The organism is Occallatibacter savannae, assembly GCF_003131205.1.
In the GTDB taxonomy this organism is placed as follows: Bacteria; Acidobacteriota; Terriglobia; order Terriglobales; family Acidobacteriaceae; genus Telmatobacter; species Telmatobacter savannae.
In genome coordinates, this window is the sequence record NZ_QFFY01000003.1 from 56,806 (window position 1) to 114,476 (window position 57,671).

Sequence of the window (57,671 nt, forward strand, 5' to 3'; positions counted from 1 at the left end):
CTGCTGCCAGCTCGATCCAATCCACACCGGATCGGCCGCCTCGACGTTCTGCCCCATCGGTTCAGTCGATACCGAGTTCGGGTCTACCTCGAAAATGCTCAGCTGGGGGGAGTCGGTCTCTCCCGCCCCTTCCGCAAGCCGTGGGCGCATCCTGCGCGTCGCGATAATCTCCCGCGGAAAATGAATCAGGTTAGCCGGGATCGCCTGCGCCTCTACCTCTTCGTACACCGGCGCCGAATCGTACTGATCTTGCGCAGCCCAGTCATACTGCACGGCCGAATATGTCTCAGCCTGCGAGGAACGCTGCGGCATATCCTGCTCCCACCGAATTTCCACTCCACCATGGCTCACCGGCTCCGGCTCGGCTTTCACCTCTGCCTGCCAGTTCGGTTCGGCCACTTCAAAGGACGGCCGTTCCGGTTCGCGATCCTCGATCCGCTCTTCAATAGAAGTCTCGAAGTGATCGAGCACAGCCTGAGCCGCTACCTGCGCTTCAACGGCCGCCCGCGTCGCAGCCTCTGCCGCACGCAGAGCAGCCCGCGCCTCCGCAGCCTGCAGTTCGCTATAACTTGGAGCCTTGGCGTAACGCGCGGCAACACGTGCCGCCGCTGCGGCTGCCCGGCTGTTGGCTGAGCCTTGCAGATCCGCGGATTCGTCTTCATCGACAACGGAGATGCCTCTGCGAGTCTTATGCTCGGCAAGTCGGCGATTGACTTCCTGCTTCCACGTAGGCAGCGGTGTGGGCGAGCTAGGCAGTGTGCTCAAAACGCTGGTTCCCTTCAAATATGTTTCAACCGCGCACATTCCGGTCACATGCGCAGTTGTTTTTCTAATAACCTCCGGCTCGCTGGTAAGCCGCCGCAGGCCCGGACCGGGCACGCGCATTTGCTATGCTGGCCTTGGTCCTCGATGCATCCTCGTAATTTCGTGTTTATCACGCTGATGACCCTCTGTCACTTGCAACTTGCAAGCCAGATGTTGACCAATCCGTTACCTCCTCAGCAACAATCTTCCGGCACGCAGAATCCGTCGCAAGAAGCCTCTTCTTCCGCCCTTCCTGATGATCCCGGACTCGATGCGATCCCCGTCGCAACTCCCGAACCCAATCCGGCCACCGGTGTTCCCCTGCGCTGGGAAGCAGGCGTGCAAACGTGGCAAAACGAAACCGCCACGCTTTCCGGCGGGGTCGTCATCTACTACCGCGACTACGTCATCCACGCCGACCGTGTCAGCTACAACCGCGCCACAACCGAACTGCACGCCGAAGGCAACCTCAAAGTCAGCGGCGGACGAAGCGACGCGTACATCTCCGCCTCGCACGGTGACATGCGCCTCAACATGCACACGGCCCGCTTCTACGACGTCAACGGATCGATCGGCCTTCGTCGTTCCGGCCGCACCGTCGTCTACTCCACAACCAATCCCTTCCTCTTTTCCGCGCGCGTCCTGCTGCAAACCGGCGAGGACAGCTTCAAAATCATCGACGGCAGCATGACGAACTGCCGCATCCCTAAGCCCGACTGGCAGGTCATCTCCCGCTCCATCACAGTCGCCAATGGCAAAGCCACGACCCGCAACTCCTACTTCAAACTGCTGGGCGTGCCCATCCTCTACCTTCCCTACCTCAGCCATCCGGTCGAAATGACAGGCCGCCAGTCCGGCCTTCTCATTCCCATCATCAGCAACTCCACCGTCAAGGGCCTCACGATAGGCGAACAGGTCTACATCGTCCTGAACCGCAGCATGGACATGGTCCTCGGCACCGAGTACTACAGCAAGCGCGGCTTCGCCCCCAATGGCGACTTCCGCTACAAAGGCCCGGGCCTCGACCACTTCACCGCACGATGGAATGCGCTCTTCGATCGCGGAGTGAAGATTCCCCCCTCAACTCAATACATCAATCAAGGCGGCGCAGACATCCTCGCCAATGGCCGCATCGACCTCTCCCCATCCACCCGCGCCGCGGCTAACGTCGAGTACCTCTCCAGCTACGTCTACAAGCTTGTCTTCAACGACAACTACCAGCAGGCCGTCACCTCCCAGGTGCACAGCACCATCTCCCTCACCCATGTGCACAACGGCCTGGTGCCCTCCGCCTATCTGGAGCGCGTGCAGAACTTCGCGAGTTCTAACGAGGGCGACGAAGTCCGCATTCTTCACCTCCCCACCCTGCGCTTCGACGTCATCGACGAGCCCCTGCACACATCGCCCTTCTACTGGCGGCTCGGCTCCTCCCTCAGTTATCTCGGCAGGTCTGAATTCGGATTCCACATCCGCAACATGGGCCGCTTCGACTTCTATCCGCATCTGTCGCTGCCACTCGCCGCAGGTGGATGGAGCATCGTTCCTGAAATCGCCCTGCGCCACACCTTCTACACCACAAGCCAGGTCCCCGACCTCACCGGCGCCAATTCCGGCACACCCGCCGTCAGCCACGATCCCCTCACCCGCAGCGACGCGGAAGCCTCCATCGACCTCCGGCCGCCGGCGCTCGAGCGCGACTTCACCATCGGTCACCGTCTCCTCCGCCACGTCATCGAACCCGAGCTGACCTACCGCTTCGTCGGCGGGATCGGCGCGAACGCCCGCAATACCCCTCTCATCGACCCGGCCGACATCGCCACCGACACAAACGAAATCGGCTACTCCGTTACGCAGCGCTTCTACACGCGCGATCTCCAGCCGCAACCCTGCAGCAACGTCGACGAGACTGAAGGCAAATGCCGCAACTCTCCCCGCGAATGGGCCTCGTGGCAAATCGCCCAGAAATACTTCCTCAATCCCAGCTTCGGCGGCGCCATCATCCCCGGTCGCCGCAACCTGTCAGACTCCACCCTCGATCTCACCGGCATCGCCTTCCTCACCAATGCCCGCAACCTCTCGCCGCTCATCTCCCGCCTGCGTTTCGAAGCCGTCAGCAATCTCCGCATCGAGTGGGACATGGACTACGACCCCAAGGCCGGCCGCCTGGATGCCGACAACATCTTCGCCGGCTACAGCCGCGGCCGCGCCACCCTTGGTCTCGGCCACTCCCTCCTCAATGCCGTTGACGAGAAAGGCAGTGCCGCCTCCATCATCCAGAGCCAGCAGCTCCAGCCCTTCTTCGAGTACGGTCGTCCCAACGCTGCCGGCTTCAACCTCGCCGCAAACGGCGGCTACGACTTCGTCCACAAAGACCTCCAGTACGCCGGCGTGCAGGCCGTCTACAACTGGGACTGCTGCGGACTCAGCCTCGGCTACCGCCGCTTCGCGCTCGGCTCGGTCCGCGACGAAACCCAATACCTCTATAGCTTTACCATCGCCAACTTCGGCTCCGTCGGCGATATCCGCCGCTCCAACACCGTCTTCCACGACGCCAACCTACCCCCCGCTTACTAGAATCCGCTCGTCAAGTCTGACTTGTCTTGAAAGGGCACGACTTTCACAGCTTGCTGCAGAAGTCCGAATCGGCTGGGTTTTGAAAGGGCACAGATTTATCTGTGCCGATAAGGGGTGCAATGGAGCGCGGCTTTAGCCGCTGCGGGACGGTCTCGCTTGCCTTTCGCCCTCCCATCCGTCCACCACTCAGTAACCCGGCAGCGGCCCATTCCGCCCCCCGCGCGCCCCTTGCTGGGATATCCTTTTTGAAGAGGAAACACATTTTGTCTCGTATTCACCTTTTGACCGGCCTTCTAGCATTGAGCCTGGTCGCTGGCTGCAAGGCGCAGTCTGCTTCTTCCGCAACCTCCGATGCCGCTCTGAACCGCCGCATCGAAGTCATGGTTCGCTCGCAGTTCGGCGTTCCGCCCGAGGTCTCTGTCGCCCTGGGCCAGCGCAAGCCCAGCCAGATCTCCGGTTACGACTCTCTTCCTATCACCCTCTCGCACGGTGCTTCGAAGAAAGAGGTGGATTTCCTCATCTCCACGGACAACTCCAAGCTCGCCCGCCTCGAGACCTTCGACCTCGCCAAAGATCCCGTCTTCAACATCGACGTGGCCGGCCGCCCCATTCGCGGAAACCCCAACGCCAAGGTCACCGTAATCAACTTCGATGACCTGCAGTGCCCCTATTGCGCGCGCATGCACTCGTCGCTCTTTCCGGAAACACTCGATCGCTATAAGGACAAGGTCCGCTTCATCTACAAAGATGACCCGCTGACTGAAATCCACCCCTGGGCCATGCACGCCGCCGTCGATGCCAACTGCATCGCGTCGCAAAATCCGCAGACCTACTGGAACTTCGTCGACTACGTCCACGCCCACGGTCAGGACGTAAGCGGCCCCGATCGCAACGTGCAGAAGAGCTACGCGACGCTCGACCGCATTGCCCGCGAAGAAGCCACCGTCGCCAAGCTCGACAATGCGAAACTCGACGCCTGCATCGCCAAGCAGGATGACTCACAGGTAAAAGCCTCAGCGAAAGAAGCAGAATCGCTGGGCATTGAAGGAACTCCCGCAGTTTTTGTTGACGGCGAGCGCATCAATGGCGCTCTGCCCGCCGAGCAGGTTTGGGTTGTTATCGACCGCGCATTGCGCGCCGCTGGAATTGAACCTCCGCCGCCCGCACAGCCGGCACAGCCTGCCGCAAAAGGCCAATAACCTTCGGGCTGCTTCGCTCTGAATTGCTGTTTTGCTCTGGAGCCAGTGCGCGAAGCAGCAGCCCTAAATGAGGAGTCGCCGCGGCCACACCGGGATCGAGGATTTATCCTGTAATACCGGAGAGACGGCAGGCTCCCGAGGAGATTCAAGGTTGCAAGTCGAAGGGTTCTTTTTCAAGCGCCGCAAGCCGCTTGCGCTGGCACTTTCAAGTACGTTCCTCTTGATCGCTTTCTCAGGCTGCACTCACGCGCCTTCGCCCGACGTCATGGCGACCGTGAACAGCAAGGACATCTCCCGCTCCGATCTCGACAAGGCCTACAACAACTACAAAGCGACACAAGGCGAAACGCCCGACGAACCCAGCCCCGAACAGGCCAACATTGTCCGGCTGAATGTGCTCCGTCAGTTGATTGACGAGGAGATCCTCGATCAGCGCGCTTCGAAACTCAATCTTGCTGCATCCGACGAGGATGTCAATGCCAAGCTCACCGAATTAAAAGCTCCCTATACGCAAGAGGAATTCGACAAGAAGCTCAAGCAGCAGAGCATGACGCTCGACGATCTCAAATTGCAAATCCGGCGTCAGCTTACATCAACCAAGCTCATCAACAAAGAGATCGAATCCAAGATCAACATCACCGACGCGGACATAGCGGCGTACTACAACAGTCACAAAGCTCTGTATAACGTGATCGAACCCAACTACCACCTCGGGTGGATTGTGGTGACCACCGGCCAGCAGCAGCCCGGCGTGCCCAATGCGCACCCCACAAGCGACGCCGACGCCCGCAAGAAAATACAAACCGTCCGCAATAGCCTCACCACCGGCCAGGACTTCGGCGCGCTCGCGATGAACGCGTCAGAAGATCCAAACACAAACTCCAATGCCGGAGATATGGGCTTCATCGCAGAGTCACAACTGCAGCAGCGTGACCCCGCCGCGTTCGCAGCCATCACCAAACTGAAACCAGGACAGGTCACAGATGTGCTTCCCGTATACGGCGGAGCCGGTCCCGCTCAACATGCGGTGGGCTATGCGATCTACAAGCTCATCTCGCGCGAACCTGCTGGGCAGCGCGAGTTGAACAATCCCAGCGTGCAGCAAAGCATCCGTCAAGGCCTCCGCGAGAGCCATGCCCAACTCCTCCGCCAGGCATACCTCGAGATGCTGCGCGACGACGCCAAAGTCCGCAACTACTTCGCCGAACAAATCTTGAAACAAGGCGCCAAATAGCTTCACCTCGCACAACAAACTCTCATCCCTGGAGAGACGTTTGGGTGCCCCCGAGCCTGCACTGAGCGAAGTCGAAGCGTCCCTTGCACTTCGGGACCGGGGACGTGCGTCTCGACACACTCAGCCTCGAAGGAAGCAGGGACTTTCAGGTCCCCGGATGCACAAATCCGTAACCCACTCGCGGTGCCCCTGGTCCCCCGCACTTCGGGACCAGGGACCTCAATTCGCCTCTTTAAGATCCTTTGAAAATCCAAAACCTACCCCAACGCAAAACGGCCTCCGCTTTCGCGAAGGCCGTTCCTATCTGAAGGTAGAAGGTTATTCCGATCGGCTATTTGAAGTTGCCGCTCGAGTCCATCGTGATGCCGCCGGGGCCCTTGTCCTTCTTGGCCTCGTTCTCTTTACGCGTTCCCATTGCCTTTGAGCTCCAGTCCTTCGCGGCGGCCACATCGGCCTTCACCGCGTTCGGATCCTGGAAGTCCACATCCGCCTTGCGGCGATACGTCAGGTTAAGGTACGACATCGCATCGTCGTAGTTCGAACGGTTCGCCAGCGCCTGGTTCAGATACTGGAGCCCTTCGGTCACGAGCGGCTCGTTCTGATCCTTGATCTGCTGCAGAACCTTCTTCGGCGCCTTGGCATTGCCCTCACCGTCGTCGTTCATGTTGACGGTAGCGAGCGCCTTCAGCGTATTCTCGTGCGCCAGCGTCCAATCGATCACGCCGACCGTGTACGCCGCCTCCGGATCCTTCGGATCGACCGCGAGAACCTTCTTCTGGTATTCCTTCGCCTTGTCGAATTGCTTGATGCTGAAATAAATCGCCGCAATCTGCTTCAGGCTGTTTACGTCGTTCGGTTCTTTATTCAGAACCTCCTGGAAAATGCTGATCGCCTGCTGTGCGTTCTTCAGGTTGTCGGGAGTGGTCAGCCCTGGAACCACGTTCTGTGCCAGCGCCGTCGCCAGATAGCTCTTGGCCATCGGCAGGCTCGGATCCAGCTCAGTGGCTTTCTGGAAGTGCCCGATCGCCTCTTCGTAGCGGGCGGACTTATACGATTCCACTCCCTTGTTCAACTGATCACGGGCTTGCAGGCGGTTGCACCCGCCCATGGAAAGCACCATGCCGGCCAACGCAACCGTGAGCGCCGTAATTCGTGCGGGTCCATTCATGTCCTTATTCTTCTCCTTCAGATCGTGCGTCGCGATTGCGCACCTCAAAAATCATGCATCTGGATTCGGATGGGAGGAAGCCGAATCCAGGATGGCCAAATTGTACTCCTACAACTCTCAAGCCCACTGTGTTCTTTGCTCGATTCGATCTATCGTCCAGCTGCAGTCCCAGGCGTCATCAAGCCAATCCGATCGATGCCTGCTGCATGGCCTATATCAATGACTTCGGCCATCTGCGTGAAGCTGAGCGTATCATCGCCTTTCAGAAACAAGACCCGTTGGGCACGATTAGCGTAGATAGCAGAAAGTCGCGCTTGCAAATCCCCCTGCGCGACCGTCTGCTCATTGATGCGAAATTTCACCGCGTTTGCGCCGTCCTTCAAAACCTCCAGAACGACTGCGTCTCCACTCCCTCCATTACCCCTTGCCGGGTGTGGAACCGCTGCGGCTTCCCCTCGCGGAATTGCAGGAACGATGACCATGAAGATGATCAGGAGAACCAGCAGCACATCGATCATCGGAGTCACATTGATCTCCGAAGTCATGCCTTTGCTTCCAGTCACAGCAGTCATACGTTTTCCCCTTTCTTCCCGCGGGGGATGATTCTTGAGACTGCCCCGACTACTGGCCGGCCATGATCTTCGGAGTCATCAGTCCGATGTGATCCACGTTCGCTGCCTTGGCGATGTCGATCACCTCGGCGATGTAGGCGAAGTTCAGATCGTCGTCGCCTCGCACAAACATGACTCGCTCAGCGCGGTTGGCATAGATCTCCGTCAGCCGCGGCAGCAGATCGCCCTTGTTGAGCTCGGTCTCGTTGATCTTGTAGGTCGGTGCCGCTCCGGGACGATATCCCACCTGCACCACGATCGTACGATCGTTCTGTGGCGGCTGTTGCTGGGGATTCTTCGGCGGTTGGGGCACCAGTGCGTCCAGCCCCTTGGGCGTTACCGGCACGATAACCATGAAGATGATCAACAGAACTAGAAGAATGTCGATCATCGGAGTGACGTTGATGTCACCCATCGCGCCTGCACCGCCGCCACCAGATGTCATTGCCATGGCTTCAAACTCCTCGATTGATGCAATCGGTTATGAACGTTCCAAAAACTGCGCTTACTCCGCTGCTCCGCCGCCCGGACCTTCACGCTTCTGAGTCAGAAGACCCACTTCGTCGACACCTGCCGTCCGAACTGCATCGATGGCATCCTCGACTCCGCGGAACTGCGCCCGTGCATCGGCGCGAATGAAGATCTGTTTGCCTGGCGTGTCTGCCAGCTTGTCGCGAACCTTGGCGCCCAGCTCCGAAGTCGCAACCTTGTTCTGGCCGAGGAATACACCGCCGTCGCGCGTAATCGCCACAACAATTGCGTCTTCCTTGTCTGCGTCCGGCATTGGCGTCGGATTCTCTACCTTCGCCATGTCCACAGCGACCTTGTTCTGCAACATCGGCGTGATGACCATGAAGATGATCAGCAGCACCAGCATCACGTCCACCATCGGCGTGACGTTGATGTTTGAGTTGACCTTGCTTCCTTCGTTACGAACCGCAACACCCATATTCGGCTCCGTGCCTGTGAATTCGTTTACCGGAGACTTCCGGCCTGGTCCAGAACTTGGTCCCGAACTAACCTGGTCCGGCGGGAAATTCCGGGCAGGAGAGCTTTCCGCGCTCCTGCCCTTCAAGTTCTCGCTCGACAGGTGCCCTCGTTACCGTCTGCTCTGCTTGATGAAGTAGTCGATGAGTTCGCTCGACGAGTTATCCATCTCGACGTCGAAAGCCTCAACGCGGCCGGTGAAGTAGTTGAACGCCATAACGGCCGGGATGGCCACGAGCAGACCGAATGCCGTCGTCACCAGAGCTTCAGAGATACCGCCCGCGACCGCGCCGATACCGGAGGTCTTCTGCGTTGCGATCTGCTGGAAGGCGTTGAGAATTCCAACGACCGTTCCGAACAGTCCGACGAACGGCGCCGTCGATCCGATGGTCGCGAGAACCGAGAGGCCTCTCTTCAGCTTCGCGTGAACGATCGCTTCGGCGCGCTCCAGGGCGCGGCCCGAGCTCTCGATGGTCGCTTCGTTGGCCGAGCCACCCGACGCGCGGAACTCCTGCAGACCAGCCGTCACAACTTCGGCAAGGTGCGACTTCTTGTTGCGATCGGCGATCTTGATCGCCTCTTCCAGCTTGCTGTCCTTCAGCGCGCCGGCAACTTTCGGTGCAAACTCACGCGACTGCTTGCGGGCCGCTGAGAAGTACAGGTAACGGTCGATCATCACAGCCAGTGACCAGATCGACTCAATGAACAGGATGATGGCCACTGCGCGTGCCAGCCATCCCATGTGCTGCCACAACCCCAGCGGGCTGAAGCTGACTGTCTGCTCTCCTTCTTGAAAGAAGAGGGCCAGGCTGTTGACCGAATGCGATGCGAAATGTGCGAGCTGAGCGAGAATCACTTGAATCGTTCCTCCTAAGGAGTTTGTGATCTGATGTATCCGTTTCAACGGATTGAGGCCGCAGAATCGTGAAGAGTCAAACCCGATACAGCTTCTCTCCTCCCGTTCGCGCTCCGACACATACTGGAGCCGTCCAGCAGGAGAATTCGGTTCGGATTTGGTGGTCCCCTGATTCTGCGATTAGGAATGCGGCTCTTGCGGGATTCGCATTCAGGTCAAAAACAAGGCTCTCTTCCAACACGGAAAAGAGCCCAGGACTTTGTCATCCGCCCAGCGTGAAGATCACGTTTACAGTGGTCTCCACCTCAACGGGCTCGTTGTTAAGCAGGTAGGGCCGATACCGCCAGGACCTCACCGCATCCAGCGCCGCTTGCTGCAGCATAGCTGGACCGCTGATCACTTTGAGATTTTCAATGGTGCCAGACTTCGAGATGGTGGCCTGGATCACCACGGTGCCCGAAACGCGAGCGGCCTTGGCGATAGGTGGATAGGTCGGCGTCGTCTTCTGGATCAACATACCGGTGGCAACACCGGCAGAGATGTTTACCTTCTTCGGAGGAGCCGCCTGCACCTTCGGCGCGGAACCCGAACCGAACACGCTGCCCATCACACCGCTCGAGCTGCCGCCCAGGCCTTCTGCGCCTGCTACGCCAAACGAGCTTGGAGGCGCTTCCTTCTCCGCGACCATCTTGATGTCTTTCGGAATCTTGGTCGGAGCTGTCAGCTGGTTGTTCATCATCTCTGACTGAACGTGCACCACGTGCACAACTTCAGCCGGAGGCGGTGGCGGAGGTGGCGGCGGCGGAGGTGGGGGAGCGACGAGCAGTGTCTGCATCATCGCCTTCGGCAACGCCTCTGGGTAAATGAGCGGGTAAAGGATCATCGCCATGAGAATCGCGCCATTGATGATGAAAGTAAGCATCATCCAACGCCCACTCTTGCTCTTGATCTTTCCGCCGGATTCAAATGTGGAGTCTTCAAACATAGCCAGCCTCGAATCGGGGTATCGTTACCTCTATTTAGACACCGCGGGAAGTTCAAATGTTCCCGCGTCGTCCAACGCTCCTGAGAAAGCGTGCTCCACCTATATCAGAACTACCCTGCACCTGCAAAGGTTGCTGCAAAAACAATGCTTTGTCCAAAACTTCCGGCCCGAAACTGCGCTTAAACTTTGGCCCGCTTTGCCGCCGGAAGCGCCGCTGCTTTGCTGCTTCCCGCTCTCCACTCCTGATAAGCCACCAGCATCGGCGCCGCAATCGCAATCGACGAGTACGTTCCAATCAGAATGCCCACCACCAGCGCGAACGAGAATCCCCTCAACACCGGCCCGCCGTACACGAACAGCGACAACACCGTCAAAAACGTCAGACCCGAGGTCAGCACCGTCCGGCTTAGCGTCTGGTTGATGCTCCTGTTCACCACATCCGGCAGTGATTCCCGCCTGCTCAACCGAAGGTTCTCGCGGATACGATCGAAGACCACGATCGTGTCGTTCATCGAGTAGCCCACCAGCGTCAGCACCGCCGCGATCACCGTCAGGTTGATCTCCATGCCTTTGATGCCGAATGAGTCCAGCAGGGCAAAGGCTCCGATCGTAATCAGCGTGTCATGGAAGCAAGCGATCACGGCAGCCACACCGTAAATCAGCTGAAACCGGAACCACAAGTAGACAAGCATGCCAAGCAGCGACCAGAGCGTAGCCATCAGAGCCTGCTTCTCTAGCTGCTTACCCACCGTCGGCCCCACCACCTGCACATTCCTGATCTCAAAAGCCCCGGCGCCGAACTTGTTCGTCAGCGCGCTCTTGATCTGCTCGCGTCCCGTGTCCAGCGTCGACTCCTGATGTTGCTCAGGAAGGCTGATCAGCACCTCGTTGTGGCTCGGGATGTCATAGTTCACGATGCTCACATCCTGAATCCCGCTCGCCGATGTAGCCTGCCGGATCTGCTCAATATCGGGCCTCTGCTTGAACTGAACCTCGATCTGAGTTCCGCCACGGAAATCCACGCCCAGCGGTACCGGGCTCCTGCGCCCGCCCTCTGGATGAGCCCAATGCGCCGCCATCGAAATGATGCCTGCAACACTGAAAATCAGTGAAAATGCCAGGAAATACCACTTTTTCCCCAGCCAGTCGATATCTACCTGATGAAAGAATTCCACGTTGCTTCTCTGCCTTCCTTCAATTCCCTACGTCCTGGTCTTGACGTCCCGAATACCTGGTCGTAGTCCCTGATCCCCACGTCCCTAGTCCCTGGTCGTTGTCCCTAGTCCCTACGTCCCTAGTCCCTGCTTTTCGGTCCCTAGTCCCTGCTTCTCAAATCGAAACCGCTTCGCCCGCCTTCAGGTTGTTCACGTGCGTATCAAAGATCACGCGCGACACGTAAACCGCCGTAAACAGGTTCGCCGCAAGACCAAACGTCAGCGTCACCGCAAATCCCTTCACCGGGCCGCTGCCAAACAGGAACAGAATCGCTGCCGAAACGATCGTCGTCACGTGCGTATCCAGAATCGTTGTCCACGCATGCGCAAATCCCTGGTCCACAGCCGCCGACGGAGCCTTACCCGCCCGCATCTCCTCGCGAATGCGCTCGAAGATCAGCACGTTCGAGTCCACGCCCATACCGATCGTCAGGATCACTCCGGCAATGCCCGGCAGCGTCAACGTCGCCCCCGAGAACCCCATAAATCCGAGGAGGATCACCAGGTTCAGGAACAGCGCCAGATCCGCATTGATGCCTGACCCCTTGTAGTACACCAGCATGAACACCATCACCAGCAGCACGCCTACAACCGCCGCCGTAATGCCGTTCCTGATCGAATCCGCACCCAGCGACGGACCTACCGTACGGTCTTCGAGATAGTTGATCGAAGCCGGCAGCGCGCCCGTGCGCAGCATCTTCGACAGGATCGTCACTTCATCCTGCGAGAAGCTGCCTCGGATCTCGCCCGAGTCGCGAATCGCGCTCTCAATGTTCGCCACTTCCTTCACGCGCCCGCCCAGCACCACAGCCATGCTGTGCCCCACGTTCGCGCTCGTGTACTCCCAGAACTTGTCGCCGGCTTCGTTCGTCAGCGTGAAGTGCACAGTCCGCTGCCCCGTGTTCTGATCCGTTCCCGGATCGGCCGAACGGAAGTCGGTACCCGCGACAATCGCCACCCTCTTCAGGATGTACACGCTGTCCGCGTCCGACCCGTTGCCCATCGATGCCGACCCGTGCACCAGTTCCTGATCAGGGGGCAGGCTTCCGCTCACGCTTGCCAGCGCAGCCTGTTCGTCCGGATAAGGCCCGCCTTCAACCGCGTGAATCTCGAGCCGGGCCGTCGACGTGATGATCGTCCGCACGCGGTCGATGTCCGAAATGCCCGGCAGCTCCACCAGGATCTGGTTGTCGCCGAGGCCATACTGCTGAATCACCGGCTCCGCCACGCCCAGCGTATCCACGCGATCGCGAATCACTTCAATCGTGTTCTGCACCGTCCGGTCGTCGAGAGCCTTCTCGATGTTCGGCTTCATCGTCACCGTGAACGCGCCATCCGCGCCCCCGCCGGCAACGTCGTACTCGTTCGAGTACTTGCTGTCCAGCACTTCACGAGCTGCGCCCGACTGCGTCGGATTCACGCCTTCGATCCGAATCAGCTCCGGCTTGGTCGGATCAGGCTTCAACACCTGCGAGAACGACACCTTCGCCGCCTTCAGATCCTGCTCGATCCGGGCCAGCGTGTTATCCGTCTCCGTGTTCACCGCCTCTTTCACCTGCACCTGCAGAATCAGGTGCACGCCGCCCTGCAGATCGAGCCCCAGGTGGATGTGCCGCGTAAGCTTCTTCAGCAGCGGATCGCTGCCGCCCAGGTTCGGCGCGTCAAATCCAAAAAAGGCGCCGTACAGAAATACGATCAGCACCCCGAAGATGATGACAACTTTTTGCTTCAGATTCTTCTTCATTAGTCCAATTCCCTACTTCCAGAACTTCCGAACTCGCTTTTCACGTCTACCTTGGCTGGTTGGGAACTCTCGATGTGCTAAACCCACTTACATTTTGCAGGAAGCGTCAGGGCACGACTTCAGTCGTGCCGAAAACCCCTGCCAAGAATCCTCGGGCTTTAGCCCCTGCCTCACGCCCCCGGCGCATCCTGCGTCGTCACCGAAGCGATCGCGCTCTTCGCCACCTCGAGCTTCAGCCCGTCCGGCGCCACGCGAATAATGATCGCATCGTCCTTGATCGAAAGAATCACCCCGCGAATCCCCCCGGCGGTCGTCACCCTGTCGCCCGTCTTGATCCCGCCCAGCATCTCCTGCCACTGCTTCTGCCGCTTCTGCTGCGGCCGGATCATAACGAAATACATCACAGGAACCAGCAACAAGAGCGGAAGCATCCCAATCAAGCCTCCGCCCCCAGCGGGCGCTGCCGCCAATACTGCCAAACTCATCGTCACTCTCGTCCTTTACTCGCGGCTTGTCATTCACTCAGGCCGCAGGCAGCCCCGCCCATAAGGCGGCTGCCAGATATTGAATTTGTCTCCGGGAATCGCCCTGGCCTCCCATCGCTTCCGGCTCAGGCTATGGAGCCAAAATTCACCGCATCGACCGGCAGAACCAATCTAATCCTCTGCCCGGGCCGGCACCAGCAATTCAGCTCGCTTTTTTGCGTCCTGTTCGACAAGGTCCGCTCTCCGAAATCCGGCGGAATCTGCGCATTCCAATCCTGCGCACACCCCACCCCACCTCAAAGAGAAGGCCTACTTGAGATAAGAAATGCGCAGCCACGGCACTGTCAAGAATTGGGATCTCAGATCCGCCGGTCGCCCCATCCTAAGCCGCGTGGTTTGCGGCTCCGGGTTTGAGTCAAATGTTCCCGAACTGCTTCTCTTCTCCACGTATAATTCGACCTTCCCCGGAGAACACCGATGAACCCCGTCCGAACTGGAACAGCCTTCGCAGCCATTCTCGCTACCGCAATTGCCCTTCCCAGCCAGAACCTGCCGCCGGAGGTGACTGCCAAAGTTGACAAGGTCTTCGCCCGCTGGAACAAACCCGACTCTCCCGGCTGCGCGCTCGGTATCTACAAAGACGGCCGGCTCGCCTATGCCCACGGCTACGGCATGGCTAACCTCAACGACGATATCCCCATCACGCCGCAGACCGTCTTTCATGTCGCGTCGATGTCCAAGCAATTCACCGCCGCGTCGATCCTCCTGCTGGCCGATCAAGGCAAGCTCTCGCTCGACGACGACGTGCACAAATACATCCCAGAGCTGCCCGACTTCGGCCAGCACATCACCCTCCGCCATCTCATGCACCACACCAGCGGACTGCGCGACCAATGGTCCCTCCTCGGCCTCGCCGGCTGGCGTTACTCGCAGGACCTCATCACGGATGACGACGTCATGTCCGTCCTCGTCCATCAGAAGGCACTCAACTTTAAGCCCGGCGAGAAGTACATGTACAGCAACACCGGCTTCACACTCCTCGCAATCGTCGTCAAGCGGGTCAGCGGCATGTCCTTTCGCGAGTTCACTACCAAAAACATCTTCGAGCCGCTCGGCATGACCCACACCCACTTTCGCGACGACCACGAAGAAGTGATCAAGCACGACGCCCTCGGCTACGAGCAGGCAGGCGAAGGAAAGCCGTTCCGTATGAGCCTCACCAACTTCGACACCGCCGGCGCCACCAGCCTTCACACCACGGTCGAAGATCTCCAGCTCTGGGACGAGAACTTTTACCACCCCCGCATCGGCGGACCCAACTTCATTCAACACATGCTCGAAAAAGGCAAGCTCAACAGCGGCAAAGACCAGGACTACGCCTCAGGCCTTGCCATCGGAACCTACCGGGGCCTTCCCACCGTCGGCCACGGCGGAGCCGACGCAGGCTACCGCTCCGACATCGAGCGCTTCCCCGACCAGCATTTCGGCGCTTCCGTCCTGTGCAACGCGGCCGAGGCCGAACCCGGCTCCCTGCTGCATGAGGTCGCAGACATCATCCTCGCCGGTCAGTTCAAAGATCCTCCAGCCGCGCCTTCAACCCCGAAGCCCGTCAGCACAAGCGTTGTGGCCATGACGGCCGACCAGATGAAGGCCGTCGCAGGCACTTACTGGAAGCAGGAGGACGATGACTACCAGCGAATCGTGCTGAAAGACGGCGCTCTCCTCCTCGACTTCGGCTCCGACGAATACCACCCCCTCAAGCCTTTCGCCGAATCACACTTCCACGTCGGAGAAGTCCCCTGGGGCGAGCACATGGACCTGCACTTCGTCCCAGCTTCAGCCGGCAAACCCGCGCACATCGATCAGTCCTGGGATGGCGGCAAACCCGACACCTACGAGTGGGTCGCAACGGTCGAGCCTACTCCCGATCAGCTCGCCGAGTTCACCGGATCTTACACAAGCGAGGAAATCGACCCCGTCTACCGATTCAAAGTCGTGGGAGACAAACTCACGCTCATGCGCCTCAAAAACAAGCCCGACTCCCTCCGCCCAACATTGCCGGACGTCTTCATCGGCCAGATCGGCACCATTCACTTCACGCGCGACGCCAATCACCGCATCTCCGGCTTCGTTCTCAACGCTGGTAGATTCCAGGGCTTCCAATTCAGTCGCAACACCGAATCGCGATGAGCAAGCGTCCATCCTTTTTCATTTCAATAGGGGTGCCCCGGGGTGCCCCCGTCCCTGCCCTGAGCTTGTCGAAGGGTCCCTCGCACCTTGGGGACCGGGGAGTTTCCCAACCGAATGTCCTATCCGACAAGCAAAAGCTGTGACCGGTTCATCGGAGCTTCACGCGATGAGCGGGCGTTCCCCATCTCAAGCGGCGAAACATCAACTCCCGACGAGCTGTTCCTCTTCCATCACGATCCCTGAGCAGACCTCAAACTTCGCGGGCATCAGTTCACCCCTCGCGCGACGTCGTCGCCTCAGACAACCTTCCAGTTCGCCCGGCGAACAGTCAGATCGACGGCAATCGAACTCGCAAAGCCCCACGTCCTCCGGAACGTCTTGGACAATCTGGCCCAGCACCCAGTCACCCAATCCTCGTAGACTCATCGGCAGGCCCGCCTCAATAGGGATGAATGCATCCTCCCATTGCTGCTTTCCGCAAGATGTGAGCCTCATCACCTCGATTGATCGAGAGAACGACCTTCCGAATGGCCGGTCACAGCCCAACGGACGCGCCTAAAACAAATGTCATCCTGAACGAACGGAGCCCAAGCGCAGTTCAATGGGGTTCCCTAAGCGATCTCTGCTTTTGGGGCGGAGCTTGGGGGTGGTGAGTCGAAGGATCTGCACTTATCTTTCTGGCTTCCAAGTCAGAAGCAAGCAAGTTATTGACCTCACTGTCCGTGTGGCCGGTTAGTCGCTAACTAGCTATTCTTAGGTCCACCGCGCTGGAACACACTTCTTCGAATCAGGCTGTCATTCTGAGCGCACGGGGCCCCACGCGCTTTCTTCAGCGTGGGGGTGGTAAGCGAAGAATCTGCTTTTGCTTCACCCCAAAATGGCTCAAAGTCAGAGTCGCCGGTGACTCGACCTATCAACCAAGAGGGGTCCATTTGTATTCAATTTCCGCAGCTTTGATCTGAAGATTTCCATTCACAAGTGCAATCGAGTGCAGGATCAATCCGTCGCAATCCTCGATGTGGTCTCGAAGCCAATCGCCATGCCCGTTGGTCGTCCCTGACGTTTGCAGGGAATACTCGTTGACCCCTTTGTACGCGTATTCGATCTTCCCGTCGTGATAAGCACCTAACAGTCGAATCTGGATCTCGATCGGACGTTGCTTTTGAAGCTCTCCGGAAGCTCGCTCGGATATGGTGACGGCTTCCACCCAAGCATCGTGGGGACAGCGGTGGTCTGAAGGTGAGGTGTACCAATCGGAAGTTGCACAGTCGCGTAATGGCAAGCGGACGGCCTCTTGGCTCATGTGATCATTCTGGCCGATTGGATTTTGCCGGGTCTACCCATCCTAGCGAAAATCTATCAAAGGGAAGAGTCGCCGGTCACTGGACAGTGGACGGCCTTCCAAACGCTTCTTGGCGTTGATATTTCATAGACCTAGACGAGGAATCTGATGGGAACAGCCGGTGATTGGTTGAGAGTGCTTATATCGGGTGCTCTTGGGGGGGGCTTTGATGGCATGGTGGGAGACACGCTTCGAGATTGCAGATCTTCCGCGCAGAGAGCGCATTCTGCGTCAGGCGACCTGGGCACCGATGAGCCTGTGGTTTGGTGTTGTGACTACGTTCGGATGGGGGCGGTCATTTCAGTATCCACTTGTGTTCGTTACGGTCGGATCGCTCATATGCACCCTGATTGTGGCGCGACTTTCGCGGAAGCGACGCTCTATCAACTCGGACGGCAGCTGACGAATTCTGCTCGGAGTCCGGGACTTGACCCAATGTGGTCAAAAAAGCCCCGAGGTAAGAGTAGCCGGTAATAGACTCACAAGATGGAAATCTCATGTCCGTTTCTGCTGGTGCCTGACAACGGCGAGTTGTCGCTGGATGGTTTCCAAGCACGCTTCGGTCCACAGATGACCGTGTCCGATTTCGAAGTTTCCGACCTCAATTCTCTGGCGGTCAAAGCTGGTTCCGAGTACCCCTACTACGATCCAGTCTTTCAAATCAAGAACGTCACTTTGCATGATGGCAGATGGGCTTACCTTCACGCGAGTTTCAAAGACAACCTGCTTGTGCGGCTCGGTTTCGGATGGGGAATGGTTCGTGAGTATGGCTTTCATGAGACGACCTCTCATGAATTTCGAGAGCAGTTGCAGAGCTACTGCGCTTGGCTGGAGTCCATGCTCGGATCGTCCTTGCCCTGCATCGGCGATCTGAAATACCGGAGGGCGCTGCCGTGGGGCAAGGTCGAGGCATCGATTGATGCTCGAACCGGACTAGCTGGATCGGCATTCTCTTCACATCTTTCCCTTCCGCGGACTTAATTGAAATTGATCGTGTCGCCTATGAACTCGGAATGCGGCACGGCAAGAATGCTTTTCAGTACGCGCAGCAACTAGCAGAAGAGGCGCTCAGCAGCGGGCAGGCGAAGGAGGCTGGCTTCTGGCAGGCTGTATCGTCCCATCTGAAACCTCGCTCCGCGTCCAGATAAGCTCGTAGTAGCTCATCGCCAATCGGCTTTCGGCAAGTTCTTGGCTTCAAATTGACAGGCCGGTAATACGCCCGAAATCGAACAAATCGTGGGTGTCCTCGGCGGCGAGATTGCATGAACGACTGTTACGCTGAATCCCAACCGCATGGCTCATCCCGATCTCAATGAACTGCTGAATGCTCTTCTCGAAATGGCCGAGCTGCTAATTAGAAAGCAAGGCGCATTTCTTCCAATTGGCGCGATCATGTTGCCGGATGGTGAGATTCGCCACGTTGGTGCTCAAATCGAAGGCGAAGAATACCCCGGAGCGCAGCCGTTAATCGAGCTGCTGACCGAGAACTTCCGAAAGGAAGCAACAGAGGGCAGATTGAGGGCTGCTGCAATTGCGTATGACGTTCTGACAACTCCACCAGGCAAGCAACAGAAGCAGGACGCTATCTGTTGCGGGCTTGAACACTGGCTCGGAGAAGCCGTCACGATTTTCAGGCCCTATGCCAGAAGCGAAGAGGGAGCTTTCCAATTTGAGGAAATCTTCGCGACCGCACGCACCCAGCAGTTCTTCTGCCAGCTTCCCCGTGGCTGAATCTCCGGTCGAGTGGTCGCCAATGTGGACACTGAGGACAAGAACTTGCCAGCTTGGATATCTGTGACACTACCCAGAGGACCCTCACCCTCACAGGTCAACCGCCCTTCACCTCGACATCGCCCTAAACCGCTGATTCTAAACCTGAAAAACCTCAACGTTGTTTTGCAGTCTAATTCGCCGATTTCGTCATAATTGAAGCATGAGTCCGAAGCTAACCAAATCCCGGAAAGTTCAACCTCTCCATTCGCCAATTCCTTGTCCCTCGCGCCCTCCTGTTTCCATTCACTTTTCGGTCACGAGCCTAAACCCTTTGTTATCAGACACCTTGTCGCTAAGTTCAATCGGGAGACACACTTAGGGCAGCACGCCTGCTGTAAGTCGTTGTAACGAGAGCTTTTCTTCTCAAGGTACAGGGGGAGGGGGGAGGGGTCCCCCAGGTGTGCCATGAACCGAGCATCTCCCTGACTTTTTGATCCGGAGCAATCACCGCAACTCTCTTTGTTGAGGACATCACACGCACACCTGCTCGCCGGCCTCCGACGTGGACAATGAAAGCTGGCATGAGCAACAAACCGGAAAAAGACCCTCTCGCCCAGTTTGCACAGGACCCGCGCGTCCTCGTCCGACGCGACGGCCCGCCCCGCCCCGACTCCAGGTGCGTCGTCTACTGGATGCAGCGCGCCATGCGCATCCACGAGAACCCTGCCCTCGACTTCGCAATCGACGTTGCCAATCACCTCGGCCTGCCGGTCGTAGTCTTCTTCTCCGTCATTCCCAACTACCCCAACGCCAACCTTCGCCACTACCACTTCATGCAGCAAGGACTGCGCGACGTCGAACTCGACGCAGCCGGGCGAGGTGTAGGTTTCGTCCTCCGTCGTCATCCCGACAACTCGCTCGAAAAGTTCCTTGAAGAAGTTCAGGCCGCCATCCTCATCGGCGACGAGAATCCCTGCCGCGAGCCCGAACGCTGGCGACAGACCCTCAGCCGCAAACTCAAGCTGCCCTACTGGACCGTCGACGCTGACGTCGTCGTTCCCTCCGTCGTCTTTGGACGCGACTGGTTTCTCCTCCAGCACATGCGTCCGCACCTCAAACAAGCTCTGCCCAAGTTCCTTGTCCCACCCCGAAGCCCGAAGCCTCAACATCCCTGGCAAAAGCCGAAGTCTCTCGAATCCTTCTCGCTCGATCAGGACATCACCTCCGGCTTCAAGTCCCTCGACCGTTCCATTGGCCCCGTCGATACATTCACCGGTGGAACGCACGCCGCACTCAAACATCTTCGCGACTTCGTTGCCCACGGTCTCAACAACTATGACGAGAAGCGCAACCACCCCGAGATCAACGGCACCAGCCGCCTCTCGCCGTACCTCCACTTCGGCAACATCGGTCCCCTGACGATCGCCCTCGCCGTCGAACGCGCCCACGCCGAAGGCAAAGCCCCGCGCCCTGCATGCGATCGCTTCCTCGACCAGGTGATCGCCTGGCGCGAACTCTCCGTTCTGTTCGTCAAATACAACCCGAACTACGATAACTGGGAATGCGCCGAGCCCTGGGCGCGTCAAACCCTCGTCGAGCACGCCGCCGACCCCAGATCCCACCGCTACACCTTCGAACAACTCGAGCGCGCCGAAACCCACGACGATCTCTGGAATGCCGCCCAGCGCCAGATGGTGCATCACGGCTGGATGCACAACTACCTGCGCATGTACTGGGCCAAGATGATTCTCGAGTGGGCTCCCGATCCCGCACGCGCCTACGAATGGGCAGTTATTCTCAACGACCGCTATGAGCTCGACGGCCGCGATCCCAATGGCTATCAAGGCATCGCCTGGGCCATCGTCGGCAAACACGATCGCCCCTGGTTCAACCGCCCAGTCTTCGGACTCATCCGCCCGATGTCCGGCGCCTCTACGGCGAAGAAATTCGACTCGAAGGCTTACATCGAGCAGTACGGCTCCAACGCATCCGCTCTCTTCTAACCCCGTCCGCGTTGCACAGCAGCCTGTGCGTTGCACAGCAGCCTGTGCGTTGCACAGCAATATGTAGTCGCCGTCACATCCTTAAAGTGCAAGCAGCAGCCTAGAATGGCTCCATACATTAACCCGTAGAACTGCATATCCGCGCGGGCCGATACACCCGTATCGGCCCGGATTCCCCCGGACGACCAGTGTGGGAGCCAGAAGCGCGTGACCATCTCGGCTGTTGTGCAGGGCGTCAGACAGATTCTGCGACTCTCGTTCGGACTCTGCTGTCTCTCTGGCATCTGCGCCACTGCAGCCCAACCCCCGGCTACCCCACCCCGGGTGGCCCATGCGCGCCGCTTCCTCCAAAGCCGCTCCTGGCCGAGTCGAGCGGCGCAGCGTTTTCTGCCCGTTCGAACCGAAGCAGAGATGAAAGTCCAGTCCGCACCAGCATCGACTGCCATCTGGCAGCCGCTCGGCCCGACGGCGATATCCACTCCGAGATTCGGTCTCGTTTCAGGACGCGTAACCTCGATTGCCATTGACCCTGCTGACCCAACCGGAAACCATGTATTCATCGGCACAACAGGTGGTGGAGTCTGGAGTTCTCAAAATGCCGCTTCGTCCGCCAATGTCGTCTTCAGCCCGCTGACCGACGCATCCTCTCCGTTCGATAGCCTGCGGTTCGGCTCCATCAGCATCGGAGCCGTCTCCGTTCAACCGGGCAGCACCGGAGTCATCCTCGCCGGCACCGGCGACCCGAACGACGCTCTCGATTCCTATTACGGTTCCGGGATCCTCCGCTCCACCGACAACGGATCCACCTGGAGTGCCATTCCCCTTACCGCCGATCAGAAATTCTCCTTCATGGGTGAAGGATTTGCCCGCTTTGCCTGGAGCACCACAGATCCTCAACTCGTCGTGGCTGCCGTCGCACAATCCTACGAAGGCCTGCTCGTCAACGCACCTTTCCAGACCAAGAGCTACGCCGGCCTTTACTACTCGACCGACGCCGGAGCAACGTGGTCCCTCTCTCGAATCACGGACGGCCCCGGTAAAGACGTTCAGGGTCCCATGAGTCTCTTCGCCGGCCCAAACGGTAACTCCGCCACAGCCGTCGTCTGGAACCCCATCCGCCAACTCTTCATCGCAGCCGTTCGCTTCCACGGCTACTATCAGTCTGCCGATGGAATCACGTGGACCCGCATGGCAGCGCAGCCCGGAACCTCTCTGACTGCCCAGCTCTGCCCGTCTAACCTCGGCAGCATCGGCTCGATCGCGTGCCCCATCTTCCGAGGCGCGCTTGCCGTCAATCCGGTCTCTGGCGACACGTTCGCTTGGAGCGTCGACCTGTACAACCAGGATCAGGGCCTCTGGCAAGACACCTGCGCCCTGTCGGGTGGAGCATGCAGCAACCAGAATGTCGCCTTTGCGCAACGGTGGAGCACCGCACCACTCCAGACTGGCACAGCTCTAGGACCCGTCACCATCTCGAACGGCGACTACGACCTGGCACTCGCCGCAGTCCCGTCCGCGCAGGACACCATCCTGCTCGCTGGAGCGAACGACTTGTGGCGCTGCAGTCTGGCGATGGGCTGCTCCTGGAGAAATACAACCAATGCCTACTCCTGCGCGAGCGCGCAGGTCGCGCCCTATCAGCATGCGCTCGCTTGGAATCCAAGCAATCCGCAGGAAATCCTCCTCGGCAATGACAGTGGGTTATGGCGCTCGCTTGACGGTATTGCCGAAGCGGGCTCCGTTTGCTCATCCGACGATCAAACTCATTTTCAGAACCTGAACGGAGGCTTAGGTTCGCTCGCAGAAGTCGATAGCATCTCCCAAGTCGTCACCTCTTCATACACGATGATGGCTGGCTTCGGTGCCAACGGCACGGCCGGCGTGAAGAACACGTCCGGTCCCACAGAGATCTGGCCGCAGGTTCTCAATGGCGAAGGAGGACCCATCGCGATCGATCCCGCTAATCCGACGAATTGGTACGTGAACAGCAGCGCAGGTGTAGCGATCCATCGCTGCTCGCAACCGGCAGACTGCACTGCGGACACATTCGTTCCCGTCGTCGACAACGCAGATGTCGCTGGTGATGGCTACACGATGACCACCCCGGCGCCCTTCATCATCGATCCCCTCGACTCCTCCCAGATACTTCTCGGCACTTGCAGAATTTGGAGAGGACCTGCGGACGGTACGGCCTGGACCTCGGCCAATGCCGTCAGCCCCTTCCTCGATGGCATCTCCGGCAGGACCTACTGCAGCGGTGACGCACTCGTTCGTTCGATCGCAGCATTACCAATCTCCGGCGGAGGTGAAGTGATCTACGTCGGAATGTTCGGGTCACTCAACGGCGGCGCCATCCTCGGAGGGCACATCCTCAAGGCAACACTCGTCCCCAATGCTTCCTCACAGCCGCAGTGGACTGATCTTACGCTTAACCCGGTGGCGAACAGCCCACTCTCGTTCAATCACTATTCGCGCGACGTCTCCAGCATCTATGTCGACCCGCATGATCCGTCCGGGAACACTGTTTACGCGACGGTTGCTGGTATGTCCGATATCTTTCACGTAACTTGCACCGTCTACCGAACGGTGGATGGTGGAGCGCACTGGTACGAGATCGTTTCCAATCTCCGTAGTTCCCCCGCAAACAGCGTGGTCGTCGATCCGCAAGACGCGAGTACTGTCTACGTCGCCACAGATGCAGGCGTCTACTCGACCCGTCAGGTCGGCGCGTGCATCGACGGTGCAAGCAACTGCTGGTCGCTGTTCGGAACGGGGCTTCCGTATGCGCCGGTGACTCAACTTAGTGCTGCACCGGGTGGCATATCTCCACACGTCCTCGTAGCCGGCACCTATGGTCGCGGAATTTGGCAGATCCCTCTCTGGACAGCAAACGTAGAGCAGACAAGCGCATCGCTGGATCCTACTTCGCTCACCTTTGCTCCTCAGTCCGCAGGCAGCGCCAGTCCGCCTCAAACGATCACACTGACGAACAATGGCGCAATCGCGCTGGCGGTTTCGTCCGTCGTGGCGGAGCCTCCATTCAACGCAATTGACAACTGCGTCGGCAAGTCGGTGAACGAGGGCCAAAGCTGCACCATCCAAGTCTCGTTCGCTCCAGTTCAGCTCGGACCTGCGGCAGGAAACCTGACCATCAGTGGCAATGTCTCGGGCGGCAATTTAAGCGTTGCACTGGCCGGTACAGGCACGGCAGCCGCACCAGTGACGCTCTCACCCGCAATGCTCGACTTTGGGCAGGTAGCCATTTCCAAAACCTCGAGCATCCTGACCGTCTCTGTTCAGAACGCGAGCACCAGCCCGGTCGCACTCGCCAATATCGCTGCCACGGCTCCCTTCAGCGTGGCGGCGAATCCGTGCGGCACTTTGCTTGCAGCCAACAGCTCCTGCGCGCTCTCAATCGCATTCACTCCGACTCAGGCGGGACAGGCAGCTGGCACGCTTACAGTCTCTGACGACGCGGGCACACAGTCTGTGTACCTCAAAGGCAGCGGGGCTGCTGCGCCAACGGACACCCTTACGCCTTCATCACTCGCCTTTTCGACAACCGCCGTCGGGCAGCAATCAACGCCTCAGGTCGTTGAGTTGTCCAACACCGGCGATATGCCTCTGAACACTATCGGCGTCTCTGCCACAGACGGGTACCACACCACAAATAGCTGTTCCGGTTCGCTTGGGGCTCATTCGAAATGCAGCATCAGCGTGAGCTTCGCGCCTTCCACGCCCGGCTCCATTCTCGGCACCTTAACTGTGTCCGACGCGATCCGGTCCCAGACCGTCCAATTGTCCGGCACCGCAGTCGCTGCGCCTTCATTCAAGGTCAGCTCAATTCAAGTTTCCTTCGGCACAATCGTTGTCGGACAGGCAAGCTCGCCAATGCCTCTTACGATCACCAATACAGGAAGCGTGCCGATCTCGAATGTGGGATTTCAGATTAGCGGCTCGACCGCTTCGAGCTTCTCCTGGGGCCAGAGTACCTGCGGTGATGCTCTGCAGGCTGCCAGCAGTTGCACAGTTCAGCTCACGTTTGCGCCTGTGCAGACCGGCCAACTCACCGCTACGCTCGTAGTTTCCTCATCCACGCCTGGCGTCTCTTCAGCGCAGGTGACCCTGACTGGCTTAGGGCAGGGCAACTCGAAACTTGTCATCAATCCATCACAGCTCAGCTTTGTTCAATATGCACTGGGCCGGCCGACCTCAGCACAAGCGGCGACTGTGACCAATTATGGCGAGGTCACTGCAACTCAGATGCTGGTTGCTGTTTCGCCGCCATTCAGCTTGACTCAGAACACGTGCGGTGCAAGCCTGGGTGCAGGTGCGACTTGCTCTGTCGGAGTGCTATTCACGCCTACAGTTAACGGTACAGTCAGCGGTACGCTCTCTGTGAACTCTGCCGCGTATCCAGACACTGCGATTGCCTCCCTGCTCGGCATCGGAGGCGCTGCCGGAGCGGTGCAGGTATCACCGAGTTCCATGACATTTCCCACGACGGGAGTCGGGATCTCGAGTGCCTCACGTACGGTGACTGTAACGAATACCGGTCCTGTTGCCCTTTCGGACCTGACATTCACAGCATCCGCTGGATTTCAGATATCTTCGACCACGTGCGGAGCGGGTCTCGATTTAGCAGCATCCTGTAACGTGCAGGTCATTTTCAAACCAACGATCGCCGGCCAACAAAGCGGAAATCTCTCGGTGTCCAGTCGGGCACTGGCCGCACCAGCCGAAGTCGCAATGTCCGGCATGGGTTTCGACTTCTCGATTGCGGCCTCGGGCCAAGCCAGCAAGACGGTAGCCAGTGGGCAGAGCGCAACCTATCTGCTGGTTGTGACGCCCGCAAATGGATCCGCCGGAACATTCACATTGTCCTGCGGCTCTCTACCGGTGAATTCGTCGTGCAGCTTCAATCCCGCGAGCGAACTAGTTCCTGCGAGCGGAACGGGAACCGTCACACTCAACATCGCTACAGGTGGTCAATTCATCGCAGCCACGAAACACTCCGCGCCGTATCTGCTTCCTTTCAGTTGCCTGGTCGCGGTCCCGATCGCCCTGAAAGCAAGAAGACGGAAGTGGTGGCTCCTCTTCGTTACGGCAAGCCTTTTCTGTCTGACAAGCTGCGTCGGATCCGGCGGAGGAGGCGGCGGCGCGCCTGTGTCATCCAATCAGAAGACGCCCGCGGGGACTTATTCGGTCGACGTAAGCGCCGCCGCAAATGGGCTTTCGCACAAAGTCACGCTAACCCTTATCGTCGACTAGCGGCACCCAGATGGACTGTCGCGAGCGCGCCAGAGGAGAACCAGCAATCGATATACTGAATCAAAAGGCAGCGCTTTGATCGAACCGAGCGGTTGCGGTCAGACTGCAGCACAAACTCAACAGGACAGTTTCGAAGATGAGTTCCAACGTAACGAAAGAAGAGGTCGAGCGCGTGGCTGAACTGGCCCATCTGAACCTGACTCCCGAGGAGACAGGGAGCATGGTGCACGACCTGAATGCGATCCTGGACTACGTCGCTCAGCTGGATCAGCTCGACACGACTATGGTTGAACCCCTCGCGCAAGTCAGCGAATTGAATTCTGCATCTGAAGCACGTCCCTTGCGTGACGATGTCATTTCACCCTCGCTCGACCGCGCTGAAGTGATGAGCGAGGCACCTGATTCCAATGGATCGTTCTTCAGAGTGCCGAAGGTCATCGAGCGATAAAGCCACCCAAGGAAGTCACCGTTGCCCAGCGAAACCACACAGCGATCAAACTACCTGGAGAAGCCGAAGACCTTCGCTGCTCTTCGGGAAGACATCCTCAGCCGGCGCGTCAAGGCTGCGGACCTTGCTCTCTCGTACTACGAGCGAATCGAGCAGATCAACGGTTCTCTAAACATCTATCTGAATCTCACGCGCGATAGAGCTATCGCACAGGCTGAACGAGTCGATGATGCCGTCGCCAAGGGCGATCCGGTAGGACCGCTTGCGGGCATTCCTGTTGGGATCAAAGACGTGCTCGTCACACGCGGCGCTCCATCTACGGCAGGGTCAAAGATCCTGAAAGGGTACAAGCCTCCTTACGACGCCACGGCGGTTTCCAGGCTCGAAGCAGCGGGAGCCGTAGTGCTGGGAAAGCTGAACTGCGATGAGTTCGCCATGGGTTCCTCCAATGAGAACTCGGCCTACGGACCTGTGCGGAATCCAGTGGATCCGGAGCGTGTTCCGGGCGGCTCGAGCGGCGGCTCGGCTGCAGCGGTGGCTGCCAATCTGGCAGTGGCGACGCTGGGCACAGATACCGGAGGATCAATCCGGCAGCCGGCAAGCTTCTGCGGGGTTGTCGGCGTATTGCCAACATATGGCCGCGTGTCTCGATACGGATTGATTGCGTTCGCCTCATCTCTGGATCGGGTCGGTCCTTTCGCTAGCAATGTCCGAGACGCAGCCACAGTGCTCAGCGTGATCGCAGGTCAGGATCCGAGCGATGCGACCAGCTCAACCGCGCCGGTTGCGGACTACGCGGCAGAGAGCGACAAGGGAGCGGACGGCCTGCGGATTGGCGTTCCCGAAGAGTATTTCGGCGAGGGACTCGATCCCGAAGTACGAGAGCAGATCGAGAACGGGATCGCCGCGTTGAAGACTGCGGGTTGCAAGGTTCAGCCAATCGCGCTTCCGCACACACGGTTCGCGATTCCGGCCTACTACCTGGTTGCTACAGCCGAGGCAAGCGCCAATCTTGCGCGGTTTGATGGCGTTCGCTACGGCTATCGTTCTCCTTCGTCAAACACGCTGTCCGACATGTACAGCCACTCGCGCGATGAGGGCTTCGGAGCTGAAGTGAAACGGCGCATCATGCTCGGGACCTATGCATTGTCCGCGGGCTACTACGATGCCTACTACCTGAAGGCACAGAAGGTCCGGCGTCTTCTCGCGGAAGAGTTCCTGCGAGCGTTTGCCGATGTGGATGCGATCGTGACGCCAACCGCGCCGACGGCGGCGTTCAAGATCGGCGAGAAGAGCGGAGATCCGCTCGCGATGTACCTGGCCGATATCTATACGGTTACAGCAAGTCTGGCCGGAATTTGCGGTGTCACCGTTCCCTGCGGCGCCACAAAGGCGGGACTTCCAGTGGGGATGCAGGTGCTTGCGTCCCATATGAATGAAGGCACAGCGTTCCGCGTAGCACGCGCGGTAGAGGCGGCGCAGGTGCAGGAGCAGGGTTCGTCATGCAACTCAGCAAGTCAGTCGCCTCGTGGATCGCAATTTTAGCAATTACGGGCTCGCTTAGCGCAGCGCCTCGCAAGGTTCACGTAGTTGGACTCGGAGCGTTCAAGCGCGTTCCGTATTCGAGAGCCGGAGATCCCGCTGGAGCAACTGTCGGCGAGAACACCCTGAAGATCAGGCCGTTGATCGTCGATGGGCTGGTGAAGGAGTGGACGACCGGCGAATCACATGACGTGACGGATCGCAGCTTCGTGGTGCGACGCGTGCTCCACATCAACGATGAATTGCCCGGCGAGAAGTCCGCTGCGAATCGCTGGGTGTGGCAGCGCGGGCCTTGGCTTCTGGTTGATCGTGTTAGCGGTCACATCTCGGCGCTGAAGCTTCCTGACTACGACCCTGGGGTCAGCCAGGTGAGCTGGTTCAGGGATTACGCGGCGTATTGCGGGCTGACCACGAGCGGGAAGAGCCTGTATGCGGTGGTGGCGCAGCTCGCCGTACGAAAGCCGGTACTGTCAAAAAAGCTCGCTGCATTTGAGGCGGCGAATCGAGCAGAGCCGGTTTGCGCGAGTGCGCGGTGGCAGCGGGATCCGTTTCGCGTCACGTTCAACCCATCGGGCATGGGTGCTGTGAGCTTCGAAATTGTGCCGGGCTCAGCGGTACTGGTGGAAGACTCCGACGATAGTGCAGAGCCTGCAGCGGCAGCGGCGAAGGCGAACTGATCTGACGCTAGCTCCAGTAGCGCAGCTCAGGATGAGCGCAGCTGAGGCAGAGCTTCTGACCGGCGAGTTCTTCGTATCGGCCGAAGTTGATGCCTTCTCCGCAGCGAGAGCAGACGACGCGATCGGCTTTGTACCCGGGCAGCTCGGATGGATCGACGTGAACGCGTACGCGATCAACACGGAATAATTGCGCGTCGTCGAGTTCGCGATACGCGAGCATCTGCTGTTTGCTTTTGCTTTCGATTTCAGGGTGAAGCTCGCGAGCGAGATCGCGCGAGGTTTCGAGTGCGACGATGCGTGCGCCCAGATCCTGCGAGAGATCGACGAATGTGGCTGCCATTTTACCCCAGTCGCGAAATTTAAGCGTGCGCTTGCCAAGGCGGCACCCGGTCACCATGCCGATGGCGTCGGTGGCGCAGCGGTCGATTTCGACGAAGGCGACGAGGCGCTTGCGGTCGGCACCCAGGGGGTCTTCAATGCCCAGGGTTTTGAGGCCGAGTAGGGCCATGCGGACGCCGAGGATCTGGCCCGCGCAGATGTGGCCGTGGGCAGCCTCGGCGCGCTGGAGAAGGGTGTCGAAAGAATCGATCATCTTCATCAGATTCGCGCAGGGCAGATCAATCTGCAAGTTGCTCGTAGGGGTGGCCGGGGGGGGAGGATATCCACAGAAGCCGGATTCGGCTTGTCGCCCCAAGGCATCTAAACACCTATGGAAAACCCCGGGTTGGAAGGGGCTTCGACGGAAGCTCCTTTGCGTTTAGATCCTGCTACGGAACTTCGCTACGCGCTTGAAGTGATGGAGGAGTACTCGCATCTGGGACTGGATGACGAGCACACCAACAAACTCCGCAGCATTCTACTCAGGCGTATCGACGAAGCCGAAGCCGCGGTTTCCGTGGAGCCGGCACAACCGGTGCGGTTCCGTATACCTACAGGGATCGAGGACTGACCGGCAATCGGTTCGTCAGGGGGACCACCCCACCCCACCCCCCTGGCTTACGTGTTTTCAGCGACTTACGGCATTTCACGTCCGCAAGCTCTTCATTCGAAGGAATTTGGAATCTAAAATTGCTGAAATGAACAAGTTGCGTTGAAGCCGGATGAAAGCGTTGCAAGTCGAATCTGTTTGCTACCCCCCCGCCCCCCCATCCCCCCTTTTTGAGCAAGTATCCCCGTTTCAATAGCTTAGATGAGGGGGATGACCGTAACTATATCATTCCATTTAACTTCTCAACGAGTGCTTCCTAGCAAAGGACTTAGGGACATCTAGACTAAGGGACCGAGAGACAAAGGGACAAGGGAACGAGAAGTCGATCGACCCGAGCGGATTTTCAGGCGGCTTTGGATGCATAGACCCAGTATGACGAATCCGGCGAATTGGACTGCAAAGTGTAGCGACATTTCCTCTTTTTGGAATCAAGAGCTTAGGGCAAGTCGGGTTCCCGGGGTCTTGACCGCTTGCGATTCGAGCACGGCGAGATCTACCAAATAGACTGCAGAGGTGCGCACGAGGACGGAATCCTGGGGTACCCGTGCGCGAACGTGAGACTCAGGAGCGAAGACAGTGAGGAAGCACCGCGTGTGGCAGGTTGAGACTTCGGGAGGGCCGTTCATAGAAGTTGAAGTTGTTCGGCCGGCGCCAAAGCCGGGAGAGGTGCTGGTGCGGATCGCGGCCAGCGGGGTGAACCCGCTGGATACGAAGATCCGGGCGGGCAAGGCGGAACATGCGAAGCAGGCTCTGCCGGCGGTGCTCGGTCTTGATATGGCGGGGACGGTGGAGGAGGTCGGGGCGGGGGTGACGGAGTTCCGGCCCGGCGAAGCGGTGTTCGGCATGGTGGGAGGCGTCGGGGGCAGGCAGGGGACGCTCGGGGAATATGTCGCGGCCGATGCGCGGCTGCTTGCGCATAAGCCTAAGACGCTCTCGATGCGGGAGGCTGCGGTGCTTCCTCTCAGCACGATCACGGCGTGGGAGGGGCTGGTGGATCGGGCCCAGGTGCATGCGGGACAGAAGGTGCTGGTTCACGCCGGAGCGGGTGGAGTGGGACACGTCTGCGTTCAGATCGCGCGGGCGTTTGGAGCAGATGTGTATGCGACGGTTTCATCCTCGAAGAAACATCTGGTGGAGCAGTATGGCGCGATGCCGGTTGACTATCGAGCACTGAGCGTAGACGAATATGTCGAAACGTTCACGGGCGGCGCTGGATTCGACGTCGTGTACGACACGGTGGGTGGAGCGACGATTGACGAATCATTCAAGGCGGTGCGCCGGTATACGGGACACGTTGTGAGCTGCCTGGGATGGAGTACGCACTCGCTGGCCCCGCTGTCGTTCCGGGGAGCGACGTATTCAGGCGTGTTTACGCTCTATCCGATGCTGAGCGGTGTTGGGCTGGAGCGGCATGGCAAGATTCTGCGCAAGGCTGCGGCGCTTGCGGATGAGGGCAAGCTGAGGCCGCTGCTGAATTCGGAGCGGTTTACGACTGCTGATCTGGATGGGGCTTACGCGGCGGTGGAGGCGGGGTCTACGGGGAAGGTGGTTGTGGAAATGCAGAATGAACGTTAAGCGCATGCAACATTGCGCTCTGTTGCATGCAAGTACGTGATGGAGCGCACTTCTAACATCATAATCTCTGTTCTAGTTTGGCCTCATGCGGAAGGGTTCAACAAACAACTTGAAGTCACAATTTGTGACTTCAAGTTTGGTGATTCTGGCGGAGCGAGTTGAGCGGCGAATCCTCTCGATCCGAGGACAGAAGGTGATGCTCAGCACCGATCTTGCCGAGCTTTATGAGGTGGCTCCGAAGGTGCTGATGCAGGCGGTGAAGCGCAATGTCGAGCGCTTTCCAGCCGACTTCATGTTTCAACTCACGCGCGCAGAGTCGGCCAACTTGAAGTCACAATTTGTGACTTCAAGTTGGGGCGGCGCGCGGCGTTCAACTCCCTATGCATTCACCGAGCAGGGTGTGGCCATGCTCTCGAGTGTGCTTCGCAGTGCGCGCGCTGTGCAGGTGAACATCGCGATCATGCGGGCTTTTGTGAAGCTGCGTGAATTGCTCGCGACACATCACGATCTAGCGAAGCGGCTCGAGGAGTTGGAAAGCAAGTATGACGATCAATTCAAGATCGTCTTCGATGCGATTCGAGGGTTGATGAGGCCACCGGAGAGACCGCGAAGACGGATCGGATTTGGCGCGAGTGGATGAAGGGCAGTCGGCCGATCCCAGATCTCAGAAGCGAGATGTGGGGGCACCCCAAGCTTGCGCATCTATAATCCTCGACGGAGAATCAAGGGGATGGCTTGGGCAAAGCACCAATACACCAAGGGACAAATCGATCGAGCAGGAGACATACTCTCGCACGAGAATCCCTTCGAAAACAACCCCCTCGGAGCAGATGAGTACTTCGAAGCCATTGACATCGTCAACAACTGGCGCGCAGTTCATGGCTATCCCCTCCAGCAAATGAAAATGGCGCTAAAACGACGGGCTAAGCGCATATGCCCTTCAGCGATCATTGCTCAAAGGCTCAAAAGATTGGTCTCGATTCGGCTCAAGCTCCGGTTGAGTCGAGAGGCGGGACATCATCCGACTCTCTCACAGATGCAGGATATTGGAGGGTGCCGAGCGGTCCTTCAGACCGTGCACCAGGTCCGGCAGGTAGAGAAACTGTTCCAAGATGCATCGAAGAAGAGCCCCAATCGAGGGCCTCAGTTTTCAAAGTCCTTCGACTACATCTCTCATCCAAAAACTAACGGGTATCGCAGCCTGCATTTGATCTACCGATTCAGATCCGATTCCGAAGAACACTCCTGTTATAACGGGCAGAGGATCGAAATTCAATTGAGGTCCAAGCCCCAGCACTACTGGGCAACAGCTGTTGAAACTTATTCGACATTCTCCGGAGAGCTCTAAAGTCCAACATTGGCTCGGAAGAGTGGAAACGATTCTTCGCACTGGCCTCGTCTACCATTGCGATCTCTGAGAGGACGTCAACTGTACCGGGAACGCCTGAGACTCTGGAGGAAATCGTTCCCGAGCTCCGCAGTCTATATGTAGAACTGAATGTTCATAACGTACTTAGCGGTTGGTCAGCCGCAACGAAGTGGACGAAAGAACAAGCTGACAGAGAGATTCAAGAAGCAGAGCTTTTTCTGTTGGTACTTGATCCGGAGAAGTTCTCTGTGACGGTCTATCCCTTCAAAAAGGACCAGGTCGCAGCAGCTAACGCGAGCTATGCGGAAATCGAGAAGGAGCACCCCGAACTGCAAGCGGTTCTGGTGTCTGTTGATTCTCTTGCCGCCCTTCGGACTGCATATCCAAACTACTTTCTCGATACGAGCGCCTTTATTGAAATGATCGAAAAGACAATTTCGTATTGAGATTAGAATGGCCGGCTCGATGAGGACAGTGAGGTCGTCTCGAACATCATGGGCTAAAAAGTTTCGTGATCGACGCCTCACGAGTGTCAGTATTCCCGTTTATAACGGATGAGCACCATCCGATGGAGGAATGGCTTTGCTGTGCTGCGTGATGCGTTGAAGGGAAGCGCTGCGCCAATCACGCGAAAGCAAAAGCAGATCCTTCGCTTACCACCCCCGAACTGAAGAAAACGTTCGGGACCCCGTGCGCTCAGGATGACAGCCTTGTGGTTGTTGGCCTTATGAGGACGACTGGGGCGCAATTGGGCTAGGGTTCAGATGGATTGTTCCACGAGCATGAACTGCGGGTCCCTCGCCTGCGCTCGGGATGACAGTCGGGGTGGTTCATGAGCGGTTTGGATCACACGCTCCATGTTGCCGGCGTCCGGACCTGCAGGTCATGGCGTATTCGCTTCGAGTCTTCAGCAGCATGAAGGCTGCTGCTCGCTCCCGGTCGATTCCTGAGTGATGAGGAAGAGGGTCCGGCACAGGCTGAACTTGAAGTCACAAATTGTGACTTCAAGTTTTCACTCTGTGGTCCACTCGAGTCGAAAGGAAGAGCAAAAGCAGATCCTTCGCTTACCACCCCCACGCTGAAGAAAACGCGTGGGGCCCCGTGCGCTCAGGATGACAGCGTTGTTGTGTTTGCGGTGTGAGGACGACTGCGGCGTTGTTGGGCTCGGGTTCGGATGGACAATATCACGAGTAAGACGGACGAGTGATGCTCGTTAGATTCCCGCCCAAGCATAGCTTGGACGGGGCACCCACGGTTTGTGGCCGAACAGTTCTCTGTTCCCGCCCTAGCAAAGCTAGGACGGGGCACCCACAATGATGGTTGAAGTCCTTCGTTACCGCCGAGGTGGAGCTTGGATGGGGCACCCGTCGTTATGATTTACTTGCTAAGGTTGAACTGGCTCGCGGGTTTTTTGCGAACAATGAGGCGGACACCGTTCTTCTCTCGTCTCTGGACGGTCCACTCTGATTCAATTCCGACAACACCCTCCAATCCCGTTGCATAGTGTCGGAAGCTTGACCATTCCCAGTCTTCAGGTTTGTCCACCAAACCGCGACGGACTGGATTGCGATGAATGTACCGGAGCTTCTCGATGCGCTTCTCTTCGCTCCAAACATTGAAGTCGTAGTAGCGCGCCTGCCAATACGGTTCTCGGGCTCGAAGTGCGAGCTTTCGAGATACAGACTGTTTGAGTGCTTGCAGAGCGGTCGAGAGCGGGCCCGCGTCCGGTTCTGAGAGAAGAAGATGAACGTGCTCCGGCATGACGACATAGCCTGCCACGCAGAATCCATAGGCGAGACGGGTCAGTTCCAGAGATCTTTCGAAGACGGCGCGAGCGTGGACCTCCAAGAGCTTCGGCTGTCTTTGGTAACAACTGAAAGTGATGAAGTGGAGTTGTGAGGCTTGCTGAATCCTGCGGAGTCCCGAGGGCATGATTGCAGGATGTATCTGAGAAGGCCGATCTGTCTGTGATTGTGGAGACTCCCGTCAACCCGCCCTAGCAGAGCTAGGACGGGGCACCCACTGTTGTTGCCGATGAGGTTTATTGTTCCCGCCCTAGCAAAGCTAGGACGGGGCACCCACTTCTTGGAGAGGCTTCAATGAAAGCAGAACGGCCACCCTTGGGGGTGGCCGTTCTGGTGTGCCGGATAAGAACGAGTGATTACCGCTCGTTCTTGCGCCAGTTGATGAGGTCGCCGAGGGTGGTGGTGGAGCTGGAGACGGGCGCCTTGTGGGCGTGCTCCTTGTAGCTCTCGACCTGGGCGCGGCTGGCTTCGTGGCCGCTGACCGCGCGAAGGCTGAGACCCACCTTCTTCTCTTCGACGTTGATCTTGATGATCTTGAACTCGTGCTCCTGGCCGACTTCGAGCTTGGAGGCTTCGCCGGGCATTTCGCTGGCTTCAGAGATGTGGCAGAGGCCTTCAACGCCCTCGGCAATTTCAACGAAAGCGCCGAACTGCGCGGTCCGGAGGACCTTGCCGTGGACCACATCGCCGACGCGGTGAGTAGCGAAGAAGCTCTCCCACACATCGGGCTGAAGCTGCTTGATGCCGAGGCTCAGGCGGCGGTTCTGCGGCTCAACGCCGAGAACGACTGCCTTGACCTTCTCGCCCTTCTTGACGACTTCAGAAGGATGCTTGACGCGCTTGGTCCAGCTCAGGTTGGAGACGTGGACGAGGCCGTCGATGCCATCCTCGATTTCGATGAAGGCGCCGAAGTCGGTGAGGTTGCGAACGCGACCCTCGACGACGGTTCCGGCGGGATAGCGCTCGGTGAGGTTCTCCCACGGGTTCTCGAGGAGCTGCTTCATGCCGAGCGAGATGCGGCGGTCGGCGGGGTTGACGCTGAGGACAACCGTGTCGACCTCGTCGCCGGGCTTGACCAGCTTGGAGGGGTGCTTGAGGCGCTTGGACCAGGTCATCTCAGAGAGGTGAACCAGGCCTTCAATGCCCTGCTCGAGCTCGACGAACGCGCCGTAGTCGGTGACGGACAGGACGCGGCCGTGGACGTGTGCTCCCACGGGGTAGCGCTCAGAGGCATCGAGCCACGGGTCGGGCGTGAGCTGCTTGAAGCCGAGCGAGACGCGCTGCTTCTCTTTGTCGAACTTGAGCACCTTGACCTGGATCTCGTCGCCGACGTTGACCAGATCGCGGGGGTGGGTGAGGCGTCCCCAGCTCATGTCGGTGATGTGAAGGAGGCCGTCGATGCCGCCGAGGTCGACGAACGCGCCGTAGTCGGTGAGGTTCTTGACGGTGCCGGTGAGAATAGCGCCCTCGCCGAGGTGCTCGAGGGTGGTGGAGCGCTTGGCGTTCTGCTCTTCCTCGAGGATCTCTTTGCGGGAGACGACGACGTTGCCGCGCTTTTTGTTGAGCTTGATGACGCGGACTTCGATCTGCTGGCCGAGATAGCCGTCGAGGTTGCGGACGGGACGGATCTCAAGCTGCGAGCCGGGCAGGAAGGCCTTCATGCCGATGTCGACGGTGAGGCCACCCTTGACGCGGCTGACGACGGTGCCGATGACCGGAGTCTTGTCGTTGGCATGCTTTTCGATGGTGTCCCACACGCGGAGGCGCTGGGCTTTCTCGTAGCTGACGAGATAGCCGCCCTCGGGCTCTTCGCGTTCGATGACCACGTCGATGACTTCGCCGGGCTGGAACTTGACTGCGCCAGTGTGGTCGGTGACCTGCTCGAGGGGCACGAGGCCCTCGGACTTGAGGCCGACATCGACCACGAGGTGTTTCTCAGTCTGCTTGACGACGGTGCCGGAGACGATTTTGTCTCCGTAGGCCTCGACGGCAGCAGCTTCAGCGGCCTGCTCGCGCTCGAAAGCCTCGAGGGCAGCTGAGAAGTCTTCATTGGATTCGGCGCTGTGGTCGGCCTGGGCTGCAGAGTGTTGGTGCGTTTCTGCAGGGGCGGCCTGGGCTACAGGCTCGGTTGAGGCATCGGCGTCCAGCGCTGGGGCAGCAATATGTTGTGCTTCGGCGGTCTCGGGGTTGGACGTGGATTCGGACGGCTGAGCTTCGAGCTCAGTCGCAGGTTCGAGCGTTGGGGTTTCGAGTTCGGTGTTCAGGGTTATGCTCTCGGGTTCTGGATTGAGGACGTTTGGCATGACAGCAAGCTCCGCGATTCCTGCCCCGGCGACGGGCCTTGCGGTTGGCCGACGGGTCGCATCCGATGTCACGGTGAACGAAGGATGCGGGTAGCGCGCTCTCCTGATGGCTGGGGCCTGTGAGCAATGGCATTTCACAGGGACGGGGTTTCGGGCCAGAAAACTGGCTTGGAAACGACTCGTCCGCAAGGGAAATACCAGGCAGGCGACGGCTGGCTGGAAGGCGGCCGCAGCTAACTGCTGGAATCCGCGCAGGAAGCTACGCTTTCAAGTGTAGCAATGGTCAGAATTTTCAGTCAATCCAACGCTTTGGGCAGGGGCTTGCCGCGGCCTTCGGCTGGAGGGGTTGGCTACGTATTTGATGAGGGAGGGGGCGAGTTGGACTCAGGCGCGGGACTGTGGCTCATTCGCCGGGATTGGCGGAGTTTGGGGAGGTCTGGAAGGACGTGTCCGCTGCGGAGTTCAGCAGCCGACCCGAATTCGCTTCTCAGTATTTGATGGCGAACCTCCGGGGTGGAGTGGGGGAACGTGGAGAGCGACTCTTTCCTGACCAGCCTTCAAGAGTGCTGATATCTGATGCGAGCGGGGTGAGGAATGTACAAACAACCCGCTTGGGTTTTGGGGCGTCTCAACTTACGCCAGCCTTCGTGGTAAGCCCTTATCGCCACGTGCACGACGACTGTGTTTTGCGGAGATTCTAAGCTCGGTGTCGTCGCGATCGGATTCGGCGGCCCTATACCTAACTTTTTTATGTCGCGCAGATCAGGGTCCTACCGAATCAGGAGCAGTCGATGCACATCGTCATTTTTGGGCTGACCGTTTCCTCATCGTGGGGGAACGGGCACGCGACGCTGTGGCGTGCGCTGCTGAAGGCTCTTGCCAAGCGAGGCCATACCGCCAGCTTCTACGAACACGATGTTTCGTATTATGCGGATAATCGCGATGACTGGGCTCCGCCGCGCGGAATTGATTTGAAGCTCTACAACTCGCTGGAGGAGATTCGCGGGCGGGCGTTGCGGGATCTGAACTCAGCTGACGTCGGAATGTTTACGAGCTACTGCCCGGATGGGGCGGCAGCCGCGGAGCTGATTCTGAGCTCGCGCGCGGAGATCAAGTGCTTCTACGATCTCGATACGCCGGTCACTCTGACGGCGCTGGCGAACGGCGAGACGGTGGCGTACCTGCCGCCGGATGGGCTGGGAGACTTTGATCTTGTCCTGAGCTATACCGGGGGCCGGGCACTCAGCGAGTTGCAGTCGAGGCTGGGCGCGCGGACGGTTGCGCCTCTATATGGATCGGTGGATCCCGAAGCGCACTTCCCTGTTCCTTCGCTCGATCAGTACCGCGGGATTCTCTCGTATCTGGGTACGTTTGCGAGCGATCGGCAGCAGGCTCTGGAGATGTTGTTCCTAGATCCGGCGCGGCGGCTGCGGAACGAGACTTTTCAGCTTGCGGGAGCCCAGTATCCAGAGTCGTTTTCGTCGCTGCCGAATGTGGCATTTGTGCCGCACCTGGCTCCGCAGCTTCACCCCGCGTTCTTCTGCTCGTCGCGAGCCACGCTGAATATCACGCGGAGAGTGATGGCGGAGTACGGATATTGCCCGTCGGGAAGGCTCTTCGAGGCTGCGGCTTGCGGCGTTCCGATTGTGAGCGACGGGTGGGATGGGCTGGAAATGTTCCTGACGCCCGGGCAGGAGATACTGCGCGTCGACACGAGTGAGGACGTGATTGAAGCGCTCTCGTTGCCTGAGGCCGAGCTGCGGCGCATTGCAGAAGCCGCTCGCGAACGTGTGCTGGCCAACCATACTGCAGAACGGCGCGTCATGGAGTTGGAAGGAATTTGCGAAGGCGTGAGCGATCGCGTGCAAGCAGCGACCGAACTGCAGTGATCAAGCACGAAAGCTTGAGACGCATTTTTCATTGAGGGCTGCGTATGTGGGGAATCATTCCAGCGGCGGGGGCGGGTAATCGCATTCAGCCGCTTGCTTTTTCAAAGGAGCTGCTCCCAGTGGGGAGCCGCATCGAGGAAGGCAGCGAGAGGCCACGGGCAGTAAGCGAGTACCTGGTGGAGCGCATGATACGGGGCGGCGCTGACAAGCTCTGCTTCATCATCTCGCCGGGAAAGGGCGACATTCTGCACTACTACGGCTCGCGGCTGTGGGGCGCGGACATCATGTATGCGGTTCAGCCGCAGCCGGGGGGGCTTTGCGATGCGGTGTTCAGGGCGCGGCCGTTTGTGGCTGCGGACGAGTCGGTTGTTGTCGGGCTTCCGGACACGGTGTGGTTTCCCGAGGATGCGCTGAAACAGTTGCCGGAAGATGTGCTGTCGTTTCTGCTCTTCCCAGTGGAGCAGCCGCAGTTCTTCGATGCGGTGCTTACGGATGAGGACGACAGCGTTCGCGAAATCCAGGTGAAGCAGAAGAACGCCGGTACGAACTGGATATGGGGAGCATTCAAGATGCCGGGCTGTGTATTTCACGAACTCTACGATTTGTGGCGCAGGCCCGATCGAGGAGACGAGTACTTCGGCACTCTGATTAACGCATGGCTCGCCGATGGAGGACGTGCCATCGCGATACGAGCGGGGCGAGGCTACGTCGACGTAGGGACCCTGCACGGATACCGCTCCGCAATCCGCTTGCTGGAAGAAGGTTCATTCTCAAACGCGTACTCGCATGCGACTGTCGCCCAGGAGGAACAACAATCCAATGCCATCGACACCGCTTCACGCTGAAGAAGAGGTCAGCAGCCTGAAGGAGCGCATTGCCGCGCTGGGACCGTGGTTTCATAACATGCGGCTAGGCGGCGTGCAGACTGCGCCCGACCATTTCCTTGGGGACTATCCGCAGATCAAATACGAACGGTTCAGCGATGCGTTGCCTCAGGACCTGCGCGGGAAGACCGTGCTCGACATCGGATGCAATGGCGGGTTCTATTCGCTGGAGATGAAGCGGCGCGGCGCCGAGCGCGTGCTCGGCATCGACACTGACGACCACTACCTGGCGCAGGCGCGATTCGCGGCGGAAGTATCCGAGATGGATGTTGAGTTTCGCCGTATGTCGGTGTGGGAACTGGGAGGCTTGAACGAGCGGTTCGATCTCGTCATCTTCATGGGCGTGCTGTATCACCTGCGGCACCCGTTGCTGGCGCTCGATCTCATCCATGAGCATGTAGCTCGCGATCTGCTGCTCTTCCAAAGCATGCAACGAGGAAGCCGGTCGATAGCGCACGTCGATCCGGACTACGATTTCCACGCGGATGCGCACTTCGACGAGCCCGGGTATCCGAAAATGCATTTCGTGGAGCACCGGTACTCGCACGACGAGACGAACTGGTGGGTGCCGAACCGCGCGTGCGTGGAAGCCATGCTGCGTTCGTCAGGTTTTACGATTTGCTCGCAGCCGGAAGACGAGGTCTACATCTGCAGATGGAAACCGGTGGAAGTGCCGCCGGATGGACCACATTGCGTGTATCCAGCTACGGGACGGGGGAAGGCATGAGCAAGGCGGGTCGTGGAATGGAGCAGCTGGAATTTGCGGAAGATTCGCTGGATCGGCGTGAAGCCGGAGCGAAGCGGCTCTTCGATGCTGCTGAGGCTTGCGGCGCCGATCCGGACCGGTGCGCGGCTGGGCGGTGGATGGCGCATATGTTCGCCGGAGACTTCGCGGCCGCGTGGCAAGAGTCGGATGCGATTCGCGGACGCGGAGGTCCCGACCCGCACCGGATGTGGAGCGGCGAGAGCCTGAAGGACCGAAACGTGATTGTCCGGTGCCTGCACGGATACGGAGACGCGATTCAGTTTCTGCGGTATGCACCGCAGTTGCGGAGCCTGGCAGCCGAAGTCACGTATGAGGTGCCGCCCGCGCTGTACGAGCTTGCGCCGTACATCGAGGGGGTGGACCACGTCATAACTTGGGGACGGCTCGCTCCCGTTGCCCCGACGAAGTGGGATGCGCAGATCGAAGTGATGGAGTTGCCGTACATCTTTCGAACAGTAGTGAGCGATCTGCCGATTGCGCAGAACTACATGCATCTGCCACAGAGCCGGTGTAACTGCGTCAATCGCAAGCTGGGTCGGAATCATCCCCGGGTCGGAGTGGTGTGGGCAGGGGGAGAGTGGAACCATCATCGATCGATTCCCTTCCCTGTGTTCTCGGAGCTGCTGAGGCAGCCGGAATGCGAATTCTGGAGTCTGCAGGGTGGCGCGGCACAGGCGGACTGGCAAATGCTGCCGCCGTCTCCGCGGCTGCGCGACTCGGCTGATCTTGGCGAGGGAATCCTGAATCTGGCCTGCGTAATCTCGCAACTGGATTTGGTGATCACGGTGGATACGCTGGCGGCGCATCTGGCGGGGGCGATGGGCATTCCGGCATGGGTTCTGCTGCAAGGCGCAGCGGACTGGCGATGGATGGCACGTGGCGCGACGAGCCCGTGGTATCCGTCTCTGCGGCTCTTCCGGCAACACACTGCGGGAGACTGGGCGGGGTTGATCGCCGATGTACGACAGGAACTTCACACATGGAATCAACTTTGCAGCCGGCCGCAGATGATCGCCTAGGCCCTCGCGGGTCGCTGACGAGGCCGTGGGACGAGTTCGACGCCTATCTGTTCGATGTGGACGGAACCTTGCTGAACTGCAAGGACGCCGTTCACTACTTCGCTTTTTGTGAAGCGCTCAAGGCGCTTGCAGGCCGCGAACTGAACCTGGATGGCGTAACGGCTCACGGCAATACGGACATCGGAATTTTGCGCGACGCGCTGAATCTGGCGGGGGTGGCGGAGGCCGACTGGCGTCCGCGCGTACCGGAGGCTTGCATGTCCATGGCTGCGTACGTTGAGGCGAATCGAGACGAGATCATCACGGAGGCTCTTCCGGCGACGCGCGAGGTATTGCAGCATCTGCGCGCGAAAAAAGCGGTGCTGGGGGTGGCGACGGGAAATCTGGAATCGATTGGCAAGATCAAGCTCGACGCTTGCGGCTTATTGCAGAACTTCGACTTTTTCGCGTTCAGCGACGGGCTGGAGACTCGCGCGGACGTCTATAAGCGTGCGCTGGAGCGAGCTTGTGATTTAGCGGGGCCGGATGCGGCGATCTGTGCGGTGGGCGATACGCCGGCCGATGTACGGGCTGCGCAGCATCACGGAATCGAAGTGATTGCAGTCGCTACGGGCATACACCCGCGCGAAGAGCTTTCTCGGGAACAACCGGACCTGTGCCTTTCGTCGCTTTCCGAGCTGCTTCCTTAACTCGGGCAGAAGTTCCACTGCAGCGGTTCACAATCTGCTCGAACTCGATTGCGCGATGCGCAGCCGTGTGTGCAGAGAGGATGCGCTCACGTGCGTTAAGACCCATGCGCGTTCTTTCCGCGTCGGGCATGGTGCGAATGATCTGAGCTACTTCATAGGCGTCCTTTGGAAGCAGCACTTCCTGATTGGGCGTGAGGACATGCTCGAGGCCCTTCCAGTAATCCGAAACGATGGCAGCTCCGCAAGCCGATGCTTCGAACAGCCGAACGGAAGGCGAGTAACCAGCGGCGACCATTTCATCGCGGGTGAGGTTCAGGGTGAACTTCGATGAGCAGTAGAACGAAGGGTGATCGGGAGGGGAGAGATGAGTAATGCGCTCAACGTTCTTCGCCCAAGGCGTGTCTTTTGGATATTGCGCTCCGGCGACGATGAAGCGCGACTCGGGCATGAGCTCAGCCGTGCCATTGAGGAGGTTCATGAGTTTGGGCTGGCGATCTGAAGCATGCGTTCCGAGGTAGCTCAGCGCACATTCAAAGTCGCGCATAACGGGCTTGGGCCGGTATAGCTCTGGGTCCACCGAGCAGTAGAACGGAACCGCGCATGGTGAGTTGAAGCGCTCTTCAATTTCGCGCAGCACTGGACCGCCGGTGAAGCTAAGGTATGCAGAGAAATGTGAGATTTGCTCTGCGGTAATGTATTCAGCCCGGCCCTCGGCTCTCAGCCTGGAGATCGTGATCGGCGTATCGATGTCGTAGAAGAGCAAGGGGCCACAGCCAGCAGCAAGCAGCGCCTCAGTTGCGGCGAGAGCGTCGGGGAAATACGATCCGACTACGACGGCATCTGCATCTTTGCTGAGCCGGACGAGGTTGCGTTCGCTCTCGAGCCAGTCGGTATAGAGGTGGACCTTGCAGAATTCGGGATGCGGCATGTCGCGGTTGTCGCGAAACCATTCGACGTTCTTTTCAACGAAGTGGATCTGGTGGCCACGGCGGGCGAGGGCCTTGCAGAGTGAACGGTAAGTGGTGGCATGACCATTGCCCCACGAGGACGTAATTGCGAGCCCGTAGATGACAATCTTCATGCAACTTCTCCAGTCATGGCCGTGATTCCGGCCGCGCTAGCTACCATTGCTGTTTTCTTGCGCTGCAGGCACTCGCGGAATGCGAGTTCAGCGTCTTTGGCGCGCCGGGCATAGGTGTGATCGCGTAGAGCGCGCGCGTGGAATGCTTCTCCGATCTGCTTCCTCGCGGCATCATCGTGGAGCGCGAGGGCGGCGACGACTTCTTCAGGACTGTCGATGACGATGATCTCGCTGCCGGGCTCGAAGAAGTGCTCGATGCCGGGCCATTCATCGCAGAGCATGCATGCGCCCGCGCCCGCGACTTCGAAGACTCGCGTGGGAGGCGCGAATCCGTAGGCAGCCATGGAGGAGCGATTGATGTTCATGACCATGCCCGCGGAGCAATTGACTGCATTGTGACGGTGCGTGGGGACGTGGCCGATCCAGCGCACGTTTTTCGGCAGAGACTTGTCGCCCCAGCCTTCTCCACCGAGGATGAACCGCTTGTCAGGGGCGAGTTCAGCGGCACGCAGAAAGAGATCTTCGACACGAGCTTCGCGGTCGGGCAGCCGGTTGCCGATGAAGGCGACATCGCACTGCAGTTCGGGCTCTGCGGGAACGGGGTGATGGGTGTCGACGTCGAGGCCGTTGTAAATGCTGTAGTAGGCGCGAGCGCCGAGCTGTGTGTAGGCGTGCTGAATTTCAGGGCCGCCGCCGTAGGTGAGAATTGCGTCGTACTGCGGGATGGCGCCGCGCATCGGGTCATCAGGATTGTCGTGCATGCGAGCGATGGTGGCCGGAGCATCAACGTCCCAGAAGCAGACGATGGAATGGGAAGAGCACTCCAGAACGCGCTGCTCGAGGAGCTCGTCGTCTGCACCCAGACCGCTGTGTTTGATGACGACGTCGGCGCCGGCGGCGCGTTGAAGCATTGCGTCGATGTCTACTCCGGGTCGATAGATAAGCGAGCGGACAAAGGAAACGTCTTCAGCATCGCGGTGCTCCTGGCGGCCGTAGGCATCCGGCTCGGCGAAGGTAATCTCGTGCCCCTGGCGCGCGAGGTACTTGTAGACTCCGCGGTAGTAGGTGGCTGCGCCGTTCCAGTAGGACGATACGATGCTGGAGCCGAAGACGAATATCTTCATCCGATCACTTCCTCGCAGATTTCAGTGAGTTGTTGCGCACGATGCATGCACGTGTGGCGGGCGAGCACTGTTTGGAGCCCACGCTGGGCCTGCTGGGATACGGCCTCATGGTCGCCGAGCAGGTGCTCAATGGCGGCGACGGATTCTTTTGCGTTCCGCACGTAGAGGAAATCCCCTTCGCGAAAGAGCTGTTCCGTGTCGGGCCATGGGGCGGAGATGAGCGGAATGCCAGAGGCGAGCGCTTCAAAGACGCGGATCGTAGGGATTCCGGACATGGCTCCGACATACTGCTGGCGCGGAATGTGCATGGTGAGGCGCGAAGCGGCATAGGTGGGGGGCCCATCCAGGTTAGGCAGGTAGCCGCCGTACTCGACTCCGGCGCTGTTGAGGGCGCGGAGAGCCTCGCCGGGGTAGCGGACGCCATAGATGGAGAACCGGTACTGGCGAAGTTCGCTAGCGGGATGGAGAAGAAACTGGCAGATTTCGACGGAGCGCTCATCATCGCCCCAGTTTCCGATCCAGACGACGTCGCGCTGTTTCTCGTGGGCGATGGGACGGAAGACTGTGGTGTCAGCTGCCTCGTGGAGCGTCCAGACGCGCTGGATGTTGAAGCGATGGCGGTAGATGGTTCGGAGGGCCTCGCCGAATGCCAGGACGCCGTCAAACTTGTCGGTGCCGAAGAGTCGGATCTGTTCGGGTGATGATGAGGCGCGATGGTGCGTGTCATGGAAGAGCAGACGGAAGCCTAGCTCGTCGCGGAGTTCGAGAAGAAGGTGAGCGAGCTCCGGTGGGTTCCACTCGTGCAGGATTACGATTTCCTTTCCGCGCAGTGCACTGCGCCAGCGTTGGGCGGCGCCTTCACCGATGAGGTCGGGTGCGCAGTAGGTGTTTATTTGGAGCTCCGGGTAGGTAGTTGCGAACTGCTGAAGGGACTGTCGGCCGTTCTTTTCCTGGCGGAGGTTCTCGATCGACCAGCCGTCGTCAGGCTCGTAGACGGTGACGTTGTGTCTGCATTGGCCCAGGCTGCGCAGAAGACCGCGTAGAAAGTGCGCGTTGCCGTTGTTCCAGTCGGAGCGGATGGCGTGCGCGAAGTATGCGATTTGGAACTTACGCGACATGAGTAGCGACCAGCGTGGATTGCTTCACAACTGAGCGGAAAAGTTCGAGGTAGCGCGAGGTCATGCGCTCGGCTGTAAATTGGCTTGCATGCTGTTTTGCGATCTCCTGGGCCTCGCGGAGCAGCCAGGGGTGATCGCTGAGACGCCAGAGCCAACTGGAGAGCGACTCGGGGCCGGTGAAGTAGAGGGCTGAGTCGCCCCATACCTCGCGCAGAGATGGAATGTCATTGGCGAGCACCGCGCAGCCGCATTGCGCTGCTTCAAGCGGGGCCAGGCCGAATGGCTCATAACGGGAGGTGCAGATGTAAATGGCGCTCTGGCGAAGAAGCGTGAGCATGCCGGCTTCGTCGAGCGAGCCAAGAAGACGGATGTCGGAGCCATCCTGCGTCTGCGATAAAGATTCAGACTGGAGCCGGGTCTCACCGGCAATCAGCAGCGGGATGGGGGAGTCTACGTTCTCGAGAAGCTTTACGTTCTTAGCTTCGTCCCAAAGGCGTCCTGCAGTGACGGCCTGCATGCGGCGTGTGGAGTCTGAAAGGAACGGCGGCATGGTGCGGCCGTTCGGGATGACGGTGCGATCGGGCGGGACAGAAAAGTTGCGGACGAGAGCGTCAAGCATCCACTGCGTCGGAGCGACGACCGCGTCAGCGCCATCAAGGCCGGCCTGGACGAGGGAGGTGTAGCTGTCGAGCCACTGTGAGCGTTCGAGACCGTGGGGCCGGCACGCCTCGGCCCAACTCAGGACATCGCTGTGAGCAACGACGATACGAGGAATGTCGCAGCGAAATGCGCCAAAGCAGTATTGGCTGGTCAACAGAAGGTCGGCGTCGAACTCTTCTGCGATTCTGAGAAGGGTTGGTGCGGCATCAGACAATGCGCGCGCATTGTCCTGCATCCATTCGAGCGCGGTGTCGAGGGCCTCGAAGCGGAAGCACTTTCCCCATTGGCTGCACAGCTCGTCTGCCCAGGATTGCTGAGAGGCGGATGGCGCGCGGCCTAGGCTCACGAGGGCTACGGAACATCCGTTCCTGAGAAGACCACCTGCAAGTTCTTTCGTCAACGTCCAGACACCGCCGACGGTGTCTGTGGTCATCAGGACGCGCATGGTCTTGCCTCGTTCTCCAACTCCTCCAGCGGTACCGGCGCTTGATCCTGAATGTCACTGTAGCCCTTGTCTGCAAAGAGCTTCAGGTAGAAGGCATGAGCGCGCTCCCACGCCGACTCATCGGGAGCCATGCCGAATGTCTCGACATAGAGCGGACTGCCCGGGAATGGGAACATGGGTACCGGCTCACTGACCCAGACGCCGTGGGACTTGAGCTTTGCCTGCCATTGACGGACGAGCTCTGCGTCATCCTTGTCCGTCTTGATCAGGTTGGCCTGAACCCATGGGATGCGCTTGCGCGCATAGATGAGCAGGTCGCCAATGCGATCCGTTGTGAGCTTACAGTTCTTGTTCAGCTCGTCTCGACCCTCTTCAGTGACGGACTCGACGCCGCATTCGAAAGAGACACAGTGGGCGCGGCCCAGCAGATCGAGGGTCTCTTCATTCCAGAGGTCAATACGCGACTGAAAGCCAATGGAGACAGGACGTTTGGCAATCTCTTCGAGTAGGGTGCGGACGTTCTTGCCCACTCCGAAGATTTCGTCGATGAAGTAGATGTAGTCGACGCCGCGGGCGATGAGTTGATCCATCTCTTCGACGACGGCGCTGAGTTCGCGCTCGCGAAACTTGTTGCGGAAGAGGGTCTTGTTGCAGAAGGTGCAGGAGTATGGGCATCCGCGAGCAAATTCCATTTCTGCCCCGCGGCGGAGGTGATCGGCGCCGTTGCCGGGGAAGATGTGGTGCTTATGGCTGTGCAGCTCGACCGGGTAGTTGGAGTAGTCGAGTGCGCCCATGGAGCGCATGTCTGTGACGCCGAGTCCCTGGCCCATGTGGATTGTTCCGCCGGCATCGCGCCAGCAGCAACCGTCGATGGTTTCCCAGGGGGCATGAGCGAGCATGGGCAGGGTCTGGTCGGGCTCGCCGCGGAGGACTACGTCAGCGCCGGTTTTAGCAAGCGTGGCTTTCGGAGTCGCCGAGCCGTGCGGGCCGATCACAACCCTGGTGGATTTGCGCTCAAGCGCGGAGAACCATTGACGCGGGACGCGAAGCTCGGGTTGTGGGCATCGCCAAAAAAGGTAAGACGGAGCGGACGGGATGACGAGGTAATCTTCGTCGAAGCCGGCGAGACGCTTGCGGACCTGGTCTGGATTGAGCGACTCCATGAAGGCGTCTATCAGGATGACTTCGTGTCCTGCCTTGCGGAGCGCCTGCTGCGCACAGAGAAGCTCGAGCGGGAAATGCGGTTCGGGGCAGCCGAAGTAGGTTGAGCCCTCGAAGCTCCAGTGTGGATTAATCAGCGCGTATTTCATGCCACTTCTCCCAAGGCCGAGGTACGAGCACCGACCAGTTGAGGGGAGTCTGCGTGCTGGTGGCCTTCGCGCCAGAATTCACGGATGTCCGAGAGGATGGTGGAGAGTTCCCTGCGCGGAGCCCACCCTGTGAGCAGTTCGAGTTTGGAGGTGTCCGAGATGTAGAGGGGCTGATCGCCAGGACGGACTGCGCGATGATCGAGACGAACTGCCTTACCGGTCGTTTCTTCGATGGCGTGCAACATCTCCATCACGGAGAAGGAGCGCTGGGGACCGCCGCCGACGTTGAACACCTGCCCCCTGGTTGTAGCGATCTGCTCGCGGACCTTGACCATGGCATCCACGAGATCGTGGACATGGAGAACGTCGCGAACCTGAAGGCCGTCGCCGTAGATGGTGATGCGCTTGCCCGTCAATGCCGAGTAGAGGAAGTGCGCAACCCAACCCTGGTCTTCATTTCCGAACTGGCGGGGTCCGGCGATGCAGGACATGCGGAAGACTACCGTAGGCAGGTCGTAGATGCGCGCGTAGTCGCGCACGTACTGGTCTGCCGTGCCCTTTGAGCAGCCATATGGAGAGTGGAAGTCGAGGCACTGAAACTCATTCACGCCTCGGAACAGCTCATCTTTCGCTTGATATCGCGTGCCGTCTGCGACGACGGGCACTGACTCGAGGGCGCCATAGACTTTGTTTGTCGATGTATAGAGAACGAAAGGTTTGAGGCTCGACTGCCGTGCAGCTTCCAGCACGTTGAAGGTGCCAACGGCATTCACCTGAAAATCGGAGCCAGGATCGTCTACGGAGGTGGTGACTGCTACCTGAGCCGCGAAGTGGTAGATCTCTGTCACGTCTTGGACGGCAGCGCGGACCGAATCAGTGTTACGAACATCTCCTTCGATGATCTCCAGATTCCCTTGCGCCTTACTCTTCAGCCACGCGACATTCCGCGCGACTCCGGCGCGGGATTGATTATCGAAGATTCTAACCTTTGTGCCGGGTGTCTCGAGAAGACGCTCTGCGAGGTTTGAACCGATGAATCCTGCACCTCCTGTTATGAGTACCGTGCGCGCTTTGTTTCCTTTCATTAGGCACCCTCTCCTTGATGTATGTTTTTTGCGCTCCTCGGCAACTCCCAGCTACCGCGGCGATCTCTCACCGGATAACCCGTATCGTTCATGCAGTGAGCCCATATGCGGTCAATTCGCGAATCATGGTGTCGGCCTTGTCTTCGGCCTCTTGTTCCGCCAGCCATTCGGCCAGTTCCTTGAATCCCTCTTCGTGCGTGACGCGCGGCTCGTAACCGAGCAGATCGCGTGCCTTTGTCAGGTCTGCGTAGCAATGGCGAATATCGCCTGCCCGATACTTCTGGCTGATCACAGGGGCAAGCTCTTTGCCCAAGGATCGGGCGAGGATTTGCGCGACTTGCAGAATCGAGATTGGTTTGCCGCAGCCGACGTTAATCACTTCGCCATCTGAGGGCCTGCTTTCGATCGCGAGCATGTTGGCGCGCACGATGTCGTAGACGCTGACGAAGTCGCGCATCTGCTGGCCGTCTTCGAAGACCATGGGGGGCTGGCCGTTCAACAGGCGCGAAGCAAAGATTGCAGCGACGCCGGTGTACGGATTCGATAGCGCCTGGCGCGTGCCGTAGATGTTGAAGAAGCGCAACGCAGTGACTGGAATGCCGTAAGTACGCCCGTAGATCAGGCAAAGCTCTTCCTGGTCGCGCTTGGAGAGCGCGTATACGGAGTTCAGATTGCCGGGCTTTGTCTCTTTGGTTGGCACCGGCTTGAGAGTTCCGCCGCAGAGCTCGCACTGGGTGTCCCAGCGACCGGAGCGCAGTTGCGCTGTTGTGCGTACGGGCGGGTTAGCGTTTGAGCCGCAGGATGCGCAGATGTAACTGCCTTCGCCGTAGATCGACATGGACGATGCGACGACCAACTTTTCAGGAGCAAGCCGAAGATCAAGCATCGCTTGCAGCAACTCGGCGGTACCCTGCGTGTTGGTGCTCATGTACCGGCTGATTTCGTACATGGACTGCCCAACGCCGACGACTGCCGCGAAGTGGTAGATCACGTCGACATTGGCGAGGGCCTTGCGGACAGCGTTCGGATCTCGGATGTCACCGACCATCAGCTCGACATCTCGTGATAAATAGTCCGGAACGCTATCGCCGTGGACCTGAGGAGTGAGACAGTCGAGCACGCGAACGGAATGCCCGGCCTTCAGCAGACCGTCTGCGAGATGAGATCCGACGAATCCAGCGCCGCCTGTAATGAGAATTTGTTTGCTCATGAGATCGCCACTTCCTTTGCGCCAGATTGAGAACCGAGTGCGGTGCGATTCGTGTACCGCTCCGCGGCCCACGCGGCAAATTCTGCGAACTGACCGAGATCGCGAGGCGGGCTGGTATGGTGCTCTTCGACCCCGAGATGAGCGGGGGTGAAGCAGAGGGTCAGCGCCACCTTGAACGGGTCCAGCGCTTCCATCTGACGATCGAACCATTCAACGGCATTCGGCCGATAGGAATCTGCCCAACTAAGGCCGGTGCGCAGGTAGCGCACGCCGTGCTCCTGCATCCATTTGACCGAGTCGTCGAGCCGGTGGTCCTGGAAGTGAAACCACTGACAGAGACCGACGGTGCCGTCGCTGGGGAAATGATCCATGGCGAGCTTCGGCTGGCCATCGGCCCTGATGAGGCCCAGGTAGTAGTGCCGGTAATAGGAAGATCCCTCGGCTTCCTTATGGCGCGTTTCGGCAGGCCAAGTTGGCGGAAGGTCGAAGAGGCTGTACCAGTGAACACGATCTGTGAGGCCGCGGATCAGTTGCAGGGTCCGGTCGAGACCGAACGCTTGAACCTCTTCCGCGCCGAAGGAGGAGACTCCGACTTCGGTGACCCAAACTGGTTTGCCGCTTACGAGAGCCGCCTCGCAGATGCGATCAGGCCAGGCATCGATCTGCCAGTGGTTCCAATCGAGTGGGAAGCCGTGTACGCCAACGGCGTCGACATGATCCATCACGCCATAGGAGGCCATTAGTCTCAGAAAATCGCAGTCGCATGCTGAGACACCGCCGAGGACGATGGGGACATCCGGATTCACTTTGCGAATGGCAGTGGAGGCCAGCTTGACCATCTCACTAAACCGCTTCCACTCCGGATCGAGATGAAAATTCCAATGCGACAAATTATTCGGTTCGTTCCAAAGCACGAGCGCTTCGACCATGATGTGGTTTCCCAGGTACCGCCCAGATTTTGTCGAGCTTGTTGAATCGAACTCTCGTGCTTGCGAGACGTTCTGGAGGGCGGTGGAATATAGCTCCAACGATGAGTTGTCTCGTACGAGAAGGCTTTCAGACTCGGTCTCTTAGAGGTACATAGATGTTTTCAGGTTGCATCGGCGAGCAAAGTAGGCGGGGAATGTTCAGGGTATTTACCGGGTTCTGAAACGACGTGATTGTATGTACGTATTCAGAACTGAGACGAACCTGAGAATAGGAGAGGGGATGAGATGGCCCCGGTACGAGTACGCGTACTCGCAAAGCGTCCTACGCAGCGCGTGCGGATTCTGGTGAGTTTAGATCTAAATGTACTCTGGATGCTCGACGAGCAATGTAGTCTGCCTGCGCGCAGCGGGGGCTACGACGCGCAAGCAGATATCAGGAGTATCAGCGCCAAAAGTATCCTGAACCCTTGAGGCACTCGACTTCAGTGATCAGAGCGGAAATGAGCAGGCCGAATGAGATGGCGAAGCACGTAATCAGAGGAAAGCGCTCGGCAAGTGTGGCCTGCGCGACGTGCTTGAACAGGTGAGCTGGCGGGGGGCTCAACCTGGAATCGAGCTGCGAGCCCGGTTCAAGGATTTCGGGGAAACTAAGGTTGAATCTGGTTGAAGCGAGATACGTCATGTGCAACGCTCCCTCTTTCATCACTTCGGTCGTTCGTTCCTGGGTCTGCATCATCTTCTCTCCGTGTTCACGAACCTTATGACGGAAAGTTATTCCTCGTATGCGGGATCGACAATGCTGCAAACGATGCAAACGGGAAGGGTTATCTCTACAACGGAAGAGAGTGCCGCAATCAGGGAAAGAGTAATGAAGTCGCGTTACTACTCCTGCGAAAGTAAGTACCGCGCGAGACAAGGGACAGCAAATGATGGGAGATACTCTGCCGCAATTGACAGGGGCGGGAGCCAATCCTTTGAGTGAACTACAACCAACTTGCTTGCGCGGCGTCGCATCTTCCAATGCGAGTGGGCTGAACGAAAACTCCCATCGAAGTAGGCAGGCGATGTCAGGACGCGTGGGAGAGAGAAGGATCCTTATCGTCGAGGACGAGCAAGTGGTGGCAGATACGCTGGGCCAGATACTGGCCACGAGCGGCTACCAGATCCGCGTCGTGTATTCGGCTGAGGATGCTTTGCCGCTTCTCACAACATGGCGACCTGAAGTTGCGATTCTCGACGTAATGCTTCCGAAGATGAATGGGATCGAGCTTGCGCTTGTTCTCAAGGAGAACTTCCCGGAGTGCCATGCGCTGCTGTTTTCAGGTCAGCCGTCGGTCGAAGTTCTTATGCAGAAGGCGAGAAGTGAAGGCCATGACTTCGAGGTCCTTGCGAAGCCGGTGCATCCGTCGGTGATGCTGGAGGCAATTTCGACTCTGCTCTCCCCGACCGGGCCAGGATCCTATCCCCAAGTGAACTGAGGATCACGACGGTAAAAGCGAGCTACTTCTCTGCGCGTACGAGGAGGCAGGTAATGTTGTCGTGGCCGCCAGCTTTCTTCGCGCTCTCGACGAGTCTCTCGGCCATGGTCTCGAGGGCGATATCGCCCAGAAGCAGGGATTCGATGGTCTGATCCGGCAACTCTCGCGTCAACCCATCGGAGCAGAGCAGGAAGATGTCATCGGGCTCAGCTTCGAGCTTGAAGATATCAGGGGTGACCTGGGACTGGGTCCCGAGCGCGCGGGTAATGACGTTTTTAAGAGGAGAGTGCAGGGCTTCGCGCGGGGTCATACGGCCCAGCCTTACCTGCTCCTCAACGAGTGAATGATCCTGAGTCAGCTGCTCGAGCTTGCCCCGGCGCATAAGGTAACAGCGGCTGTCGCCGATGTTGAGGATCCAGACGTGCTGTTCCTGAGTGGCCATGACCACGAGCGTGGTCCCCATGCCATTGAGACGTTGATTGCGCTGTGCTCTGGAGAAAATGGCTTCATTTGCAGCGGTTACGGCGCTCTCCGCCGCGGCGGGGAGTTCCGACTCTCGTTCTTCCTGCTTGCGCTCCTTGAGCAAGCGGAGCACCTCGTCGACAGCAAGGGTGCTGGCGATCTCGCCGGCAGCGGCGCCACCCATGCCGTCGCACACGACGTATACGCCCGCTTCGATGGAGAACCCAAAGGCGTCTTCGTTGGACGGGCGTTTGCGCCCGCGGTCAGTGACCGCCGCAGCCGTATATCGCACCACCGCCGTGGCCAATAGAACCTCCGCAGGAAAGTTTACACGTCATCGCATATGCGTGAATACCCGGCGTCAGGGTCCGGGGGACGGAGCCGGGAGTTCGTAGACGCGAATGGCTCCCTGATCGAGAATTGCAACGCGACGAGCCGAAGGGGAGATGGCAACGTTGCCGCCCCCATCGAGAATTGGACTGGCCGGGGCGGTCAGTACTGCTTTTCCCGTAGATGCGTCGTACACCTCGACCCACTGAGCTTTGACGTCGTCGAAACTGAGCGGGTCGATGGTATCGACAGTGTGAGTTGCGAGCAGAGTCTCTCGCGCGAATCGCAGGCCGTTGGGGGCCATGATGAGCCGGGGCCAGATCTGGGTGCCCGGCTTCGAGGTGTTCCACAGCCGCTTGCCGTCAGTGGAAATGGCGGCGATCCAGCGACTCTGATCTGGATTGCATGCCGTAACCAGGACCTCGGGATTGGAGACGAACTCCACGGATGGTGTGCACATCGAGTCGATCTTCCCGATGATGCGGCTTCCTCCGCGAAAGAATTTCAGATTGATTACCCATTCATGCCCGTTTCCTCGCAGGGTCTCGACCCAGCCATCGGAGTTGACGGGGAGGTGCACAGTTTTACGCGTGCGCGACATCAGCATGACCTGACCGGTCTGGCGGCGCAAGATGCGAACGACGACATCGGGGCTTGCATTTGCGAGAGCGTCGGGCGGGATATTGTCTCTTCCAGAAGGGCTGCTCGAGTTTTGATCGACGCTCATGCGGGTGGAGGCGCTGGGTGGACTCGAGACATCGCTGGGCTTCGCTTTCAATTCCGCTGGTTCACGGGAGTCCGTGACAAGGAGGTTCTGTGCTGGGTCAAGCTCGAGCCACAGTAGCGGACCGCGAAAGTGAAAGAGCGGGGATAGATCGAGGGAGGAGTCACCGAGTTTGAGATCGCCGCGATCACGAAGGAGGAAGTGGCCGTCGTTCAGCATCCAGAGGTAGCGATCGCGGTCGTGCACGGCCCAGAGTGCCTCGGACTCGACAGCGCCGCCGGGGAGATTGAGGAGTACGGCGCGAATCTGGCGTTCGTTGGCTGCGGTGGGATTCCCCTGGCGGCGGATCAGGCCAGGGGCATGAAATGTGAAGAGCAGGTGGCCTTCATCGAGGAAGTCGAGCGAGACCATGCTCTCGCGCTGGCCTTGATAGATGGCGCCGGGCGCGAAGAAGCCGAGAGGCTCGACAGGGATGCTGAAAGCCGGTTGCTGGGATGGGGGATATTCAGGCTTGTGCTCTTCGGCCTGCTTGTTGTCCTTCGGGTGGCGCTTGAAGAGTTGCGCACCGCCGCACTGGACGAGTAAAGCTGCCGTGAGTGCAAGGATCGGAAAGCTTCGACGTACAAAAACTCTCCACTCCGGTCCCAACGCGCACTTAGGCATCGATAGCTATTTTCGCCGATCAAAGCGGGCTTAGGGCTGAGGGCGGGAATTTCTGCGAGTTCCAGGCTGGACGAGGCAAAAACGGCTGTGCGCACCCAGAAGGTGCGCACAGGGACGTTCGACGCCGGACATCTCTATCTGTGAACTGCGACGGGGGCTGATGCGACCGGGGCGCTGGGAGGCGCACTGCTGGACCTTCCCATACTGGAACTCATGCTCGGACCCATGCTTGCACCACCGCCGTTCATTCCCGAGTTCCCGCTCCCGCGCGACCAAGAGCTCATCGACCCAGACGAGTAGGAGGGAGGCGGCGGCGATCCGCGGTGTATCGTTGTCGCGAGACCCTGGTGGCCGGTACCCGCTGCTGGACCGACCCCGTAGGCATGGGTTGGCTGCGGCGCAGTGGCATAGATCTGCGTAGAAGCCACTCCGTGCGTGGCGGCCTGATGCGAGAACCTGTCCAGTTTGCCGAGGCCATCGCGGGGGACGCCCAGACCCGCCGAGTCTTTTTGGAAAACGAAGGACCTGTTCGCGATCGAAATTCCCGAGGTCGGAGCTGGATTGGAGTTGGACGCGATCAAGGGGGGATCTTTAGGACCTGGAGGGTGAGCCGGAGCGTGGGGCGCCCGAATTGGTCCCCCTGGGGAAACGCCGCCATTTCCCGAACCTCCGCCGGTCACGGTTGCGGGGTAGGTATTGTTGACTCCGTTCCACATTCCGCCCGGCATCCAGCCCCAACCCGCGTTGCCGCAATTCATCCATGTTCCGGTGTGATAGGGAGTCCAGGCCCATGGATACGGAGAGACCCACGAGTACCCTGCCCCGCCATACCAGGCCCAGGTGCCGTTGGAGTAGGGATTCCAGGACGCGCTGGCGAAGTAAGGCCGCCACATGGAGCCGCAACCCGGCAGATCGACGAATGAGCCGTAGTAGCTCATGTCGTTCAAGCCGTATGCGTAGGGCGAGTTGTACCGGCTGAATGCGGCCATGTTGGCGTGGTATGAGGTCTCCTGGTGATCCCAGTTGTCGAAGACGTTCATGGCGATTTCTTTATCGACGCTGGGCTCGGCTTTATCGAAGATGGAGAACGTGGCCATCTTCTTCCTGGGGACGAGAACGCCGCCGTTTTCGCCATCGGTGTGAACGGTCCCATCGAGCACGGCGAGCATTGCCTTGGAATCGACAACCTCGAGCCGAATATGCGTGGCCGGGGCTAGGTTCAACATGCGATCGCCAAAGGTGAGCACAAAGCTGTTCGCAGGAGCCTTCTTGTCCTGCTGCTTGACGATGCTGACGTAGGCCGTTCCGCGCACGAGATGGACGGTGGACGCCGTTGCTCCCGAGGCTTGCCGGTCGAGGCGCGGAAAGTCGACGACCGAGTTCGGGGCGATGCGGAGCGAGCTGTTGTCTTCAAACTCGATTTCGGCGAGGCCGACGCCGGTACGGATCTGACTGTTCTCAACAACCGGGAGGTTGGTGATCGCGTTCTCGAAGCCGCGGTCGATATGGCGGTCGATCTGCACCACACCTTTGACCTGGCTGAGCCGAACGATACGCACCTTTGAGGTGCCGGGAGCGGCTTCGTTCGGTTTTGCGTCAGAGGATTGAGCGTAAACCGCGGAAGCCAACAGAAACGCTGCTGCGAAGGTCAATGCCTTGCGGGCCGTTGCCTTGAAGGTCACTGCCTTGAAGAGGGTATCGCTTTTCATGTCCGCGTCCTTCCCTATCGGTTGGGCGAACTCGTTGAAGATTAGCGCCGTACGAACCGAGCGGACGGCCAGGCGCTCCGTGCCCCAAATGGTAGCACTTTCTTTGACGGCTTGACGATGCTGCAGGTTCTCCGACAAAGAAATGACATTTATCGGCTCAGCCGCTCGTTCCGGCAGTCGGCAAGGCGGGATGCTGAGGCTTTCTCATTACCTTCGGAACTCCCGTAACCGTCCGGTTGGCGCAAGGTATGGCTACAATCGGGAATCCCTTGGATTTATCTGCCGTTGGATGATGGAATCCCGGCCTGGCTCAAAGACCGGCGCGACCGGCCCGCAAAACGATTGGAAGCACTGCGGTTGATCCGGCCCTACGCGATGCAGCCCGAACGCTCCGACAAGACGAAAGGATCAGTCCAGATGCCAAACGGAAACGAGTTCAACGCCAACAGCCCAGCCACCCCTAACCAGACGCAGTACACGATGATCGGTAAGTCTATTCGGATCAAGGGCGAGATCACCGGCTCCGATCCTATCTATATTTATGGATCAGTTGAAGGCACCATCGACGCCTCCGCCCACCGCGTGACGGTCGGCAAGGAAGGCACGGTGAAAGCAGACATTAACGCCCGCGAGGTCGTGATTATGGGCGACGTGTGCGGGAAGCTGCACAGCGACGAGCGCGTTGAGATTCGGAGTGAAGGGTCGCTGCTGGGCAATCTCTCAACGAAGCGTCTCAGCGTTGAGGAAGGTGCGGTTCTGCAGGGCACGATCGATGTCCACATGCCGGCAGAGAAGCCAAAGCAGGCGCCGAAGCCGGCGCAGGCGGAAGGCGCAGGCCAGGCGGAGCAGGAGCAGAGCCTGGCGATGTCAGAGGCCAGCTAAACCCAGCGGGCACCTCAGTGCCATTTGCGAGAAAATGGGGGAGTGAAGCGCTCTGGAACCGCCGACCTCCCCCTGCACGGGGGACGTGTCCCTGCGTGGCTGGGCGAGCGCATGACGCTGCTTGGGA

Annotated in this window: 50 protein-coding genes (2 of these 50 only partly in view); 24 read left to right on the top strand and 26 right to left on the bottom strand. The window is 59.0% G+C overall.

The window, feature by feature from the left end:
- Window positions 1-765 carry the 5' portion of an RDD family protein gene (locus DHV10_RS12005; protein ID WP_162601460.1) on the bottom strand. Its footprint begins 480 nt before the window's first position, so only the first 765 of its 1,245 coding nucleotides appear in the window; it begins with the start codon at window positions 763-765; its stop codon lies off the left edge, out of view.
- Between the two features lie 144 nt (window positions 766-909).
- Between DHV10_RS12005 and DHV10_RS12010 the strand changes: the two genes are divergently transcribed.
- The 3 genes from DHV10_RS12010 to DHV10_RS12025 all read left to right on the top strand — a co-directional run bounded on the left by DHV10_RS12010 (window position 910) and on the right by DHV10_RS12025 (window position 5,811).
- On the top strand, window positions 910-3,378 hold the full coding sequence (locus DHV10_RS12010) for an LPS-assembly protein LptD (RefSeq protein ID WP_162601461.1): 2,469 nt from the start codon (window positions 910-912) through the stop codon (window positions 3,376-3,378).
- A gap of 263 nt (window positions 3,379-3,641) precedes the next feature.
- On the top strand, window positions 3,642-4,577 hold the full coding sequence (locus DHV10_RS12020) for a DsbA family protein (protein ID WP_109486626.1): 936 nt from the start codon (window positions 3,642-3,644) through the stop codon (window positions 4,575-4,577).
- Window positions 4,578-4,728: 151 nt separating this feature from the next.
- Window positions 4,729-5,811 carry a SurA N-terminal domain-containing protein gene (locus DHV10_RS12025; RefSeq protein ID WP_239461584.1) on the top strand — a complete coding sequence of 361 codons (1,083 nt, stop codon included), beginning with the start codon at window positions 4,729-4,731 and terminating at the stop codon, window positions 5,809-5,811.
- Between the two features lie 331 nt (window positions 5,812-6,142).
- On the opposite strand, the gene DHV10_RS12030 is transcribed toward DHV10_RS12025, so the two are convergent.
- From DHV10_RS12030 to yajC, 9 genes are all read right to left on the bottom strand, one after another.
- Window positions 6,143-6,979, bottom strand: a complete 837-nt coding sequence (locus tag DHV10_RS12030) for a tetratricopeptide repeat protein (RefSeq protein WP_109487143.1) — start codon at window positions 6,977-6,979, stop codon at window positions 6,143-6,145.
- A gap of 149 nt (window positions 6,980-7,128) precedes the next feature.
- Entirely contained in the window at window positions 7,129-7,551 is a 423-nt protein-coding gene (locus tag DHV10_RS12035; protein ID WP_109486628.1) for an ExbD/TolR family protein, read from the bottom strand.
- Between the two features lie 49 nt (window positions 7,552-7,600).
- Window positions 7,601-8,041, bottom strand: coding sequence for a biopolymer transporter ExbD (locus DHV10_RS12040; RefSeq protein WP_109486629.1), 441 nt, complete (start codon window positions 8,039-8,041; stop codon window positions 7,601-7,603).
- Window positions 8,042-8,095: 54 nt separating this feature from the next.
- On the bottom strand, window positions 8,096-8,539 hold the full coding sequence (locus tag DHV10_RS12045; RefSeq protein WP_109486630.1) for an ExbD/TolR family protein: 444 nt from the start codon (window positions 8,537-8,539) through the stop codon (window positions 8,096-8,098).
- A 150-nt stretch (window positions 8,540-8,689) separates the two neighbouring features.
- Entirely contained in the window at window positions 8,690-9,433 is a 744-nt protein-coding gene (locus tag DHV10_RS12050) for a MotA/TolQ/ExbB proton channel family protein (protein ID WP_109486631.1), read from the bottom strand.
- Window positions 9,434-9,695: 262 nt separating this feature from the next.
- On the bottom strand, window positions 9,696-10,418 hold the full coding sequence (locus DHV10_RS12055; protein WP_109486632.1) for an energy transducer TonB: 723 nt from the start codon (window positions 10,416-10,418) through the stop codon (window positions 9,696-9,698).
- Window positions 10,419-10,597: 179 nt separating this feature from the next.
- Window positions 10,598-11,593, bottom strand: coding sequence for a protein translocase subunit SecF (secF, locus tag DHV10_RS12060; protein WP_109486633.1), 996 nt, complete (start codon window positions 11,591-11,593; stop codon window positions 10,598-10,600).
- 154 nt (window positions 11,594-11,747) lie between these two features.
- The gene (secD, locus tag DHV10_RS12065) at window positions 11,748-13,376 is read right to left on the bottom strand and encodes a protein translocase subunit SecD (RefSeq protein ID WP_109486634.1); all 1,629 of its coding nucleotides are present in this window, start codon (window positions 13,374-13,376) and stop codon (window positions 11,748-11,750) included.
- A 170-nt stretch (window positions 13,377-13,546) separates the two neighbouring features.
- Window positions 13,547-13,861: a preprotein translocase subunit YajC gene (gene yajC / locus DHV10_RS12070; protein ID WP_109486635.1), complete on the bottom strand. Its 315-nt coding sequence runs from the start codon at window positions 13,859-13,861 to the stop codon at window positions 13,547-13,549.
- Between the two features lie 477 nt (window positions 13,862-14,338).
- On the opposite strand from yajC, the gene DHV10_RS12075 reads away from it, so the two are divergent.
- Window positions 14,339-16,051, top strand: a complete 1,713-nt coding sequence (locus DHV10_RS12075) for a serine hydrolase domain-containing protein (RefSeq protein WP_109486636.1) — start codon at window positions 14,339-14,341, stop codon at window positions 16,049-16,051.
- 913 nt (window positions 16,052-16,964) lie between these two features.
- Here the strand turns inward: DHV10_RS12075 and DHV10_RS12085 are convergent.
- Window positions 16,965-17,354, bottom strand: coding sequence for a hypothetical protein (locus DHV10_RS12085; protein ID WP_162601462.1), 390 nt, complete (start codon window positions 17,352-17,354; stop codon window positions 16,965-16,967).
- A 525-nt stretch (window positions 17,355-17,879) separates the two neighbouring features.
- Between DHV10_RS12085 and DHV10_RS12095 the strand changes: the two genes are divergently transcribed.
- The 7 genes from DHV10_RS12095 to DHV10_RS12125 all read left to right on the top strand — a co-directional run bounded on the left by DHV10_RS12095 (window position 17,880) and on the right by DHV10_RS12125 (window position 29,047).
- Window positions 17,880-18,374 (top strand): hypothetical protein, encoded by a 495-nt coding sequence (locus tag DHV10_RS12095; protein ID WP_109486640.1) that lies wholly within the window; start codon window positions 17,880-17,882, stop codon window positions 18,372-18,374.
- A gap of 312 nt (window positions 18,375-18,686) precedes the next feature.
- The gene (locus tag DHV10_RS12100) at window positions 18,687-19,124 is read left to right on the top strand and encodes a hypothetical protein (protein WP_109486641.1); all 438 of its coding nucleotides are present in this window, start codon (window positions 18,687-18,689) and stop codon (window positions 19,122-19,124) included.
- Between the two features lie 563 nt (window positions 19,125-19,687).
- Complete coding sequence (locus tag DHV10_RS12105) at window positions 19,688-21,109, top strand: deoxyribodipyrimidine photo-lyase (RefSeq protein ID WP_109486642.1); 1,422 nt, start codon at window positions 19,688-19,690, stop codon at window positions 21,107-21,109.
- A gap of 411 nt (window positions 21,110-21,520) precedes the next feature.
- Window positions 21,521-26,380: a choice-of-anchor D domain-containing protein gene (locus DHV10_RS12110; RefSeq protein ID WP_109486643.1), complete on the top strand. Its 4,860-nt coding sequence runs from the start codon at window positions 21,521-21,523 to the stop codon at window positions 26,378-26,380.
- A 136-nt stretch (window positions 26,381-26,516) separates the two neighbouring features.
- The gene (gatC, locus tag DHV10_RS12115; protein WP_109486644.1) at window positions 26,517-26,828 is read left to right on the top strand and encodes an Asp-tRNA(Asn)/Glu-tRNA(Gln) amidotransferase subunit GatC; all 312 of its coding nucleotides are present in this window, start codon (window positions 26,517-26,519) and stop codon (window positions 26,826-26,828) included.
- 21 nt (window positions 26,829-26,849) lie between these two features.
- The gene (gene gatA / locus DHV10_RS12120) at window positions 26,850-28,373 is read left to right on the top strand and encodes an Asp-tRNA(Asn)/Glu-tRNA(Gln) amidotransferase subunit GatA (protein WP_420818746.1); all 1,524 of its coding nucleotides are present in this window, start codon (window positions 26,850-26,852) and stop codon (window positions 28,371-28,373) included.
- Window positions 28,331-29,047 (top strand): hypothetical protein, encoded by a 717-nt coding sequence (locus DHV10_RS12125; protein ID WP_109486645.1) that lies wholly within the window; start codon window positions 28,331-28,333, stop codon window positions 29,045-29,047. Before gatA ends, DHV10_RS12125 begins: the two co-directional genes overlap by 43 nt.
- 7 nt (window positions 29,048-29,054) lie before the next feature.
- Here the strand turns inward: DHV10_RS12125 and DHV10_RS12130 are convergent, their stop codons facing one another.
- Window positions 29,055-29,639, bottom strand: a complete 585-nt coding sequence (locus DHV10_RS12130) for an FmdE family protein (protein ID WP_338042597.1) — start codon at window positions 29,637-29,639, stop codon at window positions 29,055-29,057.
- A gap of 159 nt (window positions 29,640-29,798) precedes the next feature.
- Here DHV10_RS12130 and DHV10_RS12135 point away from each other — a divergent pair, with 159 nt between their 5' ends.
- The 5 genes from DHV10_RS12135 (at window position 29,799) to DHV10_RS12155 (ending at window position 33,425) form a co-directional block, all read left to right on the top strand.
- Window positions 29,799-29,996: a hypothetical protein gene (locus tag DHV10_RS12135; protein ID WP_162601463.1), complete on the top strand. Its 198-nt coding sequence runs from the start codon at window positions 29,799-29,801 to the stop codon at window positions 29,994-29,996.
- A gap of 615 nt (window positions 29,997-30,611) precedes the next feature.
- A complete protein-coding gene (locus tag DHV10_RS12140; RefSeq protein ID WP_109486647.1) occupies window positions 30,612-31,610 on the top strand; it encodes a zinc-dependent alcohol dehydrogenase family protein in 999 nt (332 codons plus the stop codon).
- A gap of 124 nt (window positions 31,611-31,734) precedes the next feature.
- A complete protein-coding gene (locus DHV10_RS12145; protein WP_239461589.1) occupies window positions 31,735-32,250 on the top strand; it encodes an ORF6N domain-containing protein in 516 nt (171 codons plus the stop codon).
- 90 nt (window positions 32,251-32,340) lie between these two features.
- The gene (locus DHV10_RS12150) at window positions 32,341-32,958 is read left to right on the top strand and encodes a RelA/SpoT domain-containing protein (RefSeq protein ID WP_109486649.1); all 618 of its coding nucleotides are present in this window, start codon (window positions 32,341-32,343) and stop codon (window positions 32,956-32,958) included.
- Window positions 32,959-33,227: 269 nt separating this feature from the next.
- The gene (locus tag DHV10_RS12155) at window positions 33,228-33,425 is read left to right on the top strand and encodes a hypothetical protein (protein ID WP_162601464.1); all 198 of its coding nucleotides are present in this window, start codon (window positions 33,228-33,230) and stop codon (window positions 33,423-33,425) included.
- A 931-nt stretch (window positions 33,426-34,356) separates the two neighbouring features.
- Here DHV10_RS12155 and DHV10_RS12160 read toward each other — a convergent pair.
- Both DHV10_RS12160 and DHV10_RS12165 read right to left on the bottom strand, forming a co-directional pair.
- Window positions 34,357-34,911: an REP-associated tyrosine transposase gene (locus tag DHV10_RS12160; protein WP_109486651.1), complete on the bottom strand. Its 555-nt coding sequence runs from the start codon at window positions 34,909-34,911 to the stop codon at window positions 34,357-34,359.
- A 229-nt stretch (window positions 34,912-35,140) separates the two neighbouring features.
- Window positions 35,141-37,087, bottom strand: a complete 1,947-nt coding sequence (locus tag DHV10_RS12165) for a 30S ribosomal protein S1 (protein ID WP_109486652.1) — start codon at window positions 37,085-37,087, stop codon at window positions 35,141-35,143.
- A 791-nt stretch (window positions 37,088-37,878) separates the two neighbouring features.
- On the opposite strand from DHV10_RS12165, the gene DHV10_RS12170 reads away from it, so the two are divergent.
- From DHV10_RS12170 to DHV10_RS12185, 5 genes are read left to right on the top strand one after another with little or no spacing between them, the layout of a single operon-like run.
- Window positions 37,879-38,976 carry a CgeB family protein gene (locus tag DHV10_RS12170; protein ID WP_109486653.1) on the top strand — a complete coding sequence of 366 codons (1,098 nt, stop codon included), beginning with the start codon at window positions 37,879-37,881 and terminating at the stop codon, window positions 38,974-38,976.
- 44 nt (window positions 38,977-39,020) lie between these two features.
- Window positions 39,021-39,821 (top strand): sugar phosphate nucleotidyltransferase, encoded by an 801-nt coding sequence (locus DHV10_RS12175; RefSeq protein ID WP_109486654.1) that lies wholly within the window; start codon window positions 39,021-39,023, stop codon window positions 39,819-39,821.
- On the top strand, window positions 39,796-40,587 hold the full coding sequence (locus DHV10_RS12180) for a TIGR04290 family methyltransferase (protein ID WP_109486655.1): 792 nt from the start codon (window positions 39,796-39,798) through the stop codon (window positions 40,585-40,587). The genes DHV10_RS12175 and DHV10_RS12180 overlap by 26 nt, the downstream gene beginning before the upstream one ends.
- Complete coding sequence (locus DHV10_RS27115; RefSeq protein WP_162601465.1) at window positions 40,584-41,645, top strand: glycosyltransferase family protein; 1,062 nt, start codon at window positions 40,584-40,586, stop codon at window positions 41,643-41,645. The genes DHV10_RS12180 and DHV10_RS27115 overlap by 4 nt, the downstream gene beginning before the upstream one ends.
- Complete coding sequence (locus DHV10_RS12185; RefSeq protein ID WP_162601466.1) at window positions 41,606-42,334, top strand: HAD family hydrolase; 729 nt, start codon at window positions 41,606-41,608, stop codon at window positions 42,332-42,334. The genes DHV10_RS27115 and DHV10_RS12185 overlap by 40 nt, the downstream gene beginning before the upstream one ends.
- On the opposite strand, the gene DHV10_RS12190 is transcribed toward DHV10_RS12185, so the two are convergent.
- The 9 genes from DHV10_RS12190 to DHV10_RS12230 all read right to left on the bottom strand — a co-directional run bounded on the left by DHV10_RS12190 (window position 42,252) and on the right by DHV10_RS12230 (window position 52,032).
- Window positions 42,252-43,415, bottom strand: a complete 1,164-nt coding sequence (locus DHV10_RS12190) for a CgeB family protein (RefSeq protein WP_109486657.1) — start codon at window positions 43,413-43,415, stop codon at window positions 42,252-42,254. The genes DHV10_RS12185 and DHV10_RS12190 overlap by 83 nt on opposite strands.
- Window positions 43,412-44,539, bottom strand: a complete 1,128-nt coding sequence (locus DHV10_RS12195) for a CgeB family protein (protein WP_109486658.1) — start codon at window positions 44,537-44,539, stop codon at window positions 43,412-43,414. The genes DHV10_RS12190 and DHV10_RS12195 overlap by 4 nt, the downstream gene beginning before the upstream one ends.
- Window positions 44,536-45,657: a CgeB family protein gene (locus DHV10_RS12200; RefSeq protein WP_109486659.1), complete on the bottom strand. Its 1,122-nt coding sequence runs from the start codon at window positions 45,655-45,657 to the stop codon at window positions 44,536-44,538. The genes DHV10_RS12195 and DHV10_RS12200 overlap by 4 nt, the downstream gene beginning before the upstream one ends.
- Window positions 45,647-46,762 carry a glycosyltransferase family 4 protein gene (locus DHV10_RS12205; RefSeq protein WP_109486660.1) on the bottom strand — a complete coding sequence of 372 codons (1,116 nt, stop codon included), beginning with the start codon at window positions 46,760-46,762 and terminating at the stop codon, window positions 45,647-45,649. The genes DHV10_RS12200 and DHV10_RS12205 overlap by 11 nt, the downstream gene beginning before the upstream one ends.
- Window positions 46,750-48,072, bottom strand: a complete 1,323-nt coding sequence (locus DHV10_RS12210) for a TIGR04295 family B12-binding domain-containing radical SAM protein (RefSeq protein WP_109486661.1) — start codon at window positions 48,070-48,072, stop codon at window positions 46,750-46,752. Before DHV10_RS12210 ends, DHV10_RS12205 begins: the two co-directional genes overlap by 13 nt.
- Window positions 48,069-49,157: an SDR family NAD(P)-dependent oxidoreductase gene (locus tag DHV10_RS12215; protein WP_109486662.1), complete on the bottom strand. Its 1,089-nt coding sequence runs from the start codon at window positions 49,155-49,157 to the stop codon at window positions 48,069-48,071. Before DHV10_RS12215 ends, DHV10_RS12210 begins: the two co-directional genes overlap by 4 nt.
- A gap of 88 nt (window positions 49,158-49,245) precedes the next feature.
- Window positions 49,246-50,367, bottom strand: coding sequence for an NAD-dependent epimerase/dehydratase family protein (locus tag DHV10_RS12220; protein WP_109486663.1), 1,122 nt, complete (start codon window positions 50,365-50,367; stop codon window positions 49,246-49,248).
- Window positions 50,364-51,296: a glycoside hydrolase 5 family protein gene (locus tag DHV10_RS12225; protein ID WP_109486664.1), complete on the bottom strand. Its 933-nt coding sequence runs from the start codon at window positions 51,294-51,296 to the stop codon at window positions 50,364-50,366. The genes DHV10_RS12220 and DHV10_RS12225 overlap by 4 nt, the downstream gene beginning before the upstream one ends.
- A 442-nt stretch (window positions 51,297-51,738) precedes the next feature.
- Complete coding sequence (locus DHV10_RS12230; protein ID WP_109486665.1) at window positions 51,739-52,032, bottom strand: hypothetical protein; 294 nt, start codon at window positions 52,030-52,032, stop codon at window positions 51,739-51,741.
- Between the two features lie 328 nt (window positions 52,033-52,360).
- Between DHV10_RS12230 and DHV10_RS12235 the strand changes: the two genes are divergently transcribed.
- Window positions 52,361-52,774 carry a response regulator gene (locus DHV10_RS12235; RefSeq protein WP_162601467.1) on the top strand — a complete coding sequence of 138 codons (414 nt, stop codon included), beginning with the start codon at window positions 52,361-52,363 and terminating at the stop codon, window positions 52,772-52,774.
- A gap of 22 nt (window positions 52,775-52,796) precedes the next feature.
- Here DHV10_RS12235 and DHV10_RS12240 read toward each other — a convergent pair whose 3' ends face one another.
- The 3 genes from DHV10_RS12240 to DHV10_RS12250 all read right to left on the bottom strand — a co-directional run bounded on the left by DHV10_RS12240 (window position 52,797) and on the right by DHV10_RS12250 (window position 56,662).
- Window positions 52,797-53,543, bottom strand: a complete 747-nt coding sequence (locus DHV10_RS12240) for a Stp1/IreP family PP2C-type Ser/Thr phosphatase (RefSeq protein ID WP_109486667.1) — start codon at window positions 53,541-53,543, stop codon at window positions 52,797-52,799.
- 54 nt (window positions 53,544-53,597) lie between these two features.
- Window positions 53,598-54,953, bottom strand: a complete 1,356-nt coding sequence (locus tag DHV10_RS12245) for a hypothetical protein (RefSeq protein ID WP_109486668.1) — start codon at window positions 54,951-54,953, stop codon at window positions 53,598-53,600.
- Between the two features lie 134 nt (window positions 54,954-55,087).
- Entirely contained in the window at window positions 55,088-56,662 is a 1,575-nt protein-coding gene (locus DHV10_RS12250) for a FecR family protein (RefSeq protein WP_162601468.1), read from the bottom strand.
- A 285-nt stretch (window positions 56,663-56,947) separates the two neighbouring features.
- On the opposite strand from DHV10_RS12250, the gene DHV10_RS12255 reads away from it, so the two are divergent.
- Together DHV10_RS12255 and DHV10_RS12260 are read left to right on the top strand one after the other, a co-directional pair.
- Entirely contained in the window at window positions 56,948-57,544 is a 597-nt protein-coding gene (locus tag DHV10_RS12255) for a bactofilin family protein (protein WP_162601469.1), read from the top strand.
- Between the two features lie 42 nt (window positions 57,545-57,586).
- Window positions 57,587-57,671: the 5' portion of a DUF763 domain-containing protein gene (locus DHV10_RS12260; protein ID WP_109486671.1), read on the top strand. The gene runs 1,136 nt beyond the window's last position; only the first 85 of its 1,221 coding nucleotides appear in the window; it begins with the start codon at window positions 57,587-57,589; its stop codon lies beyond the right edge, outside the window.

Excerpts from the sequence above, each read along its gene's own strand:
- DHV10_RS12010 (WP_162601461.1), top strand. The coding sequence starts at position 910 with ATGCATCCTCGTAATTTCGTGTTTATCACGCTGATGACCCTCTGTCAC.
- DHV10_RS12030 (WP_109487143.1), bottom strand. The coding sequence starts at position 6,979 with ATGAATGGACCCGCACGAATTACGGCGCTCACGGTTGCGTTGGCCGGC.
- DHV10_RS12035 (WP_109486628.1), bottom strand. The coding sequence starts at position 7,551 with ATGACTGCTGTGACTGGAAGCAAAGGCATGACTTCGGAGATCAATGTG.
- DHV10_RS12040 (WP_109486629.1), bottom strand. The coding sequence starts at position 8,041 with ATGGCAATGACATCTGGTGGCGGCGGTGCAGGCGCGATGGGTGACATC.
- DHV10_RS12045 (WP_109486630.1), bottom strand. The coding sequence starts at position 8,539 with ATGGGTGTTGCGGTTCGTAACGAAGGAAGCAAGGTCAACTCAAACATC.
- DHV10_RS12055 (WP_109486632.1), bottom strand. The coding sequence starts at position 10,418 with ATGTTTGAAGACTCCACATTTGAATCCGGCGGAAAGATCAAGAGCAAG.
- secD (WP_109486634.1), bottom strand. The coding sequence starts at position 13,376 with ATGAAGAAGAATCTGAAGCAAAAAGTTGTCATCATCTTCGGGGTGCTG.
- yajC (WP_109486635.1), bottom strand. The coding sequence starts at position 13,861 with ATGAGTTTGGCAGTATTGGCGGCAGCGCCCGCTGGGGGCGGAGGCTTG.
- DHV10_RS12075 (WP_109486636.1), top strand. The coding sequence starts at position 14,339 with ATGAACCCCGTCCGAACTGGAACAGCCTTCGCAGCCATTCTCGCTACC.
- DHV10_RS12085 (WP_162601462.1), bottom strand. The coding sequence starts at position 17,354 with ATGAGCCAAGAGGCCGTCCGCTTGCCATTACGCGACTGTGCAACTTCC.
- DHV10_RS12095 (WP_109486640.1), top strand. The coding sequence starts at position 17,880 with ATGGAAATCTCATGTCCGTTTCTGCTGGTGCCTGACAACGGCGAGTTG.
- DHV10_RS12100 (WP_109486641.1), top strand. The coding sequence starts at position 18,687 with ATGGCTCATCCCGATCTCAATGAACTGCTGAATGCTCTTCTCGAAATG.
- DHV10_RS12105 (WP_109486642.1), top strand. The coding sequence starts at position 19,688 with ATGAGCAACAAACCGGAAAAAGACCCTCTCGCCCAGTTTGCACAGGAC.
- DHV10_RS12110 (WP_109486643.1), top strand. The coding sequence starts at position 21,521 with ATGAAAGTCCAGTCCGCACCAGCATCGACTGCCATCTGGCAGCCGCTC.
- gatC (WP_109486644.1), top strand. The coding sequence starts at position 26,517 with ATGAGTTCCAACGTAACGAAAGAAGAGGTCGAGCGCGTGGCTGAACTG.
- DHV10_RS12125 (WP_109486645.1), top strand. The coding sequence starts at position 28,331 with ATGCAACTCAGCAAGTCAGTCGCCTCGTGGATCGCAATTTTAGCAATT.
- DHV10_RS12130 (WP_338042597.1), bottom strand. The coding sequence starts at position 29,639 with ATGATCGATTCTTTCGACACCCTTCTCCAGCGCGCCGAGGCTGCCCAC.
- DHV10_RS12150 (WP_109486649.1), top strand. The coding sequence starts at position 32,341 with ATGGCTTGGGCAAAGCACCAATACACCAAGGGACAAATCGATCGAGCA.
- DHV10_RS12160 (WP_109486651.1), bottom strand. The coding sequence starts at position 34,911 with ATGCCCTCGGGACTCCGCAGGATTCAGCAAGCCTCACAACTCCACTTC.
- DHV10_RS12165 (WP_109486652.1), bottom strand. The coding sequence starts at position 37,087 with ATGCCAAACGTCCTCAATCCAGAACCCGAGAGCATAACCCTGAACACC.
- DHV10_RS12170 (WP_109486653.1), top strand. The coding sequence starts at position 37,879 with ATGCACATCGTCATTTTTGGGCTGACCGTTTCCTCATCGTGGGGGAAC.
- DHV10_RS12175 (WP_109486654.1), top strand. The coding sequence starts at position 39,021 with ATGTGGGGAATCATTCCAGCGGCGGGGGCGGGTAATCGCATTCAGCCG.
- DHV10_RS12180 (WP_109486655.1), top strand. The coding sequence starts at position 39,796 with ATGCCATCGACACCGCTTCACGCTGAAGAAGAGGTCAGCAGCCTGAAG.
- DHV10_RS27115 (WP_162601465.1), top strand. The coding sequence starts at position 40,584 with ATGAGCAAGGCGGGTCGTGGAATGGAGCAGCTGGAATTTGCGGAAGAT.
- DHV10_RS12185 (WP_162601466.1), top strand. The coding sequence starts at position 41,606 with ATGGAATCAACTTTGCAGCCGGCCGCAGATGATCGCCTAGGCCCTCGC.
- DHV10_RS12190 (WP_109486657.1), bottom strand. The coding sequence starts at position 43,415 with ATGAAGATTGTCATCTACGGGCTCGCAATTACGTCCTCGTGGGGCAAT.
- DHV10_RS12195 (WP_109486658.1), bottom strand. The coding sequence starts at position 44,539 with ATGAAGATATTCGTCTTCGGCTCCAGCATCGTATCGTCCTACTGGAAC.
- DHV10_RS12200 (WP_109486659.1), bottom strand. The coding sequence starts at position 45,657 with ATGTCGCGTAAGTTCCAAATCGCATACTTCGCGCACGCCATCCGCTCC.
- DHV10_RS12205 (WP_109486660.1), bottom strand. The coding sequence starts at position 46,762 with ATGCGCGTCCTGATGACCACAGACACCGTCGGCGGTGTCTGGACGTTG.
- DHV10_RS12210 (WP_109486661.1), bottom strand. The coding sequence starts at position 48,072 with ATGAAATACGCGCTGATTAATCCACACTGGAGCTTCGAGGGCTCAACC.
- DHV10_RS12215 (WP_109486662.1), bottom strand. The coding sequence starts at position 49,157 with ATGAAAGGAAACAAAGCGCGCACGGTACTCATAACAGGAGGTGCAGGA.
- DHV10_RS12220 (WP_109486663.1), bottom strand. The coding sequence starts at position 50,367 with ATGAGCAAACAAATTCTCATTACAGGCGGCGCTGGATTCGTCGGATCT.
- DHV10_RS12225 (WP_109486664.1), bottom strand. The coding sequence starts at position 51,296 with ATGGTCGAAGCGCTCGTGCTTTGGAACGAACCGAATAATTTGTCGCAT.
- DHV10_RS12230 (WP_109486665.1), bottom strand. The coding sequence starts at position 52,032 with ATGATGCAGACCCAGGAACGAACGACCGAAGTGATGAAAGAGGGAGCG.
- DHV10_RS12235 (WP_162601467.1), top strand. The coding sequence starts at position 52,361 with ATGTCAGGACGCGTGGGAGAGAGAAGGATCCTTATCGTCGAGGACGAG.
- DHV10_RS12245 (WP_109486668.1), bottom strand. The coding sequence starts at position 54,953 with ATGCCTAAGTGCGCGTTGGGACCGGAGTGGAGAGTTTTTGTACGTCGA.
- DHV10_RS12250 (WP_162601468.1), bottom strand. The coding sequence starts at position 56,662 with ATGAAAAGCGATACCCTCTTCAAGGCAGTGACCTTCAAGGCAACGGCC.